We start from the raw sequence: 56,167 nt of genomic DNA, 5'->3' as shown, positions 1-56,167 counted from the left end.
GTCGAGGCAGTTTGAGCCTGTGTCGGCCCTATCGCGGGACAAGTCGCAGCGGCGAACCGCCGCTCCTGCAGAGTTCGCCGCTGCGACTTGTCCCGCGATAGGGCCGGTACAGGCGACAACTATTTTTTCTTCAACCTGAGCCATTTCGCACCCCTCGCGTGACAGAGCAGGCAGAACCCTCCTTACAGGACCCGACCCCATGCCCCTGCGCCCCACGCCTCTCGCCATCGCCCTGCTGCTCGCCACCAGCCTGAACCTGGCCCAGGCCGCCGAACCACGCGCCTACCACATCGCCCCCGGCACCCTGGAAGATGCCCTCAACCAGTTCGGCCGTGAAAGCGGTGCGCTGATCTCGTTCGGCTCCAGCGTCACCCAGGGCCTGCGCAGCCAGGGCCTCGACGGCCAGTACGATGTGCAGCAAGGCCTCGATGCGCTGCTGCGCGGCAGTGGCCTGCAGGCTCGCCAGGAAGCCGACAACGCCTATAGCCTGCAACCGCTCGGCAACGCCAGCAACAACGCCGCGGTCGAGCTCGGCGCTTCGACCGTGGTCGGCGACTGGCTGGCCGAAGCGCGTCAGGACAACGTCTTCGAGCACCCCGGCGCGCGTGACGTGGTTCGCCGCGAGGACTTCGAACGCAGCGGCGCCGGCAGTGCCCGTGAAGTGCTCAACCGCATCCCCGGGGTCAACGCCCCCGAGAACAACGGCACCGGCAGCCACGACCTGGCGCTGAACTTCGGCATCCGTGGCCTCAACCCGCGCCTGGCCTCGCGCTCCACCGTGCTGATGGACGGCATTCCGGTGCCGTTCGCTCCCTACGGCCAGCCGCAACTGTCGCTGGCACCGCTGAGCCTGGGCAACATGGATGCGGTCGATGTGGTGCGCGGCGGCGGCGCAGTGCGCTATGGCCCGCAGAACGTCGGCGGCATCGTCAACTTCGTCACCCGCGCCATCCCCGAAGAGGCGACCTTCAAGGCTGCCATGCAGAACCATATCAGCCCCTCGTCCAGCCATGACGGCTTCAAGAACAGCGCCAACCTGCTGGTCGGCGGCACCAACGCCAACGGCCTGGGCGGCGCCCTGCTCTACTCCGGCACCCGCGGCGGCGACTGGCGCGAACACAGCGACACGCAGATCGACGACCTGATCCTCAAGGGCAAGCTGCAACTGGACGAGGCCAACAGCCTGCACGCCATGGCCCAGTACTACGAGGGCGAGGCCGACATGCCCGGCGGCCTGAGCAAGGCAGCGTTCGACGAGGACCCGTACCAGTCGACCCGCCTGAAAGACAAGTTCTGGGGCCGTCGCACCCTGGTCAACGTCGGCTACGACTACAAGCAGGACGACCGCCAGTTCAGCGTCAACAGTTTCTTCACCAAGACCCTGCGCAGCGGCTACCTCGACCAGGGCAGCTTCGTCTCGCTGTCGCCGCGCGAGTACTGGGTACGCGGCATCGAGACCCGCTTCTCGCAGGGTGTGGCGCTGGGCGACAGCTGGCACGAACTGGGCGTGGGCTACCGCTACATCAACGAGGCCGGCCACGAACTGCGCTTTCGTGAACCGGTGACCGGCAACCTGCCAACCACCGCCAGCCGCAACGACCGCGACACCCGTGGCGCCACCGAAGCCCACGCGATCTACCTGGACGACCGCATCGACATCGGCCGCTGGACCATCACCCCTGGCATCCGCTACGAGATGATCGATTCCGAGCAGAGCAACAAGCTCAGCAACCAGCGCTACCAGGGCAGCTACAACACAGCATTGCCGGCGCTGAACGTGATGTACCACCTGACCGACAGCTGGAACCTCTACGCCAACACCGAAGGCTCGTTCGGCAGCGTGCAGTACAGCCAGATGCCCAACCGCGTCAGCAGCGGCGAAGTGAAGCCGGAGAAGGCGCGCACCTGGGAAGTCGGTACCCGCTATGACAGCGGCGACCTGCAGGCGGAAATCGGCGCCTTCCTGATCAATTTCGACAACCAGTACGAGAGCAACCAGACCAACGATTCGGTGATCGCCCGTGGCCAGACCCGTCACCAGGGTATCGAGACCAGCCTGCGCTACGCCCTCGACGGCCTGAGCCCGGCACTGGCCGGTTTCGATGTGCACGCCAGCTACGCCTTCGTCGACGCGACCATCCGCGAAGACGGCCCGAACAAGGGCAACCAGGTGCCATTCTCGTCGCGCCACAAGGGCACCCTGGGCGTGGGTTACACCGACGGGCCCTGGCAGTTGAACCTGGATGGCAGCTTCCAGAGCAGCCAGTACGCCGACAACGCCAACACCGCCAGCGAAAGCGCCGACGGCAGCACCGGACGGATCCCCGGCTACATGCTGGTCAGCACCCGTGCCGGCTACGACTTCGGGCCGCAGTTGTCGAACCTCAAGGTGGCGGTGGGGGTGAAGAACCTGTTCAACCGCGAGTACTACACCCGCTCCTTCGATGACAACAACAAGGGCAAGTACGTCGGCGAGCCGCGCACCCTGTATGTGCAGACCTCGGTAGCCTTCTGACACCGGAAGACACGATTGCAGCAGGAAATTTATCGAAAAAGGGGCTTGAAATCGGCGAGGGAATCCCTGACCTTAGAGTCAAGAGGCGAAGCTTTTCCCAAGGGCCTCAATGGCCTAGGCACGCCTCCACGCGAGCAAGCTGAATAAGGATTGAATCATGCAAATCCAGGTCAACAGCAGCAACCATATCGACAGCAGCAGCCGTCTGAACGAATGGGTCCGCAGCACGCTGGAAAGCACGCTGCAGCGCTACGAGGACGACCTCACCCGCATCGAGGTCCACTTGCGTGACGAGAACGGCGACAAGCCCGGCCCGCATGACAAACGCTGCCAGATGGAGGCTCGCCCCAAAGGTCATCAACCGATTTCCGTCAGCCACACCGCCACCTCGCTGGATCATGCCATCGATGGCGCGGCCAACAAGCTGAACAACGCCCTGGAGCACTTCTACGGCAAGCTGCGCAGCAAGCGCAGCGTGGTGCAGCAAACCGAAGAAGAGTAATCGCTGACACACAGACGCCCGGTGCCTGGCACCGGGCGTTTTCGTTTCCGGCGTTCGAGGTCGGCGCACGCCACAGCATCCATGAATTGATCAATGGCGCTGAACCATCGGCGATTTCCCCCGGTCAATCGCTGCACACCCTTTGCAGATGCCCGCCCATGACCAACCCATTCGACCTCATCAGCGACGCCTTCGCCCCGCACTACCGGGTCAACCTGAGCATCGAGCGGCTCGATGGCAGCATCATGCTGACCCTCTCCAACGACACCGGCGTCGTGGCCAAGCGCCTGATCAGCGCAGCCCAGCGCAACGACCCGACGCGCCTGCGCCGGGTGGTCGACAGCATTCGCCTGGGGCTGGCCATCGAACAGGGCGAAGATGCCCTGCAGGTGCTGGCGGCGATGACCGACAGTGGCGCACGGGAGCGGGTCTGGCGGGGCGTCGGGATCGCCCGATAGACCAGCATTGTCCGCGAACAGGTCAGCACACTGCCTGGTCACTGCGGATAGACGATTTCCCGCACCTGCACTGCCCGTGGGATCAAGCGGTTCGCAAAGAACAGATCGGCTATGTGCTGCTGGGTCTCGATGGCCGCCGCATCCAGCGGCCGGATCGGCGCGTTGTAGCGGTGCTCGAAGAACAACGCCACCACCTCGCGCTTGAGCCCAAGCAGCTTGGTCATGCCGTCGATGCTCTGCTCGCGCTGCTCGACCGAAATCTTCTGCGCCTGGCGCAACGCCTCCAGCACCTTGTCGATCACCCCCCCATGCTGCTCGGTGAACTGCCGGCTGGCGATGTAGTAGGTGCCGCTGGGGTGCACGTCCTGACCGTCGCTCAAGGTGCGCGCGCTGCCATCGAGCAAGGCCGCCGCATAGTAAGGGTCCCAGATCACCCAGGCGTCCAGCTTGCCCTGCTCGAAGGCCGGTCGCGCGTCGGCGGCGGGCAGGTACACCAGCTCCACATCGCCAAGCTGCATCCCTGCCTTGATCAGGCTCTTGAGAAACAGGCTGTGTGCGCTCGAGCCTTTCTGCAGGGCGACGCGCTTGCCCTTGAGGTCCGCCAGGGTCCTGACCGGGCTGTTGCCCGGCACGATGATCGCTTCGCTGCGCCCATCGCTGGGCTCGACCCCGATATAGCGCAGCTCGATCCCCGAGGCCTGGGCGAAGATCGGCGGAATGTCACCGATGTTACCCACATCCAGGCTGCCGCCGTTGAGCGCTTCGATCAGTTGCGGCCCGCCGGGGAACTCGATCCATTGCACCCGGGTGCCGGGCAACGCCTGTTCGAGCAAGCCATGCTCGCGGGCCAGGACCATGTTCACCGAACTCTTCTGGTAGCCGATGCGCAGCACCTGCGGATCGGCGGCCAGGCTCGCAGGGCTGCCCAAGGCCAGCAGGGTGACCGCCAGCAGCGCGCTGGCAAGGTGTTGTTTCATCGAAATCATGTGCAGTCTCGTCGTCGATCAGAAGTCGTAGCTGAGCCGGGTGTAGTAGAACGCCCCTTCCGGCGCCGACGGCGCCAGGTAGCTGTACTGCTGGCCCGGGGTCTGGCGCAGGCGGGAGTTGAAGTCGTCCGGCTTGCTGTCGAACAGGTTGTTGGCCCCCACCGACAGGCGCAGTTGCCTGGTGAAGGCGTAGTTGACGTCCAGGTCGGTGATCCATTGGGCCGAGAAGGTCTGGTCGTACTGCGCATTGGCCGGCGAAGCGGCGTACTTGCGGTACTCGCCGTAGCGGGTCTGGGTCAGGCTGACGGTCCAGGGGCCATAATGGTGGGTAGCGCCGAGGATCAGCTTGTCTTCCGGCGAGCCGTGTTCCAGGTAACCGGCCGCTTCGCGGGTCAGGATCTCGAAGCCGAAGGGGCTGGCGTTGATCTTCTCGATGGTGGTGCGCGCCCGGGTATAGCCGGCGCTCAGGGCCAGGTCGCCATAGCGCTCGAGGCTGAGGTTGTACTTGCCGACGATGTCCACACCGCGGGTGCGGGTGTTGGCTGCGTTGGTCATGAACTGCGCCCAGCTGTACTGGCCGAAGCCTGCGGCGGTGAGGATGCGTTCGGCGTCGGGTCCGGAGATGCCGCCGCTGTAGAGCAGGCGGTCGCGGATGTCGATCTGGTAGGCATCGACGGTGACCGAGATCTGCTCGCTGGGCCGCAACACCAGCCCCAGCGAATAGTTGGTCGACTTCTCGGGCTTGAGCGATTGCGCCCCCAGCGCCTGGGCCGCCGGATGATCGACCGGCAGGATGCGCGTGAGCACCGGGTTGCCGTTGACGTCGACGTTGGTGGTGGTCGTCCAGGAGGTGCCGATCTGGCCCAGGGTCGGCGCACGGTAGGCACTGTTGATGGTGCCGCGCAGGCCGATCTGCGGGGTCAGTTCGTAGCGCGCCGAGAGCTTGCCGGTGGTGGCCGAGCCGAAGTCCGAATAGTGCTCCGAGCGCCCGGCGACACCGACCTGGAACTTGTCGGTGACCTGGTTCTCCAGTCCGAAGTACACGCCGCTGACCTCACGACGATAGGTGCCCGCATCGTCCGGCGTCAGGCCCGAGGCCTGCACCGCCCCAACCTGCACGCCATCGATGCCACCGAAGGAGTAGGAGTCGAAATCACCGTCCTGCAGCTGGTACTGCTCGCGGCGGTAGGCCACGCCGGACGACAGGGTCAGCGGATGGTTCGACCAGCCCACGTCGATATCACGTACATAGTCGATGGCCAGGTTGGTCTGGGTGTTGGTCAGGGTGGCGACATCGAACTTGGTCGGGCTGCGCACGCCATAGCTGGGGTTGACCGTGTCGAACGCCACTTCATCGTGCTCGTCGCGCCCGTAGGTGGCGCTGAAGTCCAGGCGGCCGATGGCCTCGTCCTCGAAACGCGAGCCGACGGTCAGCGAGGCGTCCTGGTAGCGGTAGCGGTACTTGGGGATGGTGCCTTCGGGGTACAGCTCACGCACGTTGTTGGGGTTGTCGCGCAGCAGCGGCGGGGTGTTGTTGACCGACTTGTCCTGGCCGTAGGTGGCGAAGCTGTACAGACGCCACTGATCGTTCAGGCCAACCTCGGCATTGGCCGCCAGGTTGAACTTGTCGCGGCTCGCACCGCCCCAGCGGTGGTCCTGCAGTTCGCCATTGGCCACGTACTTGTCGCCGATGTCGGTGGGCTTGCTGTTGACGCCGTTGAAGCTCAGGGTCAGGAAGCCGTCGCCGGGCAGCGACAGGCCGTACCAGCCATCGGCGTTCTTGCTGAAGCCGTCACCCTGGCCGTACTGGCCGAGCTGGGTGTTGATCTGGCCGCCGCTGTCGCGCTCCTTGAGCACGATGTTGATCACCCCGGCGATGGCGTCGGAGCCGTATTGCGCCGAAGCGCCGTCGCGCAGCACTTCGACGTGATCGATGGCGCTCAGCGGAATCATGTCCAGGTCGACCGGCTGCGCGCCGATGAACGACACGCCGCCGGAGATGTTCACCACCGCTGAGGCGTGGCGGCGCTTGCCGTTGACCAGTACCAGCGTCTGGTCGGGCGCCAGGCCGCGCAGCGACGCCCCCTTGGGGTTCTGGCCGCGAGTGGCGCTCTGATTCTGCGGGAAGTTGAACGAGGGCAGCAGCTGGAACAGCGCCTGGTTCAGGGTGGTGGCGCCGGTCTTGACCAGCTCCTGGCTGTCGATCACATCCACCGGCGCAGCGCTGGTCAGCGCGGTGGCATCGCTGCGACGGGTGCCGAGGGCGATGACTCGATCAAGGGTCGGCGCTGCGGCGGCACTGGCCTGTGTGGCCGGGCCAGCGCTGGCGCGACCACCTGCGTTGGCGGGCGCGTCCTTGACGATGAAGGCTCCGCCTGGGCTTTCCTGCAGTTGCAGGCCGGTGCCACGCAGCGCCGCGTCGATGGCTTGCCGGGTGGTCAGGTTGCCCTCCACGGCCTGGGACGAGAACCGCTCGAGCTCCGGGGTGAAGGAAATCACCTGGCCGCTCTGGCGACTGATGTCCAGCAGCACTTCATCCAGTGGGCCGGCCTTGATGTGGTAGCTCTGCAGCGGCTCGGCGGCGTGGGCGGTGTTGAGCAGCAGCCCGAGCAGCGGGCCGAGCGCCAGGGCGTTGCGTTTGAAACGGGTGTGGCTGGCAATGTTCTTTTCTGTACGACGCACAACGATTCCCCCAGGAATCCACGACGCTACCCCCCTCGGCAGCGTTTACAGCAGTGGTGTGGCGCGGATGCGAGAAATCTTGCATATCGATTGGTTATGTCGTTAGAACCTGGACTGTGCCGGCCTTTTCACGGCCCCCACAGGTTCCCCATCGAACTCGTGCCCGCGAAAAGGCCAACACCGATCCAGGCTCATGCCGCCCCGATGCTCACCCAGTAGCCACTGTGCCGAATCACCCGGATCGGCAAGGTCCGCGCCAGCGCCTCCAGCACCAGGTCGCTCTGGTCAAGCCCGAACAACCCGCTCACCCGCAAACCGGCAACCTCCGGCGCCAGGCGCAGCACACCCCGGCGATAGGGCCGCAGCGCATCGATCACCTCGCTCAGCGGGCTGTCGCGCACCTCCAGCAGCCCCTCGACCCAGGCCCCTTCGCCCGGGCGCAGCGTCTCGACTGCGGCCATGCTCAGGCCGTCGAAATTCACCGCCTGGCCCTTGTGCAACTGCACCCGATCGCCCCCTCGGCTGCTGATCTCGAGCACGCCTGCCAGCACACAGACCCGACATTGCCCGCTGCGTGCGCTCACCAGCAGTCGTACAGACCTGGCACTGACCATGCCACCCTCGATGCTGACCATGAACGGTCGCGGCTCATCGATCACCGTGAGCAGCCCTTCACCTGCGCGCCACTGGATCGCGCGCTGCTGGCTGTCGAAGCGCACGTCGGCCTGGCTTTCGGCGTTGAGCACCAATTGGCTGCCATCGGGCAGGGTCAGGGTCTGACGCTCGCCGGTACGGGTGCTCAGATCGGCGCCCAGATGCGGGAGGGACATCGGGCTACCGATCAGGCTGGCACCAACGATCGCCCCACCTGCCATCAAGGCGCGCTGCAGAAAACGCCGACGCCCGGAGGGTGCGGCCAGGGCGCGCTGCAGCACCCGGGCATCCACGCCCTGGCTACGCGGCACCTCGAACACACCCAGGGTACTTTCCAGGCGCCGACACAGTTGTTCATGACGCGGATCAGCGCGGCGCCAGGCCTGGAACACCAGGTGGTCACGCGCCTCGGCCTGCCCGGAGCGCAGCAGCACCAGCCACTGGGTGGCCTGCTCGATCAGGTGTTGCTGCTCGTCGGCGTCGTGCATGTCAGTCCAGGGAACAGTTCAGGCAGCGGGTGAAGGCCTTGGCCATGTAGTCGCTCACCGAACGCTGGGAGATGCCCAGTTCCAGAGCGATCTGCGGGTAGGTCAGGCCGTTGAGCTGCGACAGCAGGAAGGTCGCCTTGACCTTGGCCGGCAAGCCGTCGAGCAGCCGGTCGATGACCTGAAGGGCCTCGATCATCTGCGCCTGGACTTCAGGCGATGGCGCCAGTCGCTCGTCATCGAGCAACGCCTGGAGGTAGGCGCGCTCGAGGTCGCGGCGACGCCACAGCTGGTACATCAGGCGCTGGGCGATGGTGGTCAGCAGCGCGCGGGGCTGGCGGATCGGCTCCGCGACCGGTGCACTGAGCAATTGCACGAAGGTGTCGGCAGCGATGTCCTCGGCGGCACCGTCGCCCAGGTGTCGGCGCAGACGTCCGCACAGCCATGGATAATGACTGCGGAACAGGCTGCCGACGTACTCGCCATGGGAATTTTCACGACCGGACATGGAGGTTCCATCCAGGGTTGGATATGGGAAGTCCGGTCGTCCGGTGAGCGCATCCTAGTCCGGCTGCTTATGCTTTAAAAATACTTAAAAGTGATTTTTATATTCCATTTATCTATTCGAGTATTTCCAGCCCCAATTGCCTTGCCTGCTCCTCGTAGTCCAGCAGGATGTGGTAGTCCTGTTCATGCGCCGGCAGCACCTGGTCGATGGCCAGGGTCTGGGCAACCGCTGGCAGTTCGGCCAGGGCCTGGTTCATCGCCGCGCGAATGCGTTCGGCCTGCGCAGCGCTGCGCCAGCCTGCAGTGATGTAGGGCAGGTTCGGCCCCCAGGCCGTCTGGGCGACGATGCGCAGGCCCTGGACTTCCTCGCTGCGGTCCCGCGCCAGGTAGCCATGGGTGACACTGTCGATGGCCGCCAGGTCGCCCCGCCCTTCGCGCAGGGCGCGCAGGCTTGCGCGGTGCCCGCCGGTGTGGCTGACCTGCGAGAAGAACCGTCCATCGCGCTGCAACGGCGCCACGGCATGACGCAGCAGGTTCATGCCGGAGTTGGAGTCCGGCGCGTTGATCAGCCCGTGGCTGTCGAAGAACGCCGCCAGCGTCTGGCGCGGGTCGTCCTCGCGCGCCAGCAGCAGGCTGCAGTGCTGGCCGTCGCGGGCATGCGCGAGGCGGTAGCGCGGCAGCCCGATCACCCGCACCTGCCCGCGCAGCAAGGTCATCAGTGGATACCCGCAGGTCTGGCCGAGCAGCAACCGTGGCGACCGCCAGACCTCCAGCAACGGCAGGCCATCGCCGTGCTGCCCACGGACATCAAGCAGGTCCAGGGTGCGTTGCAGCCAGGCGGTGCTGGCCTGGCCGATACGCTCGGGGGCGACATACATCGACAGGTCGACGAATCCTTCGGTCATGGGATGGCTCCGGTTCAGGCGAAAGGGTGACGTGGGCTGTCGATTGGCGCGAGGCCATGGCGGCGCGCCAGCTGGGCGTAGCCCTGCACCAGGAAATGCCCGCTGCGCATTAGCCATTGCTGGCGATGGCGCCGGTAGATGCGCGGAATGAAATACCACGCCAGCCCCGGAATATCATGATGCACCAGGTGCAGATTGTTGTTCAGGAACAGCAGCGACCAGACCGGGCCGGCCTCGTTGATCACCGTGCGCTGCTGCACCAGCGGGCTGGGCCGGTGCTCGTAGAAGGAGCGCAGCATGGCCAGGCCCACCGCCGGCACGCTGACCAGGAACACATAGTGCAGCACCGACAACGCACTGAAGCGCGCGATCATCGTCAGCAGCAGCCCGCAGCACAGGCCGTGGGTCAGCCACATCGCCCAGGCCTGGCGATCGCCGCGCGCCAGCCGCACCAGTTGCTCGCGGGCCAGGCCAATCAGGCCCAGCGGTGCACCGATCAGCAAACGCCCGGTCACGGTCTTGCCCAGCCACAGCAGGGCCTTGTGCAGCCGCCCGCTGCGCTGCCAGTGATGGTCGCTCAGGTAGCGGCTTTCCGGGTCCAGCCCCGGCAGGGTGAGGTCTTCATCATGGTGATGGCGCAGGTGGCTGTCGCGATACAGGGTGTAGGGGTACCAGAGGGCGAACGGCGCGTAGCCGAGCAGCTTGTTCAGCCAGGCAAGGCGCGTCGGATGACCATGCAGCAATTCGTGCTGCAACGACAGCCACAACACCAGCAGCGGGATCAGCAGCGCGGTGGTCGGCCAAACGCCGATCACCCGGCTCAGCGGCAGCAGCACCAGCCAGGCAGCGTAGACCACGGCCAGCAGCAACCAGGTCGGCCATTCGCTACGACCGGTGAAGGTGCGTTGCAGATGCCCCACGTAGTCACGCTGGGCATCGTCGAGGTAATGGGGCATTGCGAGGTCCTGCAGGTTTCTCTGATACCCCCCTGTGGCGCGGGGCGGAGAAATCTTGCAGAACGATTGGTTATCAGAAGTGCGACGGCATGAGGGCTTTGCCTATAACGCGGGGCTTGCGGCACGGTCGCCCCGCGTCAGGCGGCAGGGTTTCAGACCTTGCCGTCGTCCAGGTCCTTGCCACTGGCATCGATCACCCGCGTCGACGGGTAGCGGTACGACGCATAGCGCACTACCAGAATCGCGAACGCCAGCAGCAGGATTCCGCCACACACGTACAACAGCCCGACGTCAGGCGCCTTGTGGTGCGAAACGTCGCCGATCAGCAGGCGGGTCAGCGCGGTGATGGCCACGTACAGCAGGAAGCGGATGGGCATGTGGTTGGTCTTGAAGTAGATCCCCACCATCGCCCCCAACTCAAGGTAGATGAACAGCAGCAGGATGTCGTCGACACTGACGCCGCCCTTGGACAGCATGTCGATGAAGGTCACCACCGCGGCATAGGCAGTGATGGCGCCAATGCCGAACAGCGCCAGGTAGTGGAAGGACTCGACGCACAGGTTGCCCAGCGAGTCGGCAGAACCATGCAGGCCCTTGCGCAGCTTTTCAGCCCATTTGATGTTCACGATGTTTCGATTCCCCGAGACGACAGGCAGGATGATGCGTCACCCATGTGACGCTTGTGACATGCAGTTAAAGGGCCAGGCCCCGCTCTTGGAAGGCGACCGATTGCCGCAAGGCACTTGTCGGCTAAGCTTCGCCGCGGGCAGCGCGGCAAATCACATCGCCACTATCGGTTTGCCGATGGATGCGCTACCCTGAATACTGTATAAAGATACAGCTATCTGAATACCCTGTGCCGGGCTCGCACGAGCAGGTAAAAGATGAGGCGCCATGGCTACCCCCCGGTCGGCCTGCCTCTCTCTTAAATTCTGGAAAAATGACGAGGCCAAAATGGCTGTTGAAATTCTCTACCGAAGCACCCGCGACCTGGAGACGACCTTCGTGGACCGCAAACTCGCTGATGCGCATGACCAGATGCTGGAACTGGCCGAGGTACTGACCGACGTGCTGGTAAAGAACGTGCCTGGCCTCTCCGAGAAACATGCAGAGGACGCGAGCATCTTCATGGCGAAGAACCGCGCCGTTTTCGCCGCAGCGTTCAAGAACAACGCCTCGTCGCTCAGCGAACTCTCCGACGCCAAGGACAGCTGAGCGACCTTGCGTGCACTGCTAGGCGTCGGTCAGATCCAGCAGGACAGGATTGGACAGTGAGCCGAATAGAGGGCACTTTCGGCTCACCATATGAGCCGAATAACGCCACTATTCGGCTCATATGGTGAGCGCGGTCACTTTTAACACAGGCTGAAACTCCCGCTGACCTGGTCTCGCCACTGCAAAAAACCGATCCGGCTCACCTGCAGCACTGCTCAACCGTACAACAAGCGCTCCGCCAACATCTGCGCCACCCGTGCCGGTGAGCGCTTTTCGGCCTGGGCATGGCCGAACACTTCGGTCAACCGCGTGGGGATTCGTGCCAGGTGCGCGGTGATGGTGCCTGGGTCCGCGCCACGGTGGGTCAGGGCCACGTAGATCAGCCCACCGGCATTGATCACGTAGTCCGGCGCATAGAGGATGCCCCGGCTCTCCAGCTGATCGGCCACCTCCAGGGTGGTCAATTGATGGTTCGCCGCACCGGCCACCGCCGCGCAGCGCAATTTCATCACACTCTGGCCGTTGAGCACCGGCCCTACCGCGCATGGGGCGAAGATATCGCACGGGGTGCTGACCAGCCCCTCGTTGGCGATCGGATGGGCGCCGAACTGCTCGACGGCCAGCCTGACCCTGCCGGGATCGAGGTCGCTGACCAGCAGGTCCGCACCCGCGGCATGCAACTGCTCGACCAGCGCATAGCCAACATTGCCCAGCCCCTGTACCGCCACCCGCAACCCTTCGAGATTGTCGCTGCCCAGCCGCGCCATCGAGGTGGCACGGATTCCGGCGAACACGCCCATGGCCGCATGCGGCGACGGATCGCCCGAGGCCGTGGTACTGGTCACATGGGGCGTGGCCTGGGCAATGCAGTCCATGTCCAGGGTGGAAGTGCCGCTGTCCACGGCCGTGATGAAACGCCCTTGCAGACTGTCGACGAAACGCCCGAACGCCTCGAACAGCGCCGCGCGGTTTTCCACATGGGGGTTGCGCACGATCACCGCCTTGCCACCGCCCAGCGCCAGCCCGGCCAATGCCGCCTTGTAGCTCATGCCCTGGGCCAGATGAATGGCATCGGTCATCGCGCTTTCATCGTCGGCATACGGCAGGTAGCGACAGCCGCCCATGGCCGGTCCCAGATGCTCGCTGTGAATGGCCACCACCGCCCGCAAGCCGGTGGCCGGGTCGTTCCACAGGTGCAGGGACTGGGTACGGGTACTTTGCATGAGCGCGAACATCGGCTGGCTCCCCACGAGGTGCTCCCACCAGTATAGGCAGCCCGCCACCCTTCAGGCCCCGGGCAGACCACTGGACGAATCCGCCCGCCGAGGCTAAAAATCTAGTGTGTGTGGAGAAGTCAGATGAACCCACGTCAAGCCTGCCTGGCCTGCCTCGAGCGCGAGCCGGTCGCCCTGCTGGAAGCCACCCTGTGGATCGCCGCCGAGCATGATCGTGCAATCGATATCCCGGCCAATCTCTCGCGGGTGAACGAACTGCATCAGGAGATCAATACCCGCCTGCCGATGCTACCGGTTGGCGAACTTGCACAACCACTGCTGCGCCAGCTCAATGCACTGGGTTTCCAGCAGGACGAATACCACCCCCTGCGGGCGCAGGCTGCACTGATGGACAAGGTGCTGCAGCGCCGTCGCGGCCAGCCATTGCTGCTGGCGATCCTGGCGCTTGAGCTGGCCCGACGCCTGGCGATCCCGCTCGAAGGCGTGAATTTTCCCGGCCATTTCCTCGTGCGGGTGCCGGGCGCCGATCACCTGCTCGACCCCTGTGGCGGGAGACGCCTGTACCCCCGGGACTGCCGCGAACTGCTCGAGCGCCAATATGGCCCGCAAACGCCCCTCACTGCCGAACACCTGCGCAGCGCCAGCCCGCTGCAGATGCTCCAGCGTCTGTCGCGCAACCTGCGCCAGTTGCACGCCAGCAACGACAACGACCTGGCCGCGCTGGTCGATGCCGAGCGGGTGATGCAGCTGGGGCCCGTGCAGGTCGCCGACTACCTGGCCCGCGCCACCCTCTACCAGCGCCTGGACTGCCCTCAGGCCGAGCGCTTCGACCTGGAGCATGCGCTGCTGTTGACCGAAGATCCGCTGCAGCGCCTCAAGCTCGGTGAACGCCTCGCCCAGCTTCCGACGACGAACCGCTCAATCCACTAGCGCCTCGGCTTTTGCCACCTGCGCATCGGCCTGCTTGCCCGGCGCACGCACCTGGCTGATCAGCAGCGCCGCGATCACTGCCGGAATCGCGCAGAAGAAGAATATCCACTCCACCGGCATGTGCATGGCCAGCAGCAAGCTGCCGAACAGCGGCCCGAGGATCGAGCCGAAGCGCCCGACACCCAGCGCCCAGCCGGTGCCGGTGGCGCGCACCTGTGCCGGATAGAAATTGCTGACGAAGGCATTGAGGGTCAGTTGCCCACCGATGATGCAGAAGCCTGCGGCGAACACGCTCGGCACCAGCCAGCGTGGATCGGCATGATTGACCCCGACCAGTACACTGAACACGGCGGCGCCGAGCAGCACCGCCGCCAGCAGACGCGCCTTGTTGACCATGCGATCGGCGCACCAGGCCAGGCAGATCGCGCCGAAGGTACCGGCAAACAGGAACAGCGAGGTCACCAGGTTGGCCTGTTTCAGCGCCAGCCCACTTTCCAGCAGCAGTGACGGCAGCCAGCTGATCATGAAGTACAGCAGGATCAGGCTGACGAAGAAGGTGCCCCAGATGAGCATGGTCGGCCGGGCAAAGCCGTCGCGGAACAGGCCGAGCACCGTCAGTTTTTCTGCCGCCGGCTCATTCTCGGCAACTTGCGCCGCAGGCACCTGCCACCCCGGCAGCATACGCGCGGCCAGGCGTTGCAGGCGGACATGGGGCGGTGCATCACGCAACAACCGGGGCAGCGATTCGGGCAGGAACATCATCAGGAAAGGGAACAGCAGCAGCGGCGCGACGCCACCGGCGAGAAACACCGCTTCCCAGCCGAAACCGTCGATGAAGCCGGCGGCGACGAAGCCCCCGCCGCCCCACCGAGAGAGAACCCGCAGGCGGCGAGGGTCACCATCAGCGTGCGCAGGCGCGGCGGCGCATAGTCGGCCATCAGCGCCATTGCGCTGGGCATCGCCCCGCCCATGCCGATACCGCACAGGAACCGCGCCAGCATCAGGCTGTTCAGCGACGTGGAAAACACCATGAGCAGGGTCAGGCTCGCATACAGCAGCACGCACCAGAGCAGCACCCGGCGCACGCCGAAGCGGTCGGCCAAGGGGGTAACGGCCAGCGAGCCGAGGGTCAACCCCAGCAGATTGGCGCTGAACACCGGACCGAACGCTGCCTTCTCCAGGCCCCAGTCCTGGGCCAGGGCCGGGATCACGTAGCCCAGCACCTGGGCGTCATAGCCGTCGGTCACCAGCAACAGGATCAACAGCACCAGCAGGCGCCATTGATAAGAGGACACGGGACGCCCATCAAGGGCCGCACGGAAGCTGGCTATCTGGTTGTGCATCGCAAGGTACCCGGTTGTTTTTGTTGTAGAGGTGCTGCGTCGGTGCCGCCCCTATCGCCAGACGAGCCGACGCCCGCAGGGTTACGCGCTGGCTTCAGGGGTATCGGGCTGGTTCGCCGGATGCGCCGCGATGAAGGCTGGATGCTTGCTGGCAAGGGCGGCGACCCGACGAATTCGCGGGTAGGCGCCCAGATCGACATTGAACCGCTCGGCGGCATACAACTGCGGCAGCAGGTACGCATCCGCCAACCCCGGCGTGTCACCGAAGCAGAAGCCCTGCTCGCCGATCAGCTGCTCCACGGCCGCCAGCCCCTGACCAATCCAGTGGGCGATCCACTGGTTGACCTGGGCTTCATCGTGCCCCAACTGACGCAACTGGTTGAGCACGCTGACGTTGTGCAAGGGGTGCACATCGCAGCCAATGATCGCCGCCACCCCACGGACCCGGGCCCGGGCCTCGGCACCCTTTGGCAGCAGCGCAGTGTCGGGGTAGCACTCCTCGAGGTACTCGATGATCGCCGGCGACTGCACCAGCAGCTCGCCGCCGTCAGTGCGCAGCGCCGGCACCCGGCCCTGGGGGTTGAGCGCCAGGTAGTCCGGGGTGCGGTGCTCACCCTTGAGCAGGTTGATCGGCAGCGCCTGGTAGTCCAGGCCCTTGAGCGCCAGGGCGATACGCACCCGGTAGGACGAGGTGGAACGGAAATAGCTGAACAGCTGCATCGCCCTGTCCTCTCAGTTGGCTGCGACAACCGTGCCGCGGCATTCGCCGAAACCGATGCTGGCCACGCCATCACGGGTGCAACGCGCACGCAGGATGATCTCGTCGCCGTCCTCGAGGAACTTGCGCACCTCACCACTGGCCAGGTGCACCGGCTGCTTGCCGCCCTCGGTGATCTCCAGCAGGCTGCCGAACGAGCCGGGTTCGGCCCCGGACAGGGTGCCGGAGCCGAACAGGTCACCCGGTTGCAGCTGACAGCCGTTGACGCTGTGGTGCGCCACCATCTGCGCCACGGTCCAGTACATGCTGCGGGTGTTGCTCAGGGTCAGGCGGTGCGCCGGCAGGCCCTGTTCACGCATGCGTGCGGTGAGCAGCAGCACTTCCAGCTCGATGTCGAAGGCGCCAGCGGCCTGGTCACGCGTGTCTAGCAGGTACGACAACGGCTGCGGATCATCCTCCGGGCGTGCCGGCTGGGCGCAGCGGAATGGCTCCAGCGCCTCGGCCGTGACCACCCAGGGCGAGACGCTGGTGATGAAGCTCTTGGACAGGAACGGCCCCAGCGGCTGGTATTCCCAGGCCTGGATGTCACGCGCCGACCAGTCGTTGAGCAGACAGAAGCCGGCGACGTGCTCGGCTGCCTCGCCGATGGCGATCGACTGCCCCATGTCATTGCCCTGGCCGATCCAGATACCCAGCTCCAGCTCGTAGTCCAGCCGCGCGCACGGGCCGAAGCTCGGCTCGGTCTGCCCGGCCGGCAGCGTCTGGCCCTTGGGCCGACGAACGTCGGTGCCGGAGGGACGCAGGGTCGAGGCGCGGCCGTGGTAGCCGATCGGCACGTGCTTGTAGTTGGGCAGCAGTGGATTGTCGGGCCGGAACAGCTTGCCGACATTCTTGGCGTGTTCGATACCCACATAAAAGTCGGTGTAGTCACCCACCCGGGCCGGCAGGTGCAACTCGCACTCGGCAGCAGGATGCAACGCCGCCTTCAGCGCGCCCTTGTGCTCGCTGTGCTCGCCGAGCAGGGCTTGCAACCGCTCGCGCAGGGCGACGCGAGCCGAGCGTCCGAGGGCGAAAAAGGCATTCAACGAGCCGCCTTGTGTCGCTTCGGCGGCCGCCTTGGCCGAGCCTTCGAACAGGCCGGCGGCGAGCACGGCATCCAGGTCGAGGATGGCATCACCAATGGCCACGCCACAACGTGGAGCCTGACCCGGACGACTGAAGATGCCAAGCGGCAGGTTCTGCAGCGGGAAGTCGCGGTGTCCGTTGGCGTGTTCGACCCAGCTACGGGCGGTGGCGGTCTGGTTCATCGGTCATCTCCGGTGCGGATTGAAGGTGCTCGGCAGCGTTGCCCAGCAGCGGTCGTAGTCGGCCTGCAAGTGCGGGCTCTCGAGGGCCTGCTGGCTCGGGCGCAGCACCTGGCTGGCCTCGAACATGAAGGCCATGGTCTGGTCGATCTTGTGCGGGGCGAGGTCGGCGGAGATGGCCTTGTCACAGGTTTCGGCGTCCGGCCCATGGGCGCTCATCACCCCGTGCAGCGAAGCGCCGCCGGGCAGGAAGCCCTCGGCCTTGGCATCGTAGGCGCCATCGATCAGGCCCATGAATTCGTTCATCAGGTTGCGGTGGAACCACGGTGGACGGAAGGTGTTCTCGGCCACCATCCAGCGTGGCGGGAAAATCACGAAGTCCATGTTGGCCAGGCCATGCACGCTGGTGGGCGAGGTCAGGACGGTGAAGATCGATGGGTCGGGGTGGTCGAAGCTGACGGTGCCGATGGTGTTGAAGCGGCGCAGGTCGTACTTGTACGGCACATTGCTACCGTGCCAGGCGACCACGTCCAGCGGCGAATGCTGCAACTGGCAGGCCCAGTGCTCGCCGAGGAACTTCTGCACCAGTTGCACCGGGCCGCAGGTTTCTTCGTAGTGTGCGACGGGGGTGAGGAAGTCGCGCGGGTTGGCCAGGCCGTTGCTGCCGATCGGGCCGAGGTCGGGAAGGCGCAATGGTGCGCCATGGTTCTCGGCGATATAGCCGCGTGCCTGGCCGTCCGGCAGCTCGACGCGAAACTTCATGCCGCGCGGAATCACCGCGATCTCCAGTGGTTCGACCTGCAGCACACCCAACTCGGTGGTGATGTGCAGCCGTCCCTGCTGCGGCACCAGCAGCAGTTCGCCGTCGGCGTTGAAGAACACCCGCTGCATGCTGCGGTTGGCGCAGTAGAGATAGACGCTCACCCCAGACGGCTTGTCGGCAGCGGCATTGGCCACCATGGGCAACCAGCCCTCGATGAAGTCGGTGGGTTCGGAGGGGATGGGCTGCGGATTCCAGCGCAGGCGATTGGGGCTGGGCGCCGCCAACGGGCCGACCAATGGCTGGCGCTCCAGGCGTTCGAAGCGTGGGTGCAGGGCCGAAGGCCGGATGCGGTACAGCCAGGTGCGGCGCAGTTCGCTGCGCGGCATGGTGAACGCAGTGCCGGACAGCAACTCGGCGTACAGTCCATAGGGCGCTTTCTGCGGAGAGTTCTGCCCGACCGGCAGCGCACCGGGCAAGGCTTCGCTGGCGAATTCGTTGCCGAAGCCGCTCAGGTAGCTGAGTTCGGGAGAGGTGTCGCGGGTCATCGGGGCCTCCGGGCTCGGGGGAGCCGTTGCTGGCAGAACGCTGCTGGCCCGAATCGGCGCAAACCGATCACTGCGAGGGGGCATAGCGCGTCTGAATTTGTTTTTTTTCGTAATCCGATTACGAATAACGTAATTTGCCTGTGCGAAGGCGTCAAGTTATAAAGTCGACCACGATGATTTCCGGATGCGTCCTACGATGCCCAAAGAAAAGGCTGCAGCTGAAAACAGCAAGCAAAAGGTTCGCTCCGCCGAAGTCGGCACCGACATCCTCAAGGCCCTGGCCGAGCTCTCGCCCTCCACGTCGCTGTCACGCCTGGCCGAGCATGTGCAGATGCCCGCCAGCAAGGTCCACCGCTACCTGCAGGCGCTGATCGCCAGCGGCTTCGCCGAGCAGGACCCGGCCACCAATCACTATGGCCTGGGCCGCGAGGCGCTGCGGGTGGGAATGGCGGCGCTGGGCAGCATCGACGTACTGAAGGTCGCGGCCCTGCCCCTGTCGCAGTTGCGCGACGAACTGAACGAGACCTGCTTCATCGCGGTGTGGGGCAACCAGGGGGCAACGGTGGTGAGCATAGAACCCGCCGTGCGCGCAGTGACCGTGGTGACGCAGATCGGCTCGGTGCTGCCCTTGCTCAGTTCATCCACCGGCCTGGTGTTCGCTGCCCACCTGCCTGAACGCGAGACCGTGGAGTTGCGCGACCGTGAGCTGGCCACGATGCAGCAGTGCGCTGAAGAGCATGCCGGGCTGCTCGCGCAAATCCGTACGCGCGGCCTGCACCATGTGCACGGCTTGCTGATGCCGGGTGTGGACGCCCTGTCGGCGCCGGTGTTCAACGCCATGGGGCAGATTGCAGCGGTGATGACTGTAGTCGGGCCGACGTCGATCTTCCATGCCGACGAAAACGGCCCGGCCGCCCAGCGCCTGCTGGCGGCTGCGCAGGCAGTGAATTGGCGCATGGGCTACTCGGCGGCTTGAACTCAGCCGCAGCGCAGTTCCTCCTCCTCATCCTCCATCAACCAGAACACCTCGTTGGCGAAACCGTCATTGAGCGTGAGCGCCATCGTCGTTCCAGTTTCGTGCAACTCCTTGACCATGCACCTGGCCAACTTGGCGAGCGGGGAAGACGTTGCGGTTTTGCCGACCAGACCGGCGGTCTTCAGGTATTGCCTGGCAGCGCTCAACAGCCTTGGCGCAACGCCCACGGCCAGGGCGGTTTCCTTGAGGCTATCGATGAAATGCCCCATCGCCGCTGCGCGGTCACCGTCGTACCAGGCTATCGCCCCTTGGGCCGCCGCCTTGGCGGCCACCAGCAGGCCCAACGCGAGTGCCGCCGGCGGGAATGGCAGGGTCAGTACCCCCGCGATAGCGGTCACCCACTCCACCACCACCCCGGAAACGCGCTCGGCCACCGATGTGGTGTCCTCGTCGGTGAACTCGATCAAGCGCTGGACACGGGGCTCGAAGTCAGCGGCGAAGTCGCTGATGCGGGCGCCAGGTGACACGCTGGCAATGAGCATGTCACGACCATCGCCCTGGCGCAGATGTTCTTCGATGAAGGTCCCCATCGCCGGCTGCTGGCTGTAGGAGGTACGCGCGTAACAGTAGTCGCCCAGTTTCTGCGACTCCCAGGCTTCGGCCAACTGCGCGAGCGTCCAGAAGCATCCGCCAGTGGATACCTCTGGCAGGTAGAGCAAGGGCTCTAGCTCTCCTTGGGCGTCTTTCAACAGGTACCCGCCCTCGATCACGCAGTCGGCAATTTCAAGCTCATGAACCTCGCAGGCGGGGTCTATTTCCTCACTGTCGAACGAGTCCGATACCGTCGCCAACCACTGCGCATGGGCAGGTTGCAGGCGACCCTCGAGTGTTTCGCTGACCGCGTCCCGGCGTAATCTCAGTGCACACAACCGACGGTGTGCCCGACGCTGCTGCGCATACTCGGGGCGCGCCGGATCGAGGAACAGTGCACGCAGCTTTTCGATATAGGCCTCACCGAGCTTGGCACTGCGGATGTAGCTATCCAGGAGCTGTGGGCTCAGATGCGACAAGTCCTGGCCGGTGCTCGAGGAGATACGTGCGAAATCGGCGAAGTTGAAGCTGGCCGCGTAACCTTTGATAACGGTCAAGGTCAGCGTGCGGATCGCCCCCTCCTCGAGCTCCACCATCACCGTATCGGGGTCGATCGGTCCGCCCTTGTTCCCGGGATATTCCTTGAGCTTTCTGCGCACCTTGCGGCGGGCGTACTCACGAAAGCCGGGCATCGGCGTGATCTGCAGATAATCGGCATGGGCCAGCTTCAGCAACTGGTCAAGGTCGTTCAGCGCCTGACGATCAGCAGGGGCCGCATCGGTAAACCACTGTGGGGTGACCGCATGCTGATCGTCGATCAGCCCCTGGATCCTGCGTTGCGCGACGGCCTCGAGCACCTCGGACCATTCGGTCGCCTCGATAGGCGACAGGCTGAGGCAGTGCCGTGACCAGTCGGTGGGCATCAGCTCGACGGTTGCCAGGTGCGCGGTCATTGCCTGACGTTGACCTAGCGCGCACTGCTCCAACAGGTATTTGGTGCCAGCGGGTTCAACCGTCCAATTGCCGACCTCAAGCGTCATCGCTTCCAGGGACGAAAACAGGTGGAGATCGCCTCTCGGCGCACCCGGGGCGTACAACACATGCGTATCGCCTTCGACCAGGCAGAGGAAGTCGCGCAACGCCACTTCGCCTTGGTTGATGTGCACGAGCGCCGCCTGAATGCCCTCCAGCTCACCGCGGCGGGCGCTCTGCAGAACCTCGAAGATCTGCTGCGGATAACCCTGAAAGCGTGCCGACTGGTTGGTCAGGGCCAGGCGGGCATCCAGAACCGCCTTCAGCGCATCCATTTGGGCTGGGTCTTCATACAGGTTCTCGAGTTGCCGGACGAAGGCGACGCGCAGGTCCAGAGCCTGGACCATTTCCTGGATGAAGGCCGGGGTGAGTGCCTCCTGCAGTGACACATCGGCTGCCTGCACCTCGATGGCTTCTCCCGCGTACCCGCCGCTCAACGCCCAACTGATCAGGCTGCGCTGCGTCACCTTGGCGGGCAGGCGACTGCTGATCGTGTCGCCGCTGAGCTTGAGTTGAACCTGTGCCGGGTCCAGGGTCAGGCCGGTGTGCTCCTGGATATGACTGCGCAAGGCGTCCATGGCATACAGTCGGACATCGCTCAGATTGCCCAGCAGCTGGTTGCTGGCCTTCTGCCTGGCCTTGACCGTTGCCTCCAGCGCTTGAAGAAGCGCCAGGTCGTCACCTTCGAGAAGACGGCGCCATTCCGGCAGCCGACTCGCACGAAGACGCCGCAGCGCCTTGGCCACACGAGCCTGCACATCATCGAGCACGGACTGCATGTGTATCAGCTGGCGCAGCCGCTGTTCGTGCTGAGGATCATCGGCGCCAAGCTCCAGCAACTTGCCCACTCCGGTCTGCTGGTAGTCACGCAGGGCCTCCACCAGATACCTGTGAGGCGCCACGTCGGTTGGCTCGAATACCAGCGTCATCGAGCCGGCTGCCGCCAACGCACGTCGATCGGATTTGCTCAGCAGGCGTCGCCACGGGCTCTGGGCTATACGCTCCCATAAGCCAGCGGCGACCTTCGATCGGTGCCTGTCGTACCAGACACCTCCGGCCAGGCTGTACAGCAGGAAACTGCCCTGCTCCTGGTCGCTGACCATGGCCATGACCGCAGGAATCCTGACCTTGAGATTGCCTGCCTGGATGAACACCAGCTGGCCTTCGGCGTCAAAACCGCTCTCCATCAGTGCCAGGATATCCTCCCGCCAATCGGGAAACCGACCGGCGAGCACCTCGCACTCAAGCTCCAGCAGCGCGATCACACGGTCTGCCACTGTCTGCATGTTCAACGTCAAGGTCGATTGCGCCTCCCACCATGGCGCGAGGCGCGCGACAGGGTCCGGGTCGTCGGCCCCGATCATGGGGATGCTTCGGAAAAGCCGCTGCAACTCGCACACATGCTGCACGATCAGCTGATGCAGCTGGGTCTTGGACAGGTTTTTCGGCGTATTGCCCAAATCACAGAAATGATCAAACGACAGCATTGGCAACCTCTCAAGATTTTGGTGGAGGCGCACATTGCTTGAAACGCGTCTTGCGAGCAGGCAGGTAACGCTACCGTGCGAGGCACTGTTACCCATTGAGCAAAAGAGAATGTCACCAGGCGCTGTTTTTCCCGACAGATCAACGCCTTATTCTGCTGGTGGCGGCAATCGAGAAGAGCTTCCCCCGCTTTTCACGGCGCCGTTCCCCGACGTTGATTTTGAAGCTCCTTGATCTTACGTCTTGTTGGCCGCTGCCATTGCAGCGGCCTTTTTTATGCCTCGCGGGGCGTCGGGCAGCGAGCGTCACCCCAGCGGATATTTCTGCAGGTTGGCCATCATCTGCTGCAAGGCCTGCAACGAGTCCTGCGGGTGCACCGCGCCTTCGAAATCGCCGATCCGCCCCCAGTTATCCGCGACCTGCTCAGGGGTGAAGCCCTCGCGCGGATCGAACCCCACACCCAGGCTGCGCTCCCAGCGCACCTTGCCGACCCAGCCACCGCCAACCTCGAACAACTCGCCGCTGTCGTGGCACTGATCACTGCCCAGGTACACCACCAACGGGCTGATCAGCTCGGGCTTGAGGCGTTCGAACACCTGCGGCGGGATCAGGCCTTCGGTCATGCGCGTGCCGCCCGTGGGCGCAATGGCATTGACCAGGATGCCGTGCTTGCGCCCTTCGATGGCCAGGGTGCGGGTCAGGCCGTACAGCCCCAGCTTGGCCATGCCGTAGTTGGCCTGGCCGAAATTGCCATAGATGCCCGATGTCGAGGCGGTGAAGATCACCCGTCCCCAGTTCTGCTGGCGCAGGTGTGGCCAGGCAGCGTGGGTAACCTTGTAGGCTCCTTCGACATGAACACGGTAGACCTGGTCCCAGTCGGCTTCTTCCATCTTGTGGAAGGTCTTGTCGCGCAGGATGCCGGCGTTGTTCACCAGCACATCGACGCGACCGAAGCTGTCCAGCGCCTGCTCGACGATCCGTGCGCCGTCGGCCACCGAGTCATGGTTGGCCACCGCCGTGCCGCCCGCGGCACGGATCTGCTCCACCACCCGGTCGGCAGCCGAGGCACTGGCGCCTTCACCGTGGGTCGAGCCACCCAGGTCATTGACCACCACCCGCGCGCCACGCGCGGCGAACAGCAGCGCGTGGGCACGGCCCAGGCCGCCGCCGGCCCCCGTGACGATCACCACACGGTCTTGCAGGTTTACCGGCTCGCTCATGCTCAAGGCTCCAGGCAGGGATGGGAATGCCAGGAGTGTCCGCCACCCTCGTGGCGCGGACAATCAAGCGCACTGACGCTGAATGGCGGGCGATAACACAGGGCGATGATTACCGGGCTCAGGACCAGGCGACCCGCTGCGGCACATAGCTCAGGGGCCGCTCGCGAAACGCCAGGTAATGACGCAGCACCTGCACCGGCGCCTCGGTATGCGGATAGTGGCCGATACCCTGCAACACCACCGTGTCGGCAGCCGGTACCAGTTGCCGGTAGCGCTCGACCATGTGCACACCCGACAACGGATCGACCGCCCCGTTGATCAGCCGCAACGGTACGCCTTCGGCCTGCAGTGCGCCGACCCAGCGTTGCCGCTGCGCACGTCGCTCCGCCACGCAGGCCATCAGCTTGTGCAGGATACGCGTGCCACGATTCGACACCATCAAACTCCAGCAATCATCCAGCGCGCTTTCGCTGGGGTGGGTGCAGGGGCCGTAGATCTGGCTGACATTGCGCACCAGGTCATCGCGCCCGAACGAGCGCGCCACCAGCCAGCCCAGCGGGCTGAGCAACAGCTTCTGCACCAGCAGCAACGGGCACAGCTCGGGGAACAACGCGCTGTTGAGAAACGCGCAACTGGCAATATCGGCGCGTCCTTCGTGGTGTCGCGCCAGCAGTTCCTGGGCGACGCTGCCGCCGTAGTCGTGGGCCAGCAGGTGCACCGGCTGCTCGATGCGCAAGTGATCGAGCAGTGCCTGTTGCAGGTCGGCCTGCTCCAGCAGGCTGTACTCGTGATTGGCCGGCTTGGCCGAATCACCGAAACCGAGCATGTCGCAGGCCACCACGCGAAAGCGCTGCGCCAGCGGAGCCCACAGGTAGTGCCAGTCCCAGCTGGCGGTAGGAAAGCCATGCAACAGCAGCAAGGGCTCTCCCTGCCCTGCTGTCCAATAACGGATGCTCTGGCCCCGGAAGGAAAAACTCTGCCCCCGGGTACGCCAGACGCACAATGGAATTTCGGCCAAAGGCATCGGAATCGTCCCGCAGATCAGGTGTTGACGGTATAGGGCAAGGCTGCGTTCATTGCATTTCACCTCGGCACTTGCATGTGCTCTCTATGTCGAGGCTGAGTCTAGTCAGCGCCCTGCGCGACGGAACTTACCTTGGCAGCCAGCTTGATGACCGTGCAGGACACTGGCACGAACGGTCATAGCAGGCGAGTCAGCAAGGGTGCCGCGAACAGGTTGAGCAAACCGGTCAGCACCATCACCAGCCCGGCCACCGAGCCTTCCTCGCCGCCCACTTCATGGGCCCGGCTGACCCCGGCACCGTGAGCGCCGACACCGAACAGCGCGCCACGCGCCAGTGACGTGCGCAGCGGCAGGACGCGCAGCAGCACACCGCCGAACAACGCCCCGAGCACGCCGGTGAACATCACGAACACGGCAGTGAGCTCCGGGATCCCCCCCAGGTCATGGGCCAGTGGCATGGCGAAGGGCGTGGTGATCGAGCGTGGCACCAGCGACCGACTGACCGCATCGTCCAGCGCCAGCAGGTGCGCCAGGCCCCATGAACTGGCGATCGAAGCCATGCTCCCGGCGAGCATGCCCAGCAACAGTGCCGGCCAATGCCGGGCCAGCATCGCCCGTTGCTGCCAGATCGGCACGGCGAAGGCCACGGTCACCGGCCCCAGCACCCCGATCAGCCAATGGGTGTTGCGGGCATATTCGGCGTAGGCGGTGTGCAGCGGCACGGCCACCGCCAGCAGCAGCGCCGGAACCAGTACCAGCGGCGACAACAGGTAACGCCCGGTGCGGCCATACAGCCAGCGGCTGAGCAGGTAGGCCCCGACGGTCAGGGCCAGCCAGAACAATGGCATGGGTTCAGGATTCATGGCGCAGGCTCCAGCGACATACCAGTTCGACGGTCACGGCAGTCACGACCATCACCACCAGGGTGCTCAGGCTGATCACCAGCAGGATGCGCCAGCCTTCGCTGCGCATCAGGCTGCCGTAGTCGAGCAGGCTCATCAGCGCCGGGATGAAGAACAGCAGCATCTGCGCCATCAGCCAGCTGGCGCCGCGTTGCAGGGTAATCGGTTTCAGCGCCCCTGCGGCGAACAGCGCCAACAGCAGGCCCATACCCATTACGCCGGCAGGGATAGGCCAGTCCAGCCAGGCGACCAACTGGCCGCCGATCAGGTAAAGGGCGAGCAATATCAGCAGTTCGCCGAACAGGCGGGGCAGAGCAGGATAAATGGCAGCTTTCATGGCAGGTCCTCGGGATAGCGACATTCTAGAAAGCCACTGCCCACGCCAGAAGCGAATTGTTAGACTGCCATCAATTCCAAAATGGAATTCAGACAATGGAATTCAAGCACCTGCGCAGCTTCATCGAAGTGGTTCACCGCGGCGGCTTCACTCAGGCCGCACTCACCCTGCACATCAGCCAGTCGGCGGTGAGCAAACAGGTGGCTCAGCTGGAGGACGACCTGGGCCAGCCCCTGCTCGAACGCCAGGGCTCGCAACTGCACCTGACGGCGGCCGGGCGTATCGTGCTCGAACGTGGCGAGGCGCTGCTGCGTCAGCGTCAGGAGCTGCTGACCGAGCTCGACGATCTCAGCCAGATGGCCCGTGGCGAATTGCGCCTGGGCCTGCCGCTGGTCGGTGGCGAAGCGTTGTTCGCCAGCCTGTTCGCCGAATACCGGCGGCGCTACCCGAACATCACCATCCACCTGGTCGAAGGTGGCAGCCGCATCGTCGAACAGGGCGTGCACAGTGGCGAGCTGGAACTGGGCGGCAGCGTCACCCCAAGCGATCCGGCGTTCGACTTCCAGCCGTTCTGCAACGAACCCCTCGATGCCCTGTTGCCAGACGACCATGCCCTGGCCGGGCTCGCCGGGGTGACCCTGCGGCAACTGGCCGATACGCCCTTCCTGCTGTACCACCGCAGTTTCATGCTCAACGACAAGCTGCTCAGCGCCTGCGAGCAGGCCGGTTTCACCCCGAAGGAAGGCGGGCGCAGCGGCCAGGCCGACTTTCTCGCCGCGCTGGTGGCCGCCGGCCAGGGCGTGGTGCTTTTGCCCAGTGTGGTAGCACGCGGGCTGGAGCGCGATGGTGTGGTGAGGTTGCCGCTGGTCGAGCCGGATCACCTGCGCTGGGACATTGCCTTCATCTGGCGGCGCGGGGCCTATCTGTCCCGGGCCGCACAGGCGTGGCTGGCGTTGCTGCGCGAACGTGATCCGCGGCTCAACCCTTCAACAGATTGACCAACTCCGCCAGCCAGGGCTCGGCATCGGTCTCCGGGGTCACGGTTTCGCTGGCATCCAGGCGCAACATCGGTTGCACTTCGCGCACTCCGAGTTCGGCGAACAGCTCGCGCATCTGCTCGCCGCCGCCGCAGTAGGTGTCACCGTAGCTCGAATCGCCCAACGCCAGTACCGCGCCCGGTAGGCCGCGCCACTCACCGGGCAGCACATCGCGAATGCTGCTGTACAGCGGCATCAGGCTGTCCGGCAGCTCGCCCATCCCGGTGGTCGAAGTCACCGCCAGCAGGGCCTGGGGCGCAAAACCGCGCAGATCCTCGAGGGTGGCACGCGCCGCATGCCAGGCATCGAAACCGGCAGCCTTGAGCAAGGCTTCGGCGTGACGGGCGACTTCTTCAGCGGTGCCGTACACCGAACCGGAAATAATGGCGACTTTCATCAGGAGAGGATTCCGAAACTGAGTGAAAACGTAGGATACTAGCATTCGGCGGTGGCAAAAGGCCGCTCCCCTGAACCCAATGGCCGGGAAGATGATCAACGCGCAATTGCTGCACGCCATGATCGATGCGTCGCACGACGGCATCGTGGTCGCTGAGCAGGAAGGTGACGACACCATCCTGATCTACGTGAATGCCGCTTTCGAACGCCTGACCGGCTACGCGCGCGACGAGATTCTCTACCAGGACTGCCGCTTCCTCCAGGGCGAGGACCGCGACCAGCTGGCACGCGCACGCATCCGCAAGGCCCTGGCCGAAGGCCGGGCGTGTCGCGAAGTGCTGCGCAACTACCGCAAGGACGGCAGCGGGTTCTGGAACGAACTGTCGATCACCCCGGTGTACAACGAGGCCGATCGACGCACCTATTTCATCGGCATCCAGAAGGATGTCAGCCGCCAGGTCGAGCTCGAACGCGAGCTGGCCGAGGCACGAACGCGACTGGACGGGCAACCATCCGTCCACTGACCTGAACCAAACGCCCCGGGCACAGTCCATGGCTATGAAGAACCCACCGACGACGCCCGATCCGAGTCCGACCATGCAAGCAGACGCCCTCCTTACTCAGGATGAGCTGGATTTCATTCAGGACATGCAGCACACCCCCCAATTGAACCTGGCCGATCCGACGTCGAGCCTGCTGGTCAATGGTGATCGTCGTCTGCAGCAATTGCTCACCCGCCTGGTGGCCAACGAACAGGTCACCCTGCAGGCGCAGTTCAACAACCAGCAGATCAGCATCCCGCTGCAACTGGTCGAAGACGAATTCCACGCCCTGCACCTGCAACTGGGCTCTCCGGAAATCTATGAAGACGGCCCTATGCTGCGGCCCTGGCGCCTGTCGCTGGACGAGCCGGCGGCGCTGGTCGATGCCCGCGGCGTGCAGAGCAGCCTGTGGGTGCGTGACATTTCGTTCAAGGGCGTGCTGCTGCAGATGGACAGCCAGGCGCAACCGCCTGCGCGCTTCGAGCTGTACTTCGCACCAAGCGGTATCGAGCCGATCGCATTGCACGGTGCACTGCGCCGGCGCATCGGTCCGGACCTCGCCGCCTACGACCTCAGCCACAGCGCCAGCGACGAAATCGACCGCCTGCGCGAGTACATCCTCCAGGCCCACCGTCGGGCGCACCCGGAGCTGCACACTCAGGTATCGATCTGACCGTTCAGGTACTGACGCAAACGCTGCTTCATCAATCCCCCCTGTGCCCCCAGGCAGCCGACCGGCCCGCCTTCTAGGCTGTCCTGGGCCATCTCGGCGGTTTCGCCCGCCAGCAGCAACGGGCAACCGAGGCCCTGCGCCAGCCGTACCAGGCGCTTGTCCAGCTCGCCGGACGGACGCTGATTGCCGAACAGCACCAGCGCATCCGGTGCGAGGCGCTCGCAGACCAGCGCCAGTTCCTCCACAGGCTGCCCCGCCGCCAGCACCGTGATCGCCACTTCATCACTGCCCAACAGCAACCCTGCGACCAGCAATTCCAGCTCCTTGCAGTCCTGCGACAGGGGTGACAGCAGCACCCGGCGGCTGCTCGGTTCGCGCATCAGTTGCAAGCGCAGCAACACCCGCGCGCGCAGGAACTGATCGAGGAACAGCCACTCGCTGTGCTGCCCGAAGCCGGACCCGGTGCGCAAGGCGTGCCACACCGGCATGAACACCTCGGCAAACACCTGCTCCAGGGCATGGCTGACGAACACCTGCTCGAACAACCGCCCCAGCGCAGCGTTGTCGAACCGGGCCAGCGACTCGCGTATCTGCGCCTGCCAGCGCGCGCTGTCGCCGACGCTGGTGCCGACCCAGGTCTGTTCATCCAGGCGCTGGCTGCGCGCCAGGATGCTGCCGACCTTGCTGACGGCCACCCCTCGGCGCAGCCAGCCGAGGATGCTGCCGATGGCGTCGATGTCGGCCTGCGAGTAGAGGCGATGGCCACTCTCGGTGCGGGTTGGCTGGATCAGCCCGTAGCGGCGCTCCCAGGCCCGCAGGGTCACCGGGTTGACGCCGGTCAGGCGCGACACCTCGCGGATCGGGAACAGTTCCTGGTGCTCCAGCCCACGATCGATCGGGGCGCTCGCTTGTGGTTCTTTCATGGGCGTGACAACTCGGCCTGGTAGATTCGTGACGGGTATTCTACGCCCGGATCGGCCACAGGTCAGTGCAACGGGCCTGTCGATGTCGCCCGCACTGGCCTCGGGCCGGGCTCGCAAGCCTGCACAGTTCGGGTATGCTGGGGCACGAACGAACAGACGAACAGACTGCCCCGCACATGAACAGCCCAATCCTCATCACCGGAGCCAGCCAGCGCGTCGGACTGGCCCTGGCCCTGGCGCTGGCCGAGGCCGGCCATCAGGTGGTCAGCGCCAGCCGCAGCATCCGCCCGCAGGCCCCACACCCGAACATCGAGCAGTTCCAGGCCGATCTCACCCGCGAGGACGACCGCCTGGCCCTCGTCGAACACCTGCAGCAGCACTACGACGGCCTGCGCGCGATCATCCACAACGCCTCGCTGTGGCTGGACGACGACCTGCGCAGCCTGGAAACCATGTTCCGCCTGCACGTCGAGGCGCCCTACCACCTCAACCTGGCCCTGGGCGAACAACTGGCCAAGGTCGAGAAGGCCGACATCATCCACATCTGCGACGAAACCTCCTCGCGCGGCAGCAAGAGCCATATCGGCTATGCCGCGACCAAGGCCGCGCTGCAGAACATGGTGCTGTCGTTCGCCGAAAAATACGCGCCCAGGGTGCGCGTCAACGGTATCCTGCCGGGCCTGCTGATCCTCAAGGAAGGCGGCGACGAACAGTACCGCCGGCAGACCCTGCAAAAAGCCCTGCTGGAATTCGAACCCGGTGCGCAGCCGCTGATCGAGGCGGTGATGTTCCTGCTGCACAGCCAGTACAGCACCGGCAGCCAGGTGGTCATCAACGGTGGCCGCCATCTGAAGAACCGCATGACCTGAGAGAATCGCCATGACTGAGCAACAACAGCTCGAACTCGAAGCCGCCGCGTTCCGGCGCCTGGTCGACCACCTGCAAAAGCGCACCGACGTGCAGAACATCGACCTGATGAACCTCTCCGGCTTCTGCCGCAACTGCCTGTCCAAGTGGTACAAGGCCGCCGCCGACGAGCGCCAGGTCGAACTGAGCCTGGACGACGCCCGCGAAGCGGTGTACGGCATGCCCTATGCCGAGTGGAAAGCCCAATACCAGAAAGAAGCCAGCGCCGAGCAGCAAGCGGCGTTCGAACAAGGAAAACCCCGTGACTGACCTGAACACCCTGCGTAGCAGCCTCGCCAGCGGCGAGCATGTTTTCGCCGACACCCTGGCCTTCGTCGCCGCCCACTACAGCTACCAGCCGCAGGCCTTCGACAACGGTGGCGTGGAAAACGCCGCCGGGCAGAACGAAGGCTCGTGCAAGACCCTGGGCCTGGCCCTGCTGGAAGGGCTGAGCGACCAGGAAGCACTGCTGGCCTTTGGTGAACACTACCGCAGCGTACTGGCCACTCCCGAGGGCAGTGACCACGGCAATATCCGCGCACTGATCAGCCACGGCCTGGCCGGGGTGAAGTTCGCCGCCCAGCCGTTGACCCGCAACGCCTGAGCGAAGCGGCCGGCGCAGCAGTAGTCGCGCCGGCCCCATCACCTCATGCGCTGTCCCGGCACCCGCTCCGACAACACGCCATCACGCAACCACTGCAGCGCAATCGGCCACAGGTTCTCGCGAAAGCGATCGTGGAAGAACGCGAAATGGCCGACCTCCTGCTCACCGATATCCGCGGGCCTGACGCGCAGATGGCTGGGTTCGGCATGCTCCAGGTACCCCAGCAGCCGGTCCGTCGCCGCAACAGTGCCGAATGGATCGTCGCTCAGGCTCACCGCCAGGGCTGCAGCCTGAACCTGGGCAAACGGCCGTACCGGTAACAGCCTGCCGCTTGGGCGCTGTTCATAGCGCGACGTCGGTGTACTCCAGTCACGCACCACTCCGGCCGGGGTGTCTTCCATCCAGCCCAGGCGCTTGCCGGGGAAGTAGCCCAGCGCGCGGGTGAGCAGCGGCATCAGCACGTGCCACTTGCCGACCATCCGCCAGCGCCCCGGGGCAGCGTAGTCACGCCAGTAGGCAAACTGCGCGCCGACCATCACCAGCCGCTGCACCTGCCCGGCCGAAGGCGCAAGGCCAGTCGCCCAGCCTCCGAAACTGTGCCCGACCACATTCACCGGCTGGCCAGGAAACTCGACGCTGGCGCGCTGCAGCATCGCCTCGAAATCGAGCCGGCCCCAATCGCTCCACGACGCCTGGAAGCCGCGCAGCGAAGGCGGGCGCGACTCGCCGATACCACGGTAGTCGTAGCTCAGCACGTCGAAGCCGTGGGCGAACAGGTAGTCGGCGAAACGCGAGTAGTAGCGGCAGCGCACCGACGTCGCGGCATTGATGATCACCAGCGGGCGCCGGGGATCGGCTTCGGCATGGCGCCATTGGAAGCCGCCGAGGCTGTAGCCGTCGGCAGCTTCATGGCGAAAGGCAGTCGCGGGTTGGGTCAGGCTGCTCATGGCGGGCTCCCTGCGACGTCGCGCCGGGAGGCGGACGACGTTTCTTGTCATCCGCCCACGCTAGCAAACTTTTCGCTGCCTGTACCGGTTTCAGGCAGTGGCCGACGCCCGTGCCACCCCGGGCTTGCGCAGCACCTCCAGGCGCGAGCCGTCGTAGCGCGTCTCGCGGAACAGTTTCCAGCGCCCGAACAGACCGTACACATGCATCACCCGGCCCTGCTCGTGATAGCCCATGCGCAGGTGCAGCTTCATGGCCGGCACGTTGTGGGTCTCGACCACATCCACCACCTTGTGGCAGCCCTTGGCATGCATGGCGTTCCACAGCTCGACCTGGGCCGTCACCGACAACTCGCTGCCGAAATAGCGCCGGGTCATCTCGCCACCGAACTCGAAGAACTCGCCCGGCTTCACCGGAAAGGTGCAGCCGTAGTAGTGCTTGTCGTAATAGTCGACCACGCTGGCCCAGATGAACGCCACTGCGTCGCCTTTTTCATCGAGGTACATGTGCCCGGTGTGACCTTCGGCTGCCAGTTCACGCATGGTCTGCACGCGGTCACCGAAGTAGCGCGCGAAGGCATCGGCGTTGTCGGTGGTGATCTGCACCAATGTCACCGGGGGGTGTTCCTTGAGGGTATACGGCGGCACCGGGCTGACCAGGTCGCGTTCCATCCACAGCAGTTCCCAGTGGAAGAACACGTAGCGTTCGATGAACGTCTTGAAGGTACGCTTGAGACCCTTCTGGCGGATCCGTTCTTGTAGTTTTTGCAATGCGCGCATGCTGCCTCCCCGGCCCAGGCGAGATTGCCGGACCAATAGCTGCTGTATAGATCAGGGAGAAAGCGCCCATGGCAAAGGGCCAGACAGGGATTTGTTGCAGAATGTTAACAAGACCCAGTAGGGAACCGCACAACCGTGACAAACGGCTGCGCGGTCAAGGCCTTGCTTACAGCTCGATGCAGTCGAACCGTACGTCGGTGGCCACGTCTTCGTCGTAGTTGACGTCAGCACGCTCGAAGCCGAACAGGTTGAGGAACTGTTTCTTGTAACCGGCATAGTCGGTCAGTTGGAACAGGTTCTCGGTGGTGACTTGCGGCCACATGGCCTTGCAGGCGTCCTGTACGTCGTCGCGCAGCTCCCAGTCGTCCAGGCGCAGGCGGGCCTTCTCGTCGACCTCGGCCGGGGCGCCGTCGGCGCGGTACAGGCGGTCGCGGAACATGCGGTCGAGCTGGTCTTGGGTACCTTCGTGAACGCCCTTCTCCTGCATGATCTTGAAGACCATCGACAGGTACAGCGGCATCACCGGGATGGCCGAGCTGGCCTGGGTGACCACCGACTTGAGCACGGCAACATTGGCGCCGCCCTTGACTTCACCAGCCAGCTTCCTGTCCAGGCGCAGGGCGGTTTCGTCCAGGTCCTGCTTGGCCTGGCCCAGGGCGCCGTGCCAGTAGATCGGCCAGGTGATTTCGGTGCCGATGTAGCTGAAGGCCACGGTGCGCGCGCCTTCGGCGAGCACGTCGGCGCCGGCCAGGGCGTCGATCCACAGCTGCCAGTCCTGGCCACCCATGACGGTGACGGTGTCGGCGATTTCCTGCTCGGTGGCCGGCTCGATGCTGGCCTCGATGATGGTGTCCTTGTTGGTGTCGATGGCGGTCGACTTGTACGGCTGGCCGATCGGCTTGAGCGCCGAGCGGATCAGCTCGCCGGTCTGTGGCAGCTTGCGCACCGGGGAGGCCAGCGAGTAGATGACCAGGTCGACCTTGCCACCCATCTCGTTCCTGATCAGCTCGATCACCTTGGCGCGGGCTTCGTCGGAGAAAGCGTCACCGTTGATCGACTTGCTGTACAGGCCCTCGGCCTTGGCGAACTTGTCGAAGGCGGCGGCGTTGTACCAGCCTGCGGTGCCGGCCTTGGTCTCGGTGCCCGGCTTCTCGAAGAACACGCCCAGGGTGTCGGCCTTGAAGCCGAAAGCCGCGGTGATGCGGGCTGCCAGGCCGTAGCCGCTGGAGGCACCGATCACCAGGACTTTCTTCGGACCATCCTCGCGCACGCCCAGCTTGCGGGTGGCTTCGATCTGGTCACGGACGTTGAGCTCGCAGCCCTTGGGGTGAGTCGTGGTGCAGATGAAACCGCGTACCTTGGGATGAATGATGGCCAATGTCTGTACCTCGTCAGGTTTATGCTGGGGAAGCGCCGCGAGGGCGGTTCCGATTGATCAGAGGGTGAGACTACCCCCGCAAGTCATCCGACACATATTACGGGGTCAAGGCCCCAAGCAAAACCCGAATCCAAAACCGACGCGTTTCTTGTAGGAGCGGCGGTTCGGCGCTCCCACAAGAATTGACTGCTCAGTGGGGGTCCAAGGCTTCGCGCAGCCACGCCAGAAACTGGCGGGCCAGCGGATCATCCTGGCTGTCACGGTGCACCAGGCAACTCCATGCAGGCCCGCGTACCCGCTGCGCCGACAGCGCCTGCAGGCGCCCTTCGTCCACCAGTCGCTGCGCCAGCAACTGGCTGACCAAAGCAATCCCCAACCCCTCCCCCGCCGCGTCCAAGAGCAGCCCCGGGTCGGAAAAGTTCAGCCCCTTGCCCTGCTGCCCGACCGCCTCGCCGCCCTCCAGTTGCCAGTGGCTCCAGTCCATTTCGCGCTCGCCGTGCAAGGTGGTGCGGCGTTCCTGCGCGGTTGCCAGCAGCGACGGATGGCACGCCGGGTACAGCTGGTCGTGATGCAGCACGGCAAAGGTGCATTCGGCCTGGGCATCGAGGTCGTCGCGCACGGCCAGGTCGATGGTCTGGGTGGCCATGTCCGGCGCCTCGAAGCTGGTGAACAGCCACAGGTCCACCTGTGGACAACGCGCGTGGAAGTCCGCCAGGCGCGGCAACAGCCAGTGCCGGGCAAAGGCCGGGGTGGTGTTGACCACCAGTTGGTTGGGCTTGCGGTACTGGTCCAGTCGGCGGATGCCCACCGCCAGTTGCTGCAGCAGGATCTGCGTGGTGCTGAGCAGGTCGTGCCCGGCATCGGTCAGGCTGACGCTGCGCCCGGCCCGATGGAACAGCGGTTGTTCCAGGTAGCTCTCCAGGCTGCGGATCTGCTGGCTGATCGCCGACTGGGTAAGGTTCAGCGCCTCGGCCGCCTTGTGAAAACTGCCCAGCCGCGCCGCAGCCTCGAAGCCGCGCAGGGCATTAAGGGGTGGCCAGTGTTTGAGCATGATCGATAAGCCCTGCTAATCAGAAATACGCTAAATCTATCGTTAGTCTGCGCCAGTTCATAGCCATATCATGGACGACAACACCCGCGACGGCGGGCTTCGTTGATAAAAATCACTAATACTTTGGAGCTAACCATGGACCTGTCCATCGCCAGCGGCTGGCGCATGCCCGCCGAATGGGCCCGCCACGCCGCCACCTGGATGATCTGGCCGCACAACCAGGCCGTGTGGGAGTCCGGCTGGAACGTGACCCTCGCCGACGTGCAGCGCGACTATGCCCGGGTCGCCAGCGCCATCGCCCGCTTCGAGCCGGTGAAGATGGTCGTCGCGCCGTCTGCCGTGGCCAGCGCCCGCGCCCTGTGCGGCGCCGGCATCGAACTGATCGAGCTGGACGTGGACGACAGCTGGTGCCGCGACAGCGGGCCGACCTTCATCGCCCACCCGCAGCACGGCCTGGCCGGCCTGAGCTGGCGCTTCAACGCCTGGGGCGGCAAGTCCGAGCATGACCTGGACCGCAGCCTGGGCCGGCGCATTCTCGACCACCTGGGCATCGACGGTTTCAGCACGCCCCTGTGCAACGAAGGCGGGGCAATTCACGTGGACGGTGAAGGCACCCTGATCACTACCGAATCGGTGCTGCTCAACCCCAACCGCAATCCCGGCCTGAGCAAGGCCGACTTCGAGGACTGCTTCGCCCGCCTGCTGGGCATCCGCAAGACCATCTGGCTGCCGGGCGATCCGCAGTACGTCACCGGCGACATGACCGATGGCCACGTCGATGGGGTCTGCGCCTTCGCCCGGCCTGGCGTGCTGCTGGTCGATGCCACCCACGAGCAGGGCTCGGTCTACGCCGAAGTCGCCCGGGAGAACCGCCGCGCCCTGGAACTGGCCCGCGACGCCCAGGGCCGCCGATTCGAGCTGCTCGAGCTGTTCGAAGCCAGCGCCGCCGTGGACCCGAACGCCGCGGTGTTCTGCGCCTCCTACACCAATTTCTACCTGGCCAACGGCGCAGTGATCATGCCCGCCTACGGCATCGACGCCGACCAGGCCGCCGCGCGTCAGCTGGCCCTGGCCTTCCCCGAGCGCGAGATCGTGCCGGTGCGCATCGATCACATCGCCTACGGTGGCGGTGGCATCCATTGCATCACCCAGCAACAGCCGGCCTGGCCGGTGGTGGAGGAGCGCCCATGAGCCGGCTGCGCATTGCCACCACGCAAATGAGCTGCGACTGGGACCTTGCGGCCAACCTCGACCGTGCCGAGCAACTGGTGCGCCAGGCCGCCGCCCAGGGCGCGCAGGTGGTCCTGCTGCAGGAGCTGTTCGCCACGCCGTACTTCTGCATCGAGCAGTGCCACAGCCACCAGGCGCTGGCCCAGGACTACCACGATAGCCCGCTGCTGCGCCGCTTCGCCGCGTTGGCCAGGGAGCTGGGGGTGGTGCTGCCGCTGAGCTGGTACGAGCGCGCCGGCAACGCCTTCTTCAATTCACTGACCGTGGCCGACGCCGACGGCCGCCTGCTGGGGGTCTACCGCAAGACCCATATCCCCAACGCCATCGGCTATCAGGAGAAAGAGTACTTCAGCCCCGGCGACACCGGCTTCAAGGTCTGGGACACCGCCTTCGGCCGCCTGGGCATCGGCATCTGCTGGGACCAGTGGTTCCCCGAGACTGCGCGCTGCCTGGCACTGCTGGGCGCCGAGGTGTTGTTGTTCCCCACGGCCATCGGCTCGGAGCCCGGCGCCGCCGACCTGGACTCGCGCGACCACTGGCAGATGGCGATGCGCGGCCATGCCGCGGCCAACCTGCTGCCGGTGGTGGCCGCCAACCGCATCGGTCATGAAGTGGCGCGCAGCGACGAACAGCTGTCGATGCGCTTCTACGGCTCCTCGTTCATCTGCGACCACAAGGGCGCCCTGCTCGCCGAAGCCGATCGCGACGGCAGCGGCGTGTGGCTGCACGACCTGGACCTGGCGCGCATGCGTGAAGACCGCCTGAGCTGGGGCATCTACCGCGACCGCCGTCCCGAAATGTACGCACCGTTGATGACCCTCGACGGCCGCACACCAACACCGACGAGGGCCTGAGCCATGCCACGCCGTCCATCACCGCTGTTCGCAGCCCTCGCCCTGGCCTGCTGCGCGTCCGTCGCCCAGGCGCAGCAAGAGGCCTTGCGCCTGTACAACTGGGCCGACTATTTCGCCGAGGACACCCTCAAGCGCTTCACCGCCGAAACCGGTATCCCGGTGATCTACGACGTCATGGACGGCAGCGAAGTGCTCGAGGCCAAGCTGATGTCCGGACGCAGCGGCTACGACCTGGTGTTTCCCGGCGATACCGTGGCCGAACGCCTGATGCGCGCCGGCAGCCTGCAACCGCTCGACCGCCGGCAACTGACCGCGCTGGACGACATCGACCCCGGCCTGCGTGCCCTGCACGCACGCTACCCCAAGGCCAGCCAGGCCACGGTGCCCTATACCTGGGGCACCATCGGCCTGACCTTCAACGCGGCGAAGATCCGCGAACGCATGCCCGATGCGCCGCTGGACAGCCTCGACCTGCTGTTCAAGCCCGAGCTGGCGGCCAAGTTCGCCGATTGCGGCATCTCGATGATCGACTCGCCCGACGAGGTGCTCGCCGTGGTGCTCCACTATCTCGGTCGCGAGCCGCGCAGTGCCAGGCGTGAAGACCTGGCAGCCGCCAGCGAGCTGCTCAAGTCGATCCGCCCCTACGTGCGCAAGCTGCAGTCGCAGCCGGTGACCGAGTTGGTCAACGAGAACACCTGCCTGTCGCTGGGCTACAGCGGCGACGTGATCCAGGCCCAGCGCACCGCCGAGGCCGCCGGCAAGTCCATCGACTTCCAGTACCGCGTACCGCGCGAAGGCACCACGGTATGGATGGACACCATGGCCATCCCCGCCGACGCGCGCCACCCGGACTACGCCTATCGTTTCATCAACTTCGTCATGCGCCCGGAAAACATGGCCGCGATCAGCAACTTCACCGGCTACCCCACGGCCAGCGCCAAGGCCCGCGCACAGGTGGATGCACGCATGCGCGACAACCCCGACATCTACCTCGATGCCGCCACCTATGCCCGGCTGATTCCGGGCAAGGACATCCCCCAGGCCGACATGCGTGCGCGCATGCGCGTCTGGACCCGTTTCAAGACTGCCCAGGACTGACCCATGCCGACCCGCCGCACCTTTCTCCAGCACCTGTCGATCGCCGCTGGCCTCGGCGCCGCCGCATGTTTCGGCCTGCCGCCGGGCAGCGCCCGCGCCAGCGAGGCAGGCCGCTGGTTCATGCCCGACGAGGGTGAGCCGCAGCAGCGCGCCTACCTCGCCTTCGGCGCCCAGGACGCCATCTGGGAAGACTTCACCGAGGACGTGCAGGCAGCCCTGGGCCGCATCGCCCGGGCCATCGCGGTCTACCAGCCGGTGACGGTGTTCTGCCGGGCCAGCGAGCGCGACATTGCCGAAGAAGAATGTGGCAGCCACAACGTCACCTATGTCGAAACCGAGCTGGACGACATCTGGATGCGCGACATCGGCGCCAACTTCGTCCTCGACGACGACGGCGCCCTGGGCGCGGTGGACTTCAACTTCAACGGCTGGGGCGGCAAGCAGCGGCACCGCTACGACGCCAGGCTGGCCGCCCGTGTAGCCAGCTTGGCCGGCGCCGGGCACCAGCGCAGCGAACTGGTCGGCGAAGGTGGCGGCATCGAGGTCGATGGCCACGGCACCGGCATCATGACCGAGAGCAGCTGGATCAACGCCAACCGCAACCCCGGCTGGAGCAAGGCCGAGGTCGAACAGGAGCTCAAGGCGCGCCTGGGCCTGCGCAAGATCATCTGGCTGCCTGGCATCAGGGGCAAGGACATCACCGACGCCCACGTGGACTTCTACGCGCGCTTCGCCGGCCCCGGCATTGTCGTCGCCAACCTGGACAACGACCCGGCCTCCTACGACCACGCGGTGACCCGCGAGCACCTGCAGATCCTGCGCAACGCCACCGACGCCGACGGCCGGAGATTGCAGATCCACACCCTGTCGCCGCCGCTGTCACCACGGCGTACCCGCTTCAGCCAAGGCAACCCGGATTTCGCCGCAGGCTACATCAACTATTTCGTCATCAATGGTGCAGTGATCGCACCGCAGTTCGGCGACCGCAAGGCCGATGAAGACGCCAGGTCGCTGCTGGAGAAACTGTACCCGGGGCGTGCGGTGGTGCAGCTGGATATCGACGCCATCGCAGCAGGCGGTGGCGGGATCCACTGCGTGACGAACCAGTGCCCGGCGCTGTGAACTGCTCAGGATCCGCGGCAAATGCGCGGTCTTTCATGCGTGTGCAGGAAAAAGCCCCAGCGTAGTGTTTTCAACGCCTGCAGCACGATAAATCGCATTTTTTACGCGGCTTTTTCCCTGCCACCCAGTGATTAACACTGGCCAAATGCCGCCTCAGATGGGAACCTTTACGTCCCCGGAGACGTCCACTCCCCTGCAACCCGTTTCGGTTCAGGGCTGGTTTCACCAGCATTCACGAGCCTGACGGGGCTCGACTCATGGCGTGTACGCCCTGCCTCGCAGGCGTCGCGCTGCTACTCGCGAACACACCACCCGCCTCCCGCACGGGCCGGCTACGAAGAAGTGTGTCCGCCGACGACATAAGGAGTCCACCTGTGGCGAAACGCTACGGAAAAGGGCTGATGGGATGGGCCTGCGTGCTCGTCATCCTGGCCCTGCTGATCCACTGGATCGGCCTCGACACGATCGCGCGCTATCGCGACGATCTTGGTTTCTACCTGCAAGCGCACCTGATCCTGGTGCTGGCTTCGATGGCGGCGGCGCTGGCCGTGGGCATCCCCGCCGGCATTGCCTTGAGTCGACCGCACCGGGTCGACAAAGCCGAGCGCTTCATGCAGTTCTTCAACGTAGGCAACACCATCCCTCCCCTGGCCGTACTGGCCATCGCCCTCAGCGTCCTGGGCATCGGCGCCGGGCCTGCGATCTTCGCCCTGTTCCTCGCCTCCCTCCTGCCGATCGTACGCAACACCTACGAAGGCCTGAAAAACGTCCCCGCCTCGCTCAAGGAAGCCGCCACCGGCATCGGCATGACCCCGCGCCAGCAGTTGTGGCAGGTCGAATTGCCCAACGCCGTGCCGATCATCGTCGGCGGGGTGCGGGTCGCCCTGGCGCTGAACGTCGGCACCGCCCCGCTGGCCTTCCTGATCGGCGCCAACAGCCTGGGCAGCCTGATCTTCCCCGGCATCGCCCTGAACAACCAGCCACAGCTGCTGCTCGGCGCGGCCTGTACCGCACTGCTGGCACTGCTGCTCGATGCGCTGGTGAGTTTCTCCAGCAAGCGCTGGCTGGAACGCGGCCTGGCCCAATAAGACGAGGGAAACCATGAAAAGAACGATCGCCTTGCTCCTGGGCGCGGGCCTGCTGTTGGCAGGATTCGCCCAGGCTGCGGAAAAACCGCTGATCCGCATCGGCGCGCGGGTGTTCACCGAACAGACCGTGCTCGCCGAAATCACCGCCCAGTACCTGCGCGCCAACGGCTTCGAGGTCCGGGTCACCGGCGGCCTGGGCAGCAGCATCGCACGCCAGGCCCAGGAAACCGGCCAGCTCGACCTGATGTGGGAATACACCGGGGTGTCGCTGGTGTCGTACAACCATATCGACGAGCGCATGCCCAGCGCCGAAGCGACCTACGCCAAGGTCAAGGAACTGGACGCAAAAAAGGACCTGATCTGGCTCACCCCCTCCAGGTTCAGCAACACCTACGCCCTGGGCTTGCCCAAGCAGGTGGCCGAGGCCTATCCGCAGGTCAACTCGATCAGCGACCTCAACCAGGTGCTGCGTGACGAAAGCCAGCGCAAGCACCTGGTCGCGCTGGACACCGAGTTCGCCAACCGTCCCGACGGCCTGGTCGGCCTCAAGCAGATGTACGACCTGCAAGTCGGGCGCGCCAACATCCGCCAGATGGATGCCGGCCTGGTGTACACCGCCATGAACAACAACCAGGTGTTCGCTGGCCTGGTCTACACCACCGATGGCCGCCTGAGCGCGTTCAACCTCAAGCTGCTCGAAGACGACAAGCACTACTTCCCCGACTACACCGCAGCGCCCGTGGTGCGCAAACCCGTGCTCGACGCCAACCCCAAGCTGGTCGGCCTGCTCAAGCCACTGGCCGAATCGCTCGACGACGAGACCATGCGCCAGCTCAACGCCAAGGTCGATGTCGAGCACCAGAGCCCGTCCAGCGTGGCAGCGGCCTTCCTGCGTGAGCATTCCTTCAGAGAGGTCGCGCCATGAACCTGATCGACACCTTCGCCCACCTCGACTGGGCCCTGGTCCTGCAACTGACCGGGCAACACATCATGCTGGTCGGCATCGCCGTCAGCCTGGCCATCGTCATCGGCGTGCCGCTGGGCATCCTGATGACCCGCTTCCCGGCCCTGGCCGGCCCGCTGCAGGCCAGCGCCACGGTGCTGCTGACCATTCCGTCGATCGCCCTGTTCGGCCTGCTGCTGCCGTTCTACTCCAAGTTCGGCCAGGGCCTGGGCCCACTGCCGGCAATCACCGCGGTGTTCCTCTATTCGCTGCTGCCGATCCTGCGCAACACCTACCTGGCGCTGACCAACGTCGAGCCCGGCATCCGTGAGGCAGCGCGTGGCATCGGCATGACCTTTGGCCAGCGCCTGCGCATGGTCGAGCTGCCCATCGCGGTGCCGGTGATCCTCGCCGGCGTGCGCACCGCCGTGGTGATGAACATCGGCGTGATGACCATCGCCGCGACCATCGGCGCCGGCGGCCTGGGCGTGCTCATCCTCACCTCCATCAGCCGCAGCGACATGTCGATGCTGCTGGTTGGCGCCGTACTGGTCAGCCTGCTGGCGATCATCGCCGACCTGCTCCTGCAAACCCTGCAACGTGCCCTGACTCCAGAAGGACTGCGCTCATGATCGAACTCAAGAACCTCAGCAAGACCTTCAACGTCAACGGCAAGGACGTCAAAGCCGTCGACTCGGTAAGCCTCACCGTCAACGAAGGCGAGATCTGCGTGTTCCTCGGCCCCTCGGGCTGCGGCAAGAGCACCACGCTGAAGATGATCAACCGCCTGATCACCCCGACCTCCGGCCAGGTGTTCATCAACGGCGAGGACACCACCGGCCTCGACGAGGTGACCCTGCGTCGCCATATCGGCTATGTGATCCAACAGATCGGCCTGTTCCCCAACATGACCATCGAGGAGAACATCACCGTGGTCCCGCGCCTGCTCGGCTGGGACAAGAAGCGCTGTCACGACCGCGCCCGCGAGCTGATGAGCATGATCAAGCTCGAGCCCAAGCAGTACTTGCAGCGCTACCCGCGCGAGCTGTCGGGCGGGCAGCAGCAGCGCATCGGCGTGATCCGCGCCCTGGCGGCCGAGGCCCCGGTGCTGCTGATGGACGAGCCGTTCGGTGCGGTCGACCCGATCAACCGCGAGATGATCCAGAACGAATTCTTCGAGATGCAGCGGGCGCTGAACAAGACTGTGATCATGGTCAGCCACGACATCGACGAAGCCATCAAGCTGGGCGACAAGATCGCCATCTTCCGTGCGGGCAAGCTGCTGCAGCTCGACCACCCGGACACCCTGCTGGCCCATCCGGCCGACGACTTCGTCAGCAACTTCGTCGGCCAGGACAGCACCCTCAAGCGCCTGCTGCTGGTGCGTGCCGAGGATGCAGCGGACAACGCGCCGTCGGTCAGCCCCGAGACGCCGGTGAGCGACGCGCTGGAGCTGCTCGACGAGCACGACCGCCGCTACGTGGTGGTCACCGACGCGGCGAACAAGGCAATGGGCTATGTGCGCCGACGCGACATGCACCGTCAGCAAGGCACCTGCGCGGACTTCCTGCGCCAGTTCAATGCCACCGCTGCCCATGACGAGCACCTGCGCATCCTGCTGTCACGGATGTACGAGTTCAACCGCGCGTGGTTGCCGGTGCTGGATGCCGAGCAGGTGTTCCTTGGCGAGGTGACCCAGGAGTCCATTGCGGCCTACCTGAGTTCGGGGCGTTCGCGCGGGGCGAAGACCAGCATCGTGTCGCCAGCCGAGGCGGCGGCCCTTTAGATTGCTGGGGGCGCTTTGCGCCCCGGCAATGTCGAATCAAATCCTGGATATGTAGTGCTTGTACGGGCCTGTTCGCGGGCAAGCCCGCTCCTACAGGTCCTCTATAAGCCTTGAGGCTGGCGCTTTACCTGTGGGAGCGGGCTTGCCCGCTCCTACAGGTCCTCTGTAAGCCTTGAAGCTGGCGCTTTACCTGTGGGAGCGGGCTTGCCCGCGAATGGGGCGACTCGGTATCAGAACCCTACACTGGCCTGCACATAGAAGGTGCGCGGCTCACCGACATACAACCCGGCGTTGTTGTCGCTGGAACGGGTGTAGTACTGCTTGTCGAAGATGTTCTTCACCCCCGCCGCCAGCTTCAGGTTCGACAGCTGCGGACCGAAGTCATACCCCCCGCGCGCATGCCAGGTCACGTAGCCGGGAATGTTGCCGTACTGCCCGTCGGCGCTCGGCTGGGTGATGTAGTTGCCGGTGAAGCTGCCATCGGCATTGACCCCGGTGCCTGGTGCGCGCTGCTTGGATTGGGCGTAGGCATCCAGGTTCCAGGTCCAGCGGTTGATCTGGTAGCGCAGCCCGGCGGTGGCCACCTGGCGCGAATAGAACGGCAGGTCGCGCCCCTTGAAGCCTGGGATCTCGCCTTCGTAGGTGGCGCGGGTGTAGGTGAAGCCGGCGTTGGCCGACAGACCGTCCAGGCGCGGGTCCAGGCCGGCCAGGTCATAGCGCACCGAGGCCTCGATACCCTGGTGCTTGGTCGCGCCCAGGTTGGTCCAGCCCACGTCGTTGCTGATGTACTGCAGTTCGTCGTCGAAGTCGATGTAGAACGCCGTCAGCTCACCCGCGAAGTGGCCGTCGTCATAGCGCGTACCGATCTCGTAGGTCTTGGCCTTCTCCGGCTCCAGGCCATTGGCGGTGTTGTCGCCCGAACCACCCTGGCCCAGCTGGAAGTACTGCAGGCTGCCGAACGAGGTCTCGTAGTTGGCGAACAGCTTCCACGCCTCGGACATGTGGTACATCACGCTCAGCGCCGGCAGCGGCTCGTTGCTGGTGATGCTGCGGTTCTTCTCCGGCACCGGGCGGTTGTTGGTGTCGAGCACCGGGCGGTCGCGCCAGTCGGTGTTGATGTGCTCGAAGCGGATACCCGGGGTGATGGTCCAGTTGCCGACATCGATCTTGTCATCGATGTAGTAGGCGCTGGCCTCGGTGCCGCCGGTACGGTCCTGGTAGACGTGGCCGTCGGAGGTCGGGGTGACGGTCGGCACATTGTCGACCAGCGCCAGGCGCGACGCCTGTTCGCGCATGGCTTCCTTCAGGTAGCGATAACCCACGCTGACTTCCTGGGTAACCGGCCCGGTGAAGAACACCCGCGACACCCGCGGCTCGATACCGAAGGTGGTGTAGTTGCGCGGGAACGACGACAGGGTGCGCAGATCGCGGGCGGCGATGGCGCTGCCACGGAAGCTGTCGGTGTAGTAGGTCAGGACCTCGAACTGGGTCGCTTCGTCGAGCTGGCGCTGCCACTTGAACGAGACATCCTTGCGCCGACCGCTGAAGTAGTCGTAGTCGCGCACCGACTGGTACGGGTCGCGGTCGAACTGCGCCTGGGTCAGGCCGCCTGGCATGTCGGCACGGCCGTCATAGTAGTGGAAGTTCAGCCAGAACTCGTCGCTGTCGGTGGGTGCCCAGTGGGTCTTGAGCAGCACGTCGTCGATGTCGTTGTCGTTGTTGCTGCGCCGGTAACCGTTGCCGTTGACGCCGGAGTACAGCAGCGCCACGCCGATACCGTTGTCGGCGGTGCCGCCGACGAAGGCCGACTCGGTGTGTTTCCAGCCGCCATAGCGGGAGGTTTCCAGGGTGGTGCCCAGCTCGGCGGTGGCCTTTTCAGGAATCGCCCGGGTCACGAAGTTGATCACCCCGCCGACGTTCTGCGGGCCATAACGCACCGAACCGGCACCGCGCACCACGTCGATGCTGTCGAGGTTGCCCGAGGAGATCGGCGCCATCGACAGCTGCGGCTGGCCATAGGGCGCAAAGGCCGCCGGGACGCCGTCGATCAGCACGGTCGAGCGTGGCGACAGGCGCGAGGTCAGGCCGCGCACACCGACGTTGAGCGACAGGTCGCTGCCGCCGGTGCCGTTGGAGTCCTGCACCTGGACGCCGGGAATCCCGCGCAGCGCATCGCGCACGTTCATGGTGCCCTGCTCGACCATTTCCTGGCGGCGCACCACGGTCCGCGCACCGGGGTGGTTGAGCACCACGGTCTGGTCGGCGTCGGCCAGCCAGTCACCGACCACCTTCACGTCGGTAGGCGCCAGCTCCAGGCTGCCGGTGGTGAGGGTGCCGGCACTCTGCGCCGGCTTGACCACCACGGTGTCCTGCGACATCTCGTAGGTCAGCCCGCTGCCCTGCAGCAACTGCTGCAGCGCCTGCTCGGGCGCCAGGTTGCCGGACACAGCTGGGGCCTGCTTGCCGGCTACCAGCTCAGGGCTGAAGAACAGCTGCAGGCTGGTCTGCTGGCCAAGCTGAGCCAAGGCCTGGGCCAGTGGCTGGGCCTGGATCTGGATGGCCGCCGGAGCTTGGTCGGCATAGCTGTGGGTGGCAGCGGCGCTGACCGCCAGGGCCAAGGCCAGGCGGCGCAGATGAAGCAGGGGCTTGTTGTTGTTCACGTCTTCGATCAGTCCTGAAAGTCGGGATGAATGCCAACCACATGCAAATGGAAATGCTTGGCAGTTGCAGCTGGCGGGGAAGACGAACGAGACGCAAAAAACCTGAATTTATTTCGCGATTATTTCGCTGGAGCCGTCGGCATGGGTTTTCACGGCCACCGGCAGGATGCTGGGCAGCGCGCGCAGCAAGGCGTCGGTGTCGTCGGTACTGAAGGTGCTGGACAGGCGCAGGCCGGCAACCTTGCCCGGCGCGACCCGCAGCGGTTGCGCGCGATAGCGGGACACTTCGCTGACCACTTCGGCGAGGGTGGCGTTGTCGAACACCAGCTTGCCCTGGCGCCAGGCGGTAAATGCGGCGGCGTCGATCGCATAGGGTGCGGCAACCCTGCCCTGCGGATCGATGTGTGCACCTTGCCCTGCACCCAGCTGCGCCTGCGAGCCCGGTGCTCCCTCGACCTTGACCGAGCCCTGCTCGACGGCCACGCGGGTCAGGCCGCTGTCCTGGCGCACATCGAAACGGGTGCCGGTGACCGTGACACTGCCTTGCGCGGTGTCGACCACGAAGGGCCGGCTGCTGTCGTGGGCGACACTGAACATCGCCTCGCCGGCCTGCAGGCGAAGCTGCCGGCGACCGGCGCTGAACGCCACCTCGATGCGCGTGGCGCTGTTGAGTTCCAGGCGCGAGCCGTCGGGCAGCTCGAACAGGCGGCGCTCGCCGAGCGCGGTGGCGAGCACCTGGTGATGATTCAACTGCTGGTACTGCCAGCCGCTCCAGCCCAGGCCCAGCGCCGCCAGCGCCACCCCGGCGGCCAGGGCTTGGCGCAGCAGGCGCCGGCGTGGCAACTGAGGCACAGGCTCGGGTGCGCACAACGCCTCGAGGCGTTCGGCGGGGATGACATCGGCCGCGCACCAGAGCCTGCCGAGCAGTTCGTATTCCTGACGGTGCTCGGGGTGCTCGTCGAGCCATTGCTGCAGGCGCTCGCGCAGCCTGCGGTCATCGGGCGCGTCCTGCACGCGGACAAACCACTCTGCGGCCTGTTCGCGCGGGTTGTCGGCGCCTTGCTGGTTCATCGAGAGGGTCTCCTGACTCATCTGGTGGTCACGTCCAGGTGCTCACGCAGATGTCGGAGCGTGCGAATCATATACTTTTCGACCATGTTCTTGGTCAAACCCATGCGTTCGGCGATTTCGGCCTGGGTCAGCCCCTCGAGCTTCTGCCAGATGAACACCCGCCGGCAGTTGACCGGCAGTTGCGCCAGCGCCCGCTCGACGGTGTCGGCCAGCTCCAGGGCGTGCATGTAGGCTTCAGGGTCGCCGCCGTGGGCGCTGCTGTCCTCGAACAGCTCCATTTCCAGGGCCTGACGGCGATCTTCCCGGCGAAAACCGTCCACCGCGATATTGCGCGCGGTCTGGTGCAGATAGGCGCGCGGCTGCTCGACCTGCTCGCGCGGGTTTTCCAGCACGCGGACGAAGGCATCGTGGGCGAGGTCCTCGGCCTGCTGACGACTGCGCAGCTTGCGCGTCCAGGTGCCGATCAGCTCGTGGTAGTGGTCGAGAAAGCCTTTGTGTCCGGACACGGTCTGGCTCGTCAGGGAGGCGGGGACAAGAGGTCGCAAATAATAATACTTCTTATTAAAAGCGGCAAATCGGCGTGCGCCTGTCCGACCAGGGGCATTTTTTTGCCTCGGTAACAAAAAATTTATCGGCCAGTTTCGCCATGGCCGTGCCGTATCGTCGTGGCCATAAATATGAACACCCCAGTGTCTGTCACGGGTCGCCCTGGCGGCGTGCAGAGAGTTCGACGCCCATGTAGGCGGGTCGGTCGGCGAAGCGTCCGGCAGGGTCCATTCCACAATTCTTTACGCTCCGATCCCGCTGGGGAACATCTGCCGGTCACACGAGTCGGTTATTCAAATGGCTGCTCGTCGATTGCGGCGAAACAGCCCCGGATTGGCGGTTGATTCTGCATTCCTCACGCCCTAAAGTGCGCGCCGAACGTCCATGCTGGAAACGATCCATCCGGCTCAAGTACTGACGACGAGACAGCAAGGCTGCGGTGTTTGCCGCGACCTTTGTGCTTTCGGCGACATGCCTTGGGAAGTAGGCGAACCAAAGTGGGGATACGGAGGACGTTCAGTTTGCAGCCACTTATCTTTTCAGTTTGCCCATGGAGTCCCCAAGCATGTCGATCCAGGTCGAAGACTATTTCGCACGTGACACCTTCCAGAAAATGAAGGCGTTCGCCGACAAGCAGGAAACCCCGTTCGTACTCATCGACACCCAGATGATCAGCCAGGCCTACGACGACCTGCGCGCGGGCTTCGAATTCGCCAAGGTGTACTACGCGGTCAAGGCCAACCCGGCCGTCGAGATCATCGACCTGCTCAAGGAAAAAGGCTCGAGCTTCGACATCGCCTCGATCTACGAGCTGGACAAGGTCCTGGGCCGCGGCGTCGGCGCCGATCGCATCAGCTACGGCAACACCATCAAGAAGTCCAAGGATATCCGCTACTTCTACGAGAAGGGCGTGCGCCTGTACGCCACCGACTCTGAAGCGGACCTGCGCAACATCGCCAAGGCCGCGCCGGGCTCGAAGGTGTACGTGCGCATCCTCACCGAAGGCTCCACCACCGCCGACTGGCCGCTGTCGCGTAAATTCGGCTGCCAGACCGACATGGCCATGGACCTGCTGATCCTCGCCCGCGACCTGGGCCTGGTGCCCTACGGCATCTCCTTCCACGTCGGCTCCCAGCAGCGCGACATCAGCGTGTGGGACGCGGCCATCGCCAAGGTCAAGGTGATCTTCGAGCGCCTGAAGGAAGAAGACGGCATCGAGCTGAAGCTGATCAACATGGGCGGCGGCTTCCCGGCCAACTACATCACCCGCACCAACAGCCTGGAAACCTACGCCGAGGAAATCATCCGCTTCCTCAAGGAAGACTTCGGCGACGACCTGCCGGAAATCATCCTGGAGCCAGGTCGCTCGCTGATCGCCAACGCCGGCATCCTGGTCAGCGAAGTGGTGCTGGTGGCGCGCAAGTCGCGCACCGCGGTCGAGCGCTGGATCTACACCGACGTGGGCAAGTTCTCCGGCCTGATCGAAACCATGGACGAAGCCATCAAGTTCCCGATCTGGACCGAGAAGAAGGGTGAGGCCGAGGAAGTGGTGATCGCAGGCCCGACCTGCGACAGCGCCGACATCATGTACGAGAACTACAAGTACGGCCTGCCGCTGAACCTGGCGATCGGCGACCGCCTGTACTGGCTGTCGACCGGCGCCTACACCACCAGCTACAGCGCGGTGGAGTTCAACGGTTTCCCGCCGCTGAAGGCCTACTACCTGTAAACAGGCAAGGGGCGCGAGCCTCGAGCCTGTCAGTCAGCGCTTTCTACGCCGTCATCGGGCTGCTTCGCAGCCCATCGCGACACAAGGCCACTCCTGCAGGAACCGTGCATCAGCCAATTGCCAGGCTGGCGCAGACCTCTGCAGGAGCAGGCTTGCCCGCGATGGACGACAGAGCGCCCTCGATGGGCTAGAACGAGTGGCGTTCGAATCGACCGTTCATCGCTGCTCACCGCCAGGTGGGTCGAGCCACTCGAGAACGAACATGTCGGCCTGGGCTTGACCGGGCTCCAGCATACGCAGTTGCCTACCCGGCTCGGCGTGATAGCTGGTGAACTTGTTGTACGGCAACATTGCAAACCACTCCCACTCTGTGCGTTTGACCCGATATTGAGTTGCTATCAGATTGTTTGCCGAAACGAATCTCGAATCCAGGGTTTTCAGTCTTACCTTGTAAAACCAAGGCTTCTCGTACTCGTGATTTTCACGGATGATGCGAAAGGCAGGTACCGGCATGGGCATCAGTGCCGCTGCTTCGCGCAGTGCATCCCCGCCGGCACCGGTAATCTGCTTGCCCGAGGCACTGATCATCTCGTAAGCGATATCCCCGCCGATACTGGGGTGCTCCCAGGCAACGAGGGTAAAGACCTCGCCAGGCCCGTCAATCAGCTGCAAAAAGCCTTTGCGGTTGATGCCGACCGGGTACATGTACTCCCCTCGGATCACCCACAGACGTACCTTTGCTTCATCTTTGATCAGCTCTTTCACCTGCCGCTCCTCGTCCTGATATGGCCACACTGGCCGACGGGCCCAAGGTAGGCTGGATACAACTCTCATCGAAGCGTCAATGATTTCCCGACCAGTCGCGCAAGCCGCTAGGGCAGATCACGCCGCTCGAGTTCTGCCTGGTACGCTGCCGCATGTTGCGCCAACTGCGGCCCTGCCGCTGACAAGGTAGCCAGGGCGCTACGCAAAAAGTTCATGTTGCCCTCGACTCGCGCCCGCTCCAGCCAGATTGCGGCCTGGGCCATGTCTCCACGCTCTGCCAGCACCATCGCCAGGCTGAACATTCCGCGAAAATCCCCCGCCTCGGCCGAGCGCCGATACCAGCGTACCGCCCGTACCGGGCTTGCGGTGGTGGCGATGCCCTGCTCCAGGTAACGCCCGTACAGGTTCATCGACTTGGCGTGCCCCCTGTGCGCCGCTCGCTCATAACAGACCAGCGCCTGGGCCTGGTTGACCGGCACCCCACGCCCGGTGGCCAGCAGGTTGCCCAGGTTGTAGAGGCCCCAATCGGAACCGGCATCGGCGGCCTGTGCGTAATGAATGGCCGCCTGGCTCAGGGCAACCTCCCCGCCCCAACCGTGCTCCAGGCATCGCCCCAGCATGTTGTGCGCCATGGCGCTGCCGGCCTGGGCGGCAATCGCGAGCCAATGCCGTGCCAGGCGCTCATCCTGCTCGATGCCGTGCCCGTCGAGCAGGATCCGCCCCAGCAGCGCCTGGGCTTCGACAACACCCTGCGCTGCCGCCTCGAGAATCGCCTGGGCGGCCTTGCCAGGGCTGCGTTCGAGCATCGCCTCGAGTCCGGCGACATCGCCCCCCTGTTCAGGTCGCAGCGGGTACGACATGCTCAAGGCTCCACCCGCCCGACCTGCCTCAGGGCCTGGCAGAAGCAGAAAATCTTGACGGCCGCGAACCGGCTGGGGGTACACACATGCATGGGGGCTACCTGGCGCAGGGCAAAGACTTCAATGATAGGGACCGGCTTTTCCACGCGGCAAGTGCCGTTGGGTCAATCGCCCGAATGCCCCGGATCTGCAAGGGTACGGTGTAAAGATTGTAAGATACCCGCGAATGGTAACGAGTCTCAATTGTCACCTGAATTCACTTACTTTAATATCCGCCACCCTTGGGGAAGATCAGAACCCTTGACCTCGACACAAGGCACAATGCCGGCGCGCAGCAGCACAAGGTGAAAGACGTGGTGAAGAAGTCGCTGTTCCAAGTGCACTGGTTCTTTGGCATCACCGCCGGCCTAGTGCTGGCGCTGATGGGTATCACCGGGGCGATCTGGTCGTTCCAGGAAGAACTGCTGCGCCTGTTCAACGCCGATGTGCTCAAGGTCGAGGTGCGCCAGGAAGGTGTGCTGCCGCTGCCTGAGCTGGTGCGCCGGGCCGAAGCCGCCCAGGACGACAAGGTGGCGATGCTGTGGGTCGACACCCACGCCGACACCGCCGCACGACTATACTTCACCCCGCCGCCCGGCGAACGCCGCGGCGCGTTGCGCTATGCCGACCCTTATACCGGCGAGCTCAAGGGAGAGGTCGCCGGGCTGGGCTTCTTCAACCTGATGTTGCAGTTGCACCGCTTCCTGGCCATGGGCGACAGCGGCCGGCAGATCACTGGCGCCTGCACCCTGATGCTGATCTTCTTCTGCCTCTCCGGCCTCTACCTGCGCTGGCCGCGCCGGGCGCTGAACTGGCGGGTCTGGCTGAGCTTCGACTGGGCCAAGAAAGGCCGCGCCTTCAACTGGGACCTGCACGCGGTCGCAGGCACCTGGTGCCTGCTGTTCTATCTGCTGTTCGCCCTCACCGGTCTGTTCTGGTCCTACGACTGGTACCGCGAGGGCCTGAACAAACTGCTCGCCGACAAACCCGCAGCCGGCGAGCAGCAACAGCGCGGCGCAGGTCGCGGCCGCCCGGGGCCACAAGCAGCGGATGCCAAGGCGACGCCGCTAGTGGTGGATTACGACGCCATCTGGAACAACCTGAAGGATGCCGCCGGCCCACGCCTTGCCAGCTACAACCTGCGCCTGCCACCGAGCGGTGGGCAGCCCGCAACGCTGTTCTACCTGCTCGAGGATTCATCCCACGAACGCGCCTTCAACACCCTGACCCTGAACCCGGCCAATGGCCAGATCACGCGTCACGAGCGCTACACCGACAAGTCGTTCAAGGCCCAGTTGCTGCAAAGTGTCTACGCCTTGCATGTGGGCAGCTATTTCGGTCTGCCGGGGCGGATCATCCTGACCATCGCCAGCCTGACCATGCCGCTGTTCTTCGTCACCGGCTGGCTGCTGTACCTCGACCGCCGGCGCAAGCAGCGCCAGGTCCGCGTCGCCCGCAGCGGCGTCGACAAGGCCGCCAGCAGCGGCGACAGCTGGCTGATCGGCTTCGCCAGCCAGAGCGGCTTCGCCGAGCAACTGGCCTGGCAGAGCGCCGGGCAGTTGCAGGCGGCAGGCCTGCCGGTGCAGGTCCGGCCACTGGCCGAGCTGGGCGAGGACGAACTGCGCCAGGCCAGCCGTGCGCTGTTCGTGGTCAGCACCTTCGGTGACGGCGAAGCGCCGGACAGCGCGCGCAGCTTCGAACGCAAGGTACTCGGCCAACCCTGGGCGCTGGAGCACCTGAACTACGCCCTGCTCGCCCTGGGCGATCGCCAGTACCCGCACTTCTGCGGCTTCGCCCGGCGCCTGCAGGCGTGGCTGGCCGAACGTGGCGCCACCACGGCATTCAGTTCGGTCGAGGTCGACAACGCCGATCAAAACGCCCTGCAGCAATGGCAGCAGGCGCTGGCGCAACTGACCGGCGCCCGTCCGCTCGCTGCCTGGCAGGCGCCACGGCATGACAACTGGCGCCTGGTTCGCCGTGAATGGCTCAACCCCGCAAGCCAGGGCGCTCCGGTGTACCTGCTCGGCCTGGAGAGCGAACAGCCGGCAAGCTGGGACGCCGGTGACCTGGTCGAGATCCTGCCCCGCCACCCCCAGGGGCGAATCGACGCCTTCCTCCATGGCCTGGGCCTGGACGCCAACCAGCCGGTGCAGCTGGACGGCCTTGGCGAACCCCTGGCCCAGGCGCTGGCCAGCCGCCAGTTGCCGCTCAGCCGCGAGCACCTGGTCGGCCTGCATGCCCAGGCCCTGGTGGACGCGCTGATACCGCTCGGCGCCCGTGAGTACTCCATCGCCTCGATTGCCAGCGACGGCGTGCTGGAGCTGCTCGTGCGCCAGGAGCGCCATGCCGACGGCAGCCTGGGGCTGGGCTCCGGCTGGCTGACCGAGCACCTGGCGCTGGGCGGCACCGTCAGCCTGCGCCTGCGCCGCAACAGCGGCTTCCACCTGCCCGCAGCGCCAGTGCCGCTGGTGCTGGTCGGCAACGGCACCGGCCTGGCGGGCCTGCGCAGCCTGCTCAGGGCGAGGATCGCCGCCGGCGAGCAGCGTAACTGGCTACTCTTCGGCGAACGCAATCGCGCCCACGACCAGCTCTGCGGCCAGGAGCTGCAAGGCTGGCTGGACAGCGGCGACCTGGCACGGCTGGACCTGGCGTTCTCGCGCGACCAGGCAGAAAAGGTCTACGTGCAGGATGTGCTGTTGCAGCAAGGCGAGGAACTGCGGCGCTGGATCGATGAAGGTGCCTGCGTGTATGTCTGCGGCAGCCTGCAGGGCATGGCGAGCGGCGTGGATGCGGCGCTGAAGGGGATTCTCGGTGAGGAAGCGGTCGAGCGGCTGATCGAGGATGGTCGGTATCGGCGGGATGTGTACTGAGTCAGTGCCGGCCCCGCGATAGGGCCGGCATAGGCTCAATGCAGCTCGAAGGTGTCGGCATCCAGGTTCGCCGGGAACTTGGCCCGATACGCCGCCAGCTCCGCCGCGCTCAACACCGCGCTGAACACCCCGTCGGCCTCCCCGGCGCTCAGCAGGCTCTCGCCCTGGAAATCCAGCACCTGACTGTCGCCCGAATAGGCAAAGCCCTTGCCGTCGGTGCCGACGCGGTTCACCGCGGCCACATAGCACAGGTTCTCGATGGCCCGCGCCGGCAGCAGGCGGTTCCAGTGCAGACGCCGCGCCGCCGGCCAGTTCGCGGTGTACAGCAGCAGGTCGGTGTCCTGGGCGTCGCGGCTCCATACCGGGAAGCGCAGGTCGTAGCAGATCAGCGGGCGAACCCGCCAGCCGTTGAGCTCGAACTGCACCTGGCGCTCGCCGGGAGTGTAGTGGTTGTGCTCACCGGCCATGCGGAACAGGTGGCGCTTGTCGTAGTGCAGCACCTCGCCATCAGGGCGCGCCCACAGCAGGCGGTTGCGGTGGCTGCCATCGGCAGCCTGGATGATCACGCTGCCGGTGATCACCGCGCCGATCTTCTTCGCCTGGGCCTTGAGCCACTTGCTGGTCGGACCGTTCTCGGGCTCGGCCAGGCGCTCGGACTCCATGGAAAAGCCGGTGGTGAACATTTCCGGCAAGATCACCAGGTCAGCGCCCCGGGCCTGCTCCAGCAGCACCTCGAAGTGCGCATGATTGCCCTCGCGGTCGTGCCAGGCCAGGGTGGTCTGCACCAGGGCAAGCTTCAGGTTGGGCAGTTGGCTCAGATCGCGCATAGTTTTTCCGCTGCCTGACGCAGCGTCTCCTCACGTTTGGCAAAGCACAGGCGCACCAGGCGTTGCTCGGGGATGGGCCGCTGGTAGAACACCGAGACCGGAATGGTCGCCACGCCGTGCTCACGGGTCAGCCACAGGGCCATATCCACATCGTTGAGGTCGGGGCGGATGGCCGAGTAGTCCACCAGCTGGAAGTAGGTACCCGCGGTGCGGGTGAAGTTGAAGCGCGAGCCCTGCAGCAGGTCGCAGAACAGGTCACGCTTGGCCTGGTAGAAGCCCGGCAACTCGTCGATATGCTCCGGGTGTTCGGCCATGAAGTCGGCCAGCGCCGCCTGCAGCGGGGTCACGCCGCAGAAGTTGACGTACTGGTGGACCTTGCGCAATTCGGCGCTGAGCGCTGGCGGCGCGACCACATAGCCGGTCTTCCAGCCAGTCACGTGGTAGGTCTTGCCGAACGAGCTGACCACGAAGGCCCTGGCATACAGTTGCTCATGCGCCAGCACGCTGGCGTGGCGCACAGCGTCGTAGACCAGGTGCTCATAGACCTCGTCGCTGACCAGGTAGATGTCGCGCTCGGCGATCAGCGCCGCGAGCTGGTCGAGGTCTTCACGGCTGATCAAGGCACCACTGGGGTTGTGCGGCGAGTTGAGGATGACCATGCGCGTGCGTGGGGTCAGCGCATCGCTGAACTTCTGCCAGTCGATACGGAAATCACCGTCGCTCAGTTGCACGTGCACGCAGCGGCCACCGGCCAGCTCCACCGACGGCTCATAGCTGTCGTACGCCGGATCGAAGACGATCACCTCGTCACCGGCTTGGATCACCGCCTGGATCGCACAGAAGATCGCCTCGGTGGCGCCGGGGGTGATGGTCACTTCCTGGTCGGCATCCACCCGCGCGCCATACAGCCGGGCGATCTTCGCCGCCACCTGCTGGCGCAGCCCCGGCAGGCCGGTCATCGGCGCGTATTGATTGTTTCCGGCAGCCACGTGCCGGCCAACCGCATCGAGCAGCGGCTGCGGGCCATTGAAGTCGGGGAAACCCTGGGACAGGTTGAGCGCGCCGGTTTGCGCGGCGAGCTGGGACATGGTGGTGAAGATGGTCGTGCCGACGTTCGGCAGTTTGCTGCGGATCATGAAGCCCTCTTTCCTGCGGGTGGTCCGGCACGGGGTTGG

At 65.1% G+C, this 56,167-nt stretch carries 52 protein-coding genes and 1 pseudogene (1 of these 53 running past the window's edge); 23 read left to right on the top strand and 30 right to left on the bottom strand.

The window, feature by feature from the left end; translation table 11 throughout:
- The 4 genes from AC1TXO_RS05035 to AC1TXO_RS05020 form a co-directional block, all read left to right on the top strand.
- Positions 1–15, top strand: the final stretch of a protein-coding gene (locus tag AC1TXO_RS05035) for a FecR domain-containing protein (RefSeq protein ID WP_486405302.1). Its footprint begins 909 nt before the window's first position; the window shows 15 of its 924 coding nt (coding positions 910–924); its start codon lies off the left edge, out of view; the stop codon is at positions 13–15.
- Positions 16–199: 184 nt separating this feature from the next.
- On the top strand, positions 200–2,515 hold the full coding sequence (gene fecA / locus AC1TXO_RS05030) for a TonB-dependent Fe(3+) dicitrate receptor FecA (protein ID WP_486405301.1): 2,316 nt from the start codon (positions 200–202) through the stop codon (positions 2,513–2,515).
- Between the two features lie 157 nt (positions 2,516–2,672).
- Positions 2,673–3,017: an HPF/RaiA family ribosome-associated protein gene (locus AC1TXO_RS05025; RefSeq protein ID WP_486405300.1), complete on the top strand. Its 345-nt coding sequence runs from the start codon at positions 2,673–2,675 to the stop codon at positions 3,015–3,017.
- Positions 3,018–3,175: 158 nt separating this feature from the next.
- Entirely contained in the window at positions 3,176–3,475 is a 300-nt protein-coding gene (locus tag AC1TXO_RS05020; RefSeq protein ID WP_486405299.1) for a DUF3509 domain-containing protein, read from the top strand.
- A 38-nt stretch (positions 3,476–3,513) separates the two neighbouring features.
- On the opposite strand, the gene AC1TXO_RS05015 is transcribed toward AC1TXO_RS05020, so the two are convergent.
- From AC1TXO_RS05015 to AC1TXO_RS04985, 7 genes are all read right to left on the bottom strand, one after another.
- On the bottom strand, positions 3,514–4,461 hold the full coding sequence (locus tag AC1TXO_RS05015) for an aliphatic sulfonate ABC transporter substrate-binding protein (RefSeq protein ID WP_486405298.1): 948 nt from the start codon (positions 4,459–4,461) through the stop codon (positions 3,514–3,516).
- An 18-nt stretch (positions 4,462–4,479) separates the two neighbouring features.
- Complete coding sequence (locus tag AC1TXO_RS05010; RefSeq protein ID WP_486405297.1) at positions 4,480–7,143, bottom strand: TonB-dependent receptor domain-containing protein; 2,664 nt, start codon at positions 7,141–7,143, stop codon at positions 4,480–4,482.
- A gap of 191 nt (positions 7,144–7,334) precedes the next feature.
- A complete protein-coding gene (locus tag AC1TXO_RS05005; RefSeq protein WP_486405296.1) occupies positions 7,335–8,285 on the bottom strand; it encodes a FecR domain-containing protein in 951 nt (316 codons plus the stop codon).
- A 1-nt stretch (position 8,286) separates the two neighbouring features.
- The gene (locus AC1TXO_RS05000) at positions 8,287–8,790 is read right to left on the bottom strand and encodes a sigma-70 family RNA polymerase sigma factor (RefSeq protein WP_486405295.1); all 504 of its coding nucleotides are present in this window, start codon (positions 8,788–8,790) and stop codon (positions 8,287–8,289) included.
- A 112-nt stretch (positions 8,791–8,902) separates the two neighbouring features.
- Entirely contained in the window at positions 8,903–9,694 is a 792-nt protein-coding gene (locus tag AC1TXO_RS04995) for a phosphate/phosphite/phosphonate ABC transporter substrate-binding protein (RefSeq protein WP_486405294.1), read from the bottom strand.
- 14 nt (positions 9,695–9,708) lie between these two features.
- Entirely contained in the window at positions 9,709–10,650 is a 942-nt protein-coding gene (locus tag AC1TXO_RS04990) for a fatty acid desaturase (RefSeq protein WP_486405293.1), read from the bottom strand.
- Positions 10,651–10,802: 152 nt separating this feature from the next.
- The gene (locus AC1TXO_RS04985; protein ID WP_486405292.1) at positions 10,803–11,276 is read right to left on the bottom strand and encodes a phosphate-starvation-inducible protein PsiE; all 474 of its coding nucleotides are present in this window, start codon (positions 11,274–11,276) and stop codon (positions 10,803–10,805) included.
- Between the two features lie 328 nt (positions 11,277–11,604).
- On the opposite strand from AC1TXO_RS04985, the gene AC1TXO_RS04980 reads away from it, so the two are divergent.
- On the top strand, positions 11,605–11,865 hold the full coding sequence (locus tag AC1TXO_RS04980) for a YebG family protein (RefSeq protein ID WP_486406789.1): 261 nt from the start codon (positions 11,605–11,607) through the stop codon (positions 11,863–11,865).
- 215 nt (positions 11,866–12,080) lie between these two features.
- On the opposite strand, the gene AC1TXO_RS04975 is transcribed toward AC1TXO_RS04980, so the two are convergent.
- Positions 12,081–13,100 carry a Glu/Leu/Phe/Val dehydrogenase family protein gene (locus AC1TXO_RS04975; RefSeq protein ID WP_486405291.1) on the bottom strand — a complete coding sequence of 340 codons (1,020 nt, stop codon included), beginning with the start codon at positions 13,098–13,100 and terminating at the stop codon, positions 12,081–12,083.
- A 123-nt stretch (positions 13,101–13,223) separates the two neighbouring features.
- Here AC1TXO_RS04975 and AC1TXO_RS04970 point away from each other — a divergent pair, with 123 nt between their 5' ends.
- Positions 13,224–14,030, top strand: coding sequence for a SirB1 family protein (locus AC1TXO_RS04970; RefSeq protein WP_486405290.1), 807 nt, complete (start codon positions 13,224–13,226; stop codon positions 14,028–14,030).
- Here AC1TXO_RS04970 and AC1TXO_RS04965 read toward each other — a convergent pair.
- The 4 genes and pseudogenes from AC1TXO_RS04965 to hmgA form a co-directional block, all read right to left on the bottom strand.
- Positions 14,019–15,373 (bottom strand): annotated as a pseudogene (locus AC1TXO_RS04965) (MFS transporter). The gene AC1TXO_RS04970 and the pseudogene AC1TXO_RS04965 overlap by 12 nt on opposite strands.
- An 81-nt stretch (positions 15,374–15,454) precedes the next feature.
- Positions 15,455–16,093, bottom strand: a complete 639-nt coding sequence (gene maiA, locus AC1TXO_RS04960) for a maleylacetoacetate isomerase (RefSeq protein ID WP_486405289.1) — start codon at positions 16,091–16,093, stop codon at positions 15,455–15,457.
- A 12-nt stretch (positions 16,094–16,105) separates the two neighbouring features.
- Entirely contained in the window at positions 16,106–17,398 is a 1,293-nt protein-coding gene (gene fahA, locus AC1TXO_RS04955; protein ID WP_486405288.1) for a fumarylacetoacetase, read from the bottom strand.
- 3 nt (positions 17,399–17,401) lie between these two features.
- Positions 17,402–18,703 (bottom strand): homogentisate 1,2-dioxygenase, encoded by a 1,302-nt coding sequence (gene hmgA / locus AC1TXO_RS04950; RefSeq protein ID WP_486405287.1) that lies wholly within the window; start codon positions 18,701–18,703, stop codon positions 17,402–17,404.
- A gap of 196 nt (positions 18,704–18,899) precedes the next feature.
- On the opposite strand from hmgA, the gene AC1TXO_RS04945 reads away from it, so the two are divergent.
- Positions 18,900–19,679, top strand: coding sequence for an IclR family transcriptional regulator (locus AC1TXO_RS04945; protein ID WP_486405286.1), 780 nt, complete (start codon positions 18,900–18,902; stop codon positions 19,677–19,679).
- Positions 19,680–19,681: 2 nt separating this feature from the next.
- Here AC1TXO_RS04945 and AC1TXO_RS04940 read toward each other — a convergent pair whose 3' ends face one another.
- From AC1TXO_RS04940 to AC1TXO_RS04920, 5 genes are all read right to left on the bottom strand, one after another.
- Complete coding sequence (locus tag AC1TXO_RS04940) at positions 19,682–22,789, bottom strand: dermonecrotic toxin domain-containing protein (protein ID WP_486405285.1); 3,108 nt, start codon at positions 22,787–22,789, stop codon at positions 19,682–19,684.
- A gap of 303 nt (positions 22,790–23,092) precedes the next feature.
- Positions 23,093–24,007 (bottom strand): SDR family oxidoreductase, encoded by a 915-nt coding sequence (locus tag AC1TXO_RS04935; RefSeq protein WP_486405284.1) that lies wholly within the window; start codon positions 24,005–24,007, stop codon positions 23,093–23,095.
- 118 nt (positions 24,008–24,125) lie between these two features.
- Positions 24,126–25,031 (bottom strand): alpha/beta fold hydrolase, encoded by a 906-nt coding sequence (locus tag AC1TXO_RS04930; protein WP_486405283.1) that lies wholly within the window; start codon positions 25,029–25,031, stop codon positions 24,126–24,128.
- A gap of 176 nt (positions 25,032–25,207) precedes the next feature.
- Positions 25,208–25,894 (bottom strand): LrgB family protein, encoded by a 687-nt coding sequence (locus AC1TXO_RS04925; protein WP_486405282.1) that lies wholly within the window; start codon positions 25,892–25,894, stop codon positions 25,208–25,210.
- On the bottom strand, positions 25,884–26,270 hold the full coding sequence (locus AC1TXO_RS04920; protein WP_486405281.1) for a CidA/LrgA family protein: 387 nt from the start codon (positions 26,268–26,270) through the stop codon (positions 25,884–25,886). Before AC1TXO_RS04920 ends, AC1TXO_RS04925 begins: the two co-directional genes overlap by 11 nt.
- Positions 26,271–26,365: 95 nt before the next feature.
- Here AC1TXO_RS04920 and AC1TXO_RS04915 point away from each other — a divergent pair, with 95 nt between their 5' ends.
- Positions 26,366–27,268 carry a LysR family transcriptional regulator gene (locus AC1TXO_RS04915; protein ID WP_486405280.1) on the top strand — a complete coding sequence of 301 codons (903 nt, stop codon included), beginning with the start codon at positions 26,366–26,368 and terminating at the stop codon, positions 27,266–27,268.
- On the opposite strand, the gene AC1TXO_RS04910 is transcribed toward AC1TXO_RS04915, so the two are convergent.
- Positions 27,249–27,704: a flavodoxin gene (locus tag AC1TXO_RS04910; RefSeq protein ID WP_486405279.1), complete on the bottom strand. Its 456-nt coding sequence runs from the start codon at positions 27,702–27,704 to the stop codon at positions 27,249–27,251. The genes AC1TXO_RS04915 and AC1TXO_RS04910 overlap by 20 nt on opposite strands.
- Before the next feature lie 91 nt (positions 27,705–27,795).
- Here AC1TXO_RS04910 and AC1TXO_RS04905 point away from each other — a divergent pair, with 91 nt between their 5' ends.
- On the top strand, positions 27,796–28,227 hold the full coding sequence (locus tag AC1TXO_RS04905; RefSeq protein WP_486405278.1) for a PAS domain S-box protein: 432 nt from the start codon (positions 27,796–27,798) through the stop codon (positions 28,225–28,227).
- Positions 28,228–28,300: 73 nt separating this feature from the next.
- Positions 28,301–28,918 carry a hypothetical protein gene (locus tag AC1TXO_RS04900; protein ID WP_486405277.1) on the top strand — a complete coding sequence of 206 codons (618 nt, stop codon included), beginning with the start codon at positions 28,301–28,303 and terminating at the stop codon, positions 28,916–28,918.
- Here the strand turns inward: AC1TXO_RS04900 and AC1TXO_RS04895 are convergent.
- Positions 28,903–29,841: a MerR family transcriptional regulator gene (locus tag AC1TXO_RS04895; protein ID WP_486405276.1), complete on the bottom strand. Its 939-nt coding sequence runs from the start codon at positions 29,839–29,841 to the stop codon at positions 28,903–28,905. The two genes, AC1TXO_RS04900 and AC1TXO_RS04895, sit on opposite strands and share 16 nt — an antisense overlap.
- A 176-nt stretch (positions 29,842–30,017) precedes the next feature.
- On the opposite strand from AC1TXO_RS04895, the gene folM reads away from it, so the two are divergent.
- From folM to AC1TXO_RS04880, 3 genes are read left to right on the top strand one after another with little or no spacing between them, the layout of a single operon-like run.
- Positions 30,018–30,710 (top strand): dihydromonapterin reductase, encoded by a 693-nt coding sequence (gene folM, locus AC1TXO_RS04890; RefSeq protein ID WP_486405275.1) that lies wholly within the window; start codon positions 30,018–30,020, stop codon positions 30,708–30,710.
- Between the two features lie 10 nt (positions 30,711–30,720).
- A complete protein-coding gene (locus AC1TXO_RS04885) occupies positions 30,721–31,017 on the top strand; it encodes a DUF1244 domain-containing protein (RefSeq protein WP_063543065.1) in 297 nt (98 codons plus the stop codon).
- Positions 31,010–31,351: a HopJ type III effector protein gene (locus AC1TXO_RS04880; protein WP_486405274.1), complete on the top strand. Its 342-nt coding sequence runs from the start codon at positions 31,010–31,012 to the stop codon at positions 31,349–31,351. The genes AC1TXO_RS04885 and AC1TXO_RS04880 overlap by 8 nt, the downstream gene beginning before the upstream one ends.
- Before the next feature lie 38 nt (positions 31,352–31,389).
- Here AC1TXO_RS04880 and AC1TXO_RS04875 read toward each other — a convergent pair whose 3' ends face one another.
- The 4 genes from AC1TXO_RS04875 to AC1TXO_RS04860 form a co-directional block, all read right to left on the bottom strand.
- Complete coding sequence (locus AC1TXO_RS04875; protein WP_486405273.1) at positions 31,390–32,298, bottom strand: alpha/beta hydrolase family protein; 909 nt, start codon at positions 32,296–32,298, stop codon at positions 31,390–31,392.
- Positions 32,299–32,388: 90 nt separating this feature from the next.
- Complete coding sequence (locus AC1TXO_RS04870) at positions 32,389–33,075, bottom strand: N-acetyltransferase (protein WP_486405272.1); 687 nt, start codon at positions 33,073–33,075, stop codon at positions 32,389–32,391.
- 166 nt (positions 33,076–33,241) lie between these two features.
- Positions 33,242–34,453 carry an enoyl-ACP reductase FabV gene (fabV, locus tag AC1TXO_RS04865; protein ID WP_486405271.1) on the bottom strand — a complete coding sequence of 404 codons (1,212 nt, stop codon included), beginning with the start codon at positions 34,451–34,453 and terminating at the stop codon, positions 33,242–33,244.
- A gap of 190 nt (positions 34,454–34,643) precedes the next feature.
- A complete protein-coding gene (locus AC1TXO_RS04860; protein ID WP_486405270.1) occupies positions 34,644–35,504 on the bottom strand; it encodes a LysR substrate-binding domain-containing protein in 861 nt (286 codons plus the stop codon).
- Between the two features lie 135 nt (positions 35,505–35,639).
- On the opposite strand from AC1TXO_RS04860, the gene AC1TXO_RS04855 reads away from it, so the two are divergent.
- The 8 genes from AC1TXO_RS04855 (at position 35,640) to AC1TXO_RS04820 (ending at position 43,625) form a co-directional block, all read left to right on the top strand.
- On the top strand, positions 35,640–36,695 hold the full coding sequence (locus tag AC1TXO_RS04855) for an agmatine deiminase family protein (RefSeq protein WP_486405269.1): 1,056 nt from the start codon (positions 35,640–35,642) through the stop codon (positions 36,693–36,695).
- A complete protein-coding gene (gene aguB / locus AC1TXO_RS04850) occupies positions 36,692–37,588 on the top strand; it encodes an N-carbamoylputrescine amidase (RefSeq protein ID WP_486405268.1) in 897 nt (298 codons plus the stop codon). Before AC1TXO_RS04855 ends, aguB begins: the two co-directional genes overlap by 4 nt.
- A 3-nt stretch (positions 37,589–37,591) precedes the next feature.
- Positions 37,592–38,686, top strand: coding sequence for an extracellular solute-binding protein (locus AC1TXO_RS04845; RefSeq protein ID WP_486405267.1), 1,095 nt, complete (start codon positions 37,592–37,594; stop codon positions 38,684–38,686).
- Between the two features lie 3 nt (positions 38,687–38,689).
- The gene (locus AC1TXO_RS04840) at positions 38,690–39,808 is read left to right on the top strand and encodes an agmatine deiminase family protein (protein ID WP_486405266.1); all 1,119 of its coding nucleotides are present in this window, start codon (positions 38,690–38,692) and stop codon (positions 39,806–39,808) included.
- Positions 39,809–40,182: 374 nt separating this feature from the next.
- Positions 40,183–40,896, top strand: coding sequence for an ABC transporter permease (locus AC1TXO_RS04835; RefSeq protein ID WP_486405265.1), 714 nt, complete (start codon positions 40,183–40,185; stop codon positions 40,894–40,896).
- Between the two features lie 13 nt (positions 40,897–40,909).
- Complete coding sequence (locus AC1TXO_RS04830) at positions 40,910–41,821, top strand: glycine betaine ABC transporter substrate-binding protein (RefSeq protein ID WP_486405264.1); 912 nt, start codon at positions 40,910–40,912, stop codon at positions 41,819–41,821.
- Positions 41,818–42,471 (top strand): ABC transporter permease, encoded by a 654-nt coding sequence (locus tag AC1TXO_RS04825; RefSeq protein ID WP_486405263.1) that lies wholly within the window; start codon positions 41,818–41,820, stop codon positions 42,469–42,471. Before AC1TXO_RS04830 ends, AC1TXO_RS04825 begins: the two co-directional genes overlap by 4 nt.
- Positions 42,468–43,625 carry an osmoprotectant ABC transporter ATP-binding protein OsmV gene (locus AC1TXO_RS04820; protein WP_486405262.1) on the top strand — a complete coding sequence of 386 codons (1,158 nt, stop codon included), beginning with the start codon at positions 42,468–42,470 and terminating at the stop codon, positions 43,623–43,625. Before AC1TXO_RS04825 ends, AC1TXO_RS04820 begins: the two co-directional genes overlap by 4 nt.
- A gap of 230 nt (positions 43,626–43,855) precedes the next feature.
- On the opposite strand, the gene AC1TXO_RS04815 is transcribed toward AC1TXO_RS04820, so the two are convergent.
- From AC1TXO_RS04815 to AC1TXO_RS04805, 3 genes are all read right to left on the bottom strand, one after another.
- On the bottom strand, positions 43,856–46,285 hold the full coding sequence (locus AC1TXO_RS04815; protein ID WP_486405261.1) for a TonB-dependent siderophore receptor: 2,430 nt from the start codon (positions 46,283–46,285) through the stop codon (positions 43,856–43,858).
- Between the two features lie 108 nt (positions 46,286–46,393).
- Positions 46,394–47,356, bottom strand: coding sequence for a FecR family protein (locus AC1TXO_RS04810; protein WP_486405260.1), 963 nt, complete (start codon positions 47,354–47,356; stop codon positions 46,394–46,396).
- Between the two features lie 17 nt (positions 47,357–47,373).
- A complete protein-coding gene (locus AC1TXO_RS04805; protein ID WP_486405259.1) occupies positions 47,374–47,862 on the bottom strand; it encodes an RNA polymerase sigma factor in 489 nt (162 codons plus the stop codon).
- A 605-nt stretch (positions 47,863–48,467) separates the two neighbouring features.
- Between AC1TXO_RS04805 and AC1TXO_RS04800 the strand changes: the two genes are divergently transcribed.
- Positions 48,468–49,631 (top strand): type III PLP-dependent enzyme, encoded by a 1,164-nt coding sequence (locus AC1TXO_RS04800; RefSeq protein WP_476260645.1) that lies wholly within the window; start codon positions 48,468–48,470, stop codon positions 49,629–49,631.
- 216 nt (positions 49,632–49,847) lie between these two features.
- On the opposite strand, the gene AC1TXO_RS04795 is transcribed toward AC1TXO_RS04800, so the two are convergent.
- Positions 49,848–50,396, bottom strand: a complete 549-nt coding sequence (locus tag AC1TXO_RS04795; RefSeq protein ID WP_486405258.1) for a hypothetical protein — start codon at positions 50,394–50,396, stop codon at positions 49,848–49,850.
- Positions 50,397–50,503: 107 nt separating this feature from the next.
- Complete coding sequence (locus AC1TXO_RS04790) at positions 50,504–51,256, bottom strand: tetratricopeptide repeat protein (RefSeq protein ID WP_486405257.1); 753 nt, start codon at positions 51,254–51,256, stop codon at positions 50,504–50,506.
- Positions 51,257–51,609: 353 nt separating this feature from the next.
- Here AC1TXO_RS04790 and AC1TXO_RS04785 point away from each other — a divergent pair, with 353 nt between their 5' ends.
- Complete coding sequence (locus AC1TXO_RS04785; protein WP_486406788.1) at positions 51,610–54,165, top strand: PepSY domain-containing protein; 2,556 nt, start codon at positions 51,610–51,612, stop codon at positions 54,163–54,165.
- Positions 54,166–54,200: 35 nt separating this feature from the next.
- On the opposite strand, the gene AC1TXO_RS04780 is transcribed toward AC1TXO_RS04785, so the two are convergent.
- On the bottom strand, positions 54,201–54,992 hold the full coding sequence (locus AC1TXO_RS04780; RefSeq protein ID WP_486405256.1) for an amidohydrolase: 792 nt from the start codon (positions 54,990–54,992) through the stop codon (positions 54,201–54,203).
- Positions 54,980–56,128 (bottom strand): pyridoxal phosphate-dependent aminotransferase, encoded by a 1,149-nt coding sequence (locus AC1TXO_RS04775; protein WP_486405255.1) that lies wholly within the window; start codon positions 56,126–56,128, stop codon positions 54,980–54,982. Before AC1TXO_RS04775 ends, AC1TXO_RS04780 begins: the two co-directional genes overlap by 13 nt.
- Between the last annotated feature and the right edge of the window lie 39 nt (positions 56,129–56,167).

Source organism: Pseudomonas sp. FA117 (assembly GCF_057370475.1).
The sequence above is the reverse complement of the archived record's forward strand: the minus strand, read 5'-3'. Positions and strand labels throughout refer to the sequence as shown.

Coding starts and splice junctions, on each gene's coding strand:
- AC1TXO_RS04945 (WP_486405286.1), top strand. CDS start 18,900: ATGCCCAAAGAAAAGGCTGCAGCTGAAAACAGCAAGCAAAAGGTTCGC.
- AC1TXO_RS04995 (WP_486405294.1), bottom strand. CDS start 9,694: ATGACCGAAGGATTCGTCGACCTGTCGATGTATGTCGCCCCCGAGCGT.
- AC1TXO_RS05025 (WP_486405300.1), top strand. CDS start 2,673: ATGCAAATCCAGGTCAACAGCAGCAACCATATCGACAGCAGCAGCCGT.
- AC1TXO_RS04920 (WP_486405281.1), bottom strand. CDS start 26,270: ATGAAAGCTGCCATTTATCCTGCTCTGCCCCGCCTGTTCGGCGAACTG.
- AC1TXO_RS05000 (WP_486405295.1), bottom strand. CDS start 8,790: ATGTCCGGTCGTGAAAATTCCCATGGCGAGTACGTCGGCAGCCTGTTC.
- hmgA (WP_486405287.1), bottom strand. CDS start 18,703: ATGACCCGCGACACCTCTCCCGAACTCAGCTACCTGAGCGGCTTCGGC.
- AC1TXO_RS04990 (WP_486405293.1), bottom strand. CDS start 10,650: ATGCCCCATTACCTCGACGATGCCCAGCGTGACTACGTGGGGCATCTG.
- fahA (WP_486405288.1), bottom strand. CDS start 17,398: ATGAACCAGACCGCCACCGCCCGTAGCTGGGTCGAACACGCCAACGGA.
- AC1TXO_RS04830 (WP_486405264.1), top strand. CDS start 40,910: ATGAAAAGAACGATCGCCTTGCTCCTGGGCGCGGGCCTGCTGTTGGCA.
- AC1TXO_RS04860 (WP_486405270.1), bottom strand. CDS start 35,504: ATGCTCAAACACTGGCCACCCCTTAATGCCCTGCGCGGCTTCGAGGCT.
- AC1TXO_RS04895 (WP_486405276.1), bottom strand. CDS start 29,841: ATGAAAGAACCACAAGCGAGCGCCCCGATCGATCGTGGGCTGGAGCAC.
- AC1TXO_RS04910 (WP_486405279.1), bottom strand. CDS start 27,704: ATGAAAGTCGCCATTATTTCCGGTTCGGTGTACGGCACCGCTGAAGAA.
- AC1TXO_RS04790 (WP_486405257.1), bottom strand. CDS start 51,256: ATGTCGTACCCGCTGCGACCTGAACAGGGGGGCGATGTCGCCGGACTC.
- AC1TXO_RS04855 (WP_486405269.1), top strand. CDS start 35,640: ATGGACCTGTCCATCGCCAGCGGCTGGCGCATGCCCGCCGAATGGGCC.
- aguB (WP_486405268.1), top strand. CDS start 36,692: ATGAGCCGGCTGCGCATTGCCACCACGCAAATGAGCTGCGACTGGGAC.
- AC1TXO_RS04915 (WP_486405280.1), top strand. CDS start 26,366: ATGGAATTCAAGCACCTGCGCAGCTTCATCGAAGTGGTTCACCGCGGC.
- AC1TXO_RS04800 (WP_476260645.1), top strand. CDS start 48,468: ATGTCGATCCAGGTCGAAGACTATTTCGCACGTGACACCTTCCAGAAA.
- AC1TXO_RS04820 (WP_486405262.1), top strand. CDS start 42,468: ATGATCGAACTCAAGAACCTCAGCAAGACCTTCAACGTCAACGGCAAG.
- AC1TXO_RS05020 (WP_486405299.1), top strand. CDS start 3,176: ATGACCAACCCATTCGACCTCATCAGCGACGCCTTCGCCCCGCACTAC.
- AC1TXO_RS04875 (WP_486405273.1), bottom strand. CDS start 32,298: ATGAGCAGCCTGACCCAACCCGCGACTGCCTTTCGCCATGAAGCTGCC.
- maiA (WP_486405289.1), bottom strand. CDS start 16,093: ATGCAGCTGTTCAGCTATTTCCGTTCCACCTCGTCCTACCGGGTGCGT.
- AC1TXO_RS04900 (WP_486405277.1), top strand. CDS start 28,301: ATGCAAGCAGACGCCCTCCTTACTCAGGATGAGCTGGATTTCATTCAG.
- fecA (WP_486405301.1), top strand. CDS start 200: ATGCCCCTGCGCCCCACGCCTCTCGCCATCGCCCTGCTGCTCGCCACC.
- AC1TXO_RS04930 (WP_486405283.1), bottom strand. CDS start 25,031: ATGCCTTTGGCCGAAATTCCATTGTGCGTCTGGCGTACCCGGGGGCAG.
- AC1TXO_RS04885 (WP_063543065.1), top strand. CDS start 30,721: ATGACTGAGCAACAACAGCTCGAACTCGAAGCCGCCGCGTTCCGGCGC.
- AC1TXO_RS05015 (WP_486405298.1), bottom strand. CDS start 4,461: ATGATTTCGATGAAACAACACCTTGCCAGCGCGCTGCTGGCGGTCACC.
- AC1TXO_RS04905 (WP_486405278.1), top strand. CDS start 27,796: ATGATCAACGCGCAATTGCTGCACGCCATGATCGATGCGTCGCACGAC.
- AC1TXO_RS04925 (WP_486405282.1), bottom strand. CDS start 25,894: ATGAATCCTGAACCCATGCCATTGTTCTGGCTGGCCCTGACCGTCGGG.
- AC1TXO_RS04980 (WP_486406789.1), top strand. CDS start 11,605: ATGGCTGTTGAAATTCTCTACCGAAGCACCCGCGACCTGGAGACGACC.
- folM (WP_486405275.1), top strand. CDS start 30,018: ATGAACAGCCCAATCCTCATCACCGGAGCCAGCCAGCGCGTCGGACTG.
- AC1TXO_RS04975 (WP_486405291.1), bottom strand. CDS start 13,100: ATGTTCGCGCTCATGCAAAGTACCCGTACCCAGTCCCTGCACCTGTGG.
- AC1TXO_RS04840 (WP_486405266.1), top strand. CDS start 38,690: ATGCCGACCCGCCGCACCTTTCTCCAGCACCTGTCGATCGCCGCTGGC.
- AC1TXO_RS04775 (WP_486405255.1), bottom strand. CDS start 56,128: ATGATCCGCAGCAAACTGCCGAACGTCGGCACGACCATCTTCACCACC.
- AC1TXO_RS05005 (WP_486405296.1), bottom strand. CDS start 8,285: ATGCACGACGCCGACGAGCAGCAACACCTGATCGAGCAGGCCACCCAG.
- AC1TXO_RS04870 (WP_486405272.1), bottom strand. CDS start 33,075: ATGCGCGCATTGCAAAAACTACAAGAACGGATCCGCCAGAAGGGTCTC.
- AC1TXO_RS04845 (WP_486405267.1), top strand. CDS start 37,592: ATGCCACGCCGTCCATCACCGCTGTTCGCAGCCCTCGCCCTGGCCTGC.
- AC1TXO_RS04970 (WP_486405290.1), top strand. CDS start 13,224: ATGAACCCACGTCAAGCCTGCCTGGCCTGCCTCGAGCGCGAGCCGGTC.
- AC1TXO_RS04825 (WP_486405263.1), top strand. CDS start 41,818: ATGAACCTGATCGACACCTTCGCCCACCTCGACTGGGCCCTGGTCCTG.
- AC1TXO_RS04940 (WP_486405285.1), bottom strand. CDS start 22,789: ATGCTGTCGTTTGATCATTTCTGTGATTTGGGCAATACGCCGAAAAAC.
- AC1TXO_RS04810 (WP_486405260.1), bottom strand. CDS start 47,356: ATGAACCAGCAAGGCGCCGACAACCCGCGCGAACAGGCCGCAGAGTGG.
- AC1TXO_RS04935 (WP_486405284.1), bottom strand. CDS start 24,007: ATGAGCGAGCCGGTAAACCTGCAAGACCGTGTGGTGATCGTCACGGGG.
- AC1TXO_RS04780 (WP_486405256.1), bottom strand. CDS start 54,992: ATGCGCGATCTGAGCCAACTGCCCAACCTGAAGCTTGCCCTGGTGCAG.